This window comes from Aquitalea magnusonii (genome assembly GCF_003202035.1).
Lineage (GTDB): Bacteria > Pseudomonadota > Gammaproteobacteria > Burkholderiales > Chromobacteriaceae > Aquitalea > Aquitalea magnusonii.
The window spans coordinates 1-40,861 of the sequence record NZ_QJKC01000027.1 but is presented as its reverse complement, the minus strand read 5'-3'; the positions used below and the strand labels follow the sequence as shown (position 1 = coordinate 40,861).

General features: G+C 62.3%; 37 protein-coding genes and 2 riboswitches. Of the genes, 14 read left to right on the top strand and 23 right to left on the bottom strand.

What is annotated here, in order from left to right; all coding sequences use genetic code 11:
• From DFR38_RS19280 to DFR38_RS19255, 7 genes are all read left to right on the top strand, one after another.
• A partial coding sequence (locus DFR38_RS19280; protein ID WP_146216024.1) for a DUF2345 domain-containing protein occupies positions 1-669 on the top strand: 669 nt, incomplete at its 5' end.
• Positions 666-2,675 (top strand): phospholipase D-like domain-containing protein, encoded by a 2,010-nt coding sequence (locus DFR38_RS19275; RefSeq protein WP_110313805.1) that lies wholly within the window; start codon positions 666-668, stop codon positions 2,673-2,675. The genes DFR38_RS19280 and DFR38_RS19275, both read left to right, overlap by 4 nt.
• Positions 2,668-4,020, top strand: coding sequence for an SEL1-like repeat protein (locus DFR38_RS19270; RefSeq protein WP_110313804.1), 1,353 nt, complete (start codon positions 2,668-2,670; stop codon positions 4,018-4,020). The genes DFR38_RS19275 and DFR38_RS19270 overlap by 8 nt, the downstream gene beginning before the upstream one ends.
• Positions 4,017-5,432, top strand: coding sequence for an SEL1-like repeat protein (locus DFR38_RS19265; protein ID WP_110313803.1), 1,416 nt, complete (start codon positions 4,017-4,019; stop codon positions 5,430-5,432). Before DFR38_RS19270 ends, DFR38_RS19265 begins: the two co-directional genes overlap by 4 nt.
• Positions 5,422-6,573 (top strand): hypothetical protein, encoded by a 1,152-nt coding sequence (locus DFR38_RS19260; RefSeq protein WP_110313802.1) that lies wholly within the window; start codon positions 5,422-5,424, stop codon positions 6,571-6,573. Before DFR38_RS19265 ends, DFR38_RS19260 begins: the two co-directional genes overlap by 11 nt.
• The gene (locus DFR38_RS21135; RefSeq protein WP_146216023.1) at positions 6,570-6,857 is read left to right on the top strand and encodes a PAAR domain-containing protein; all 288 of its coding nucleotides are present in this window, start codon (positions 6,570-6,572) and stop codon (positions 6,855-6,857) included. Before DFR38_RS19260 ends, DFR38_RS21135 begins: the two co-directional genes overlap by 4 nt.
• Positions 6,858-6,896: 39 nt before the next feature.
• Positions 6,897-10,133, top strand: a complete 3,237-nt coding sequence (locus tag DFR38_RS19255) for an ImcF-related family protein (protein ID WP_110313801.1) — start codon at positions 6,897-6,899, stop codon at positions 10,131-10,133.
• On the opposite strand, the gene DFR38_RS19250 is transcribed toward DFR38_RS19255, so the two are convergent.
• Together DFR38_RS19250 and DFR38_RS19245 are read right to left on the bottom strand one after the other, a co-directional pair.
• On the bottom strand, positions 10,134-10,880 hold the full coding sequence (locus DFR38_RS19250) for an SDR family oxidoreductase (RefSeq protein WP_110313800.1): 747 nt from the start codon (positions 10,878-10,880) through the stop codon (positions 10,134-10,136). It abuts the gene before it with no gap.
• A complete protein-coding gene (locus tag DFR38_RS19245; RefSeq protein ID WP_059287541.1) occupies positions 10,877-11,767 on the bottom strand; it encodes a prephenate dehydrogenase in 891 nt (296 codons plus the stop codon). The genes DFR38_RS19250 and DFR38_RS19245 overlap by 4 nt, the downstream gene beginning before the upstream one ends.
• A 119-nt stretch (positions 11,768-11,886) precedes the next feature.
• Between DFR38_RS19245 and DFR38_RS19240 the strand changes: the two genes are divergently transcribed.
• Positions 11,887-12,177: a DUF4936 family protein gene (locus DFR38_RS19240; protein WP_059287542.1), complete on the top strand. Its 291-nt coding sequence runs from the start codon at positions 11,887-11,889 to the stop codon at positions 12,175-12,177.
• 27 nt (positions 12,178-12,204) lie between these two features.
• Here DFR38_RS19240 and DFR38_RS19235 read toward each other — a convergent pair whose 3' ends face one another.
• The 11 genes from DFR38_RS19235 to DFR38_RS19185 all read right to left on the bottom strand — a co-directional run bounded on the left by DFR38_RS19235 (position 12,205) and on the right by DFR38_RS19185 (position 21,962).
• A complete protein-coding gene (locus DFR38_RS19235; protein WP_082693787.1) occupies positions 12,205-13,080 on the bottom strand; it encodes an EAL domain-containing protein in 876 nt (291 codons plus the stop codon).
• Between the two features lie 224 nt (positions 13,081-13,304).
• Positions 13,305-14,120 (bottom strand): aminodeoxychorismate lyase, encoded by an 816-nt coding sequence (gene pabC, locus DFR38_RS19230; protein ID WP_110313799.1) that lies wholly within the window; start codon positions 14,118-14,120, stop codon positions 13,305-13,307.
• Positions 14,120-15,412, bottom strand: coding sequence for an aminodeoxychorismate synthase component I (locus tag DFR38_RS19225; protein ID WP_110313798.1), 1,293 nt, complete (start codon positions 15,410-15,412; stop codon positions 14,120-14,122). The genes pabC and DFR38_RS19225 overlap by 1 nt, the downstream gene beginning before the upstream one ends.
• A 128-nt stretch (positions 15,413-15,540) precedes the next feature.
• On the bottom strand, positions 15,541-16,782 hold the full coding sequence (gene fabF, locus DFR38_RS19220) for a beta-ketoacyl-ACP synthase II (RefSeq protein ID WP_059287464.1): 1,242 nt from the start codon (positions 16,780-16,782) through the stop codon (positions 15,541-15,543).
• Positions 16,783-16,946: 164 nt separating this feature from the next.
• On the bottom strand, positions 16,947-17,186 hold the full coding sequence (gene acpP / locus DFR38_RS19215) for an acyl carrier protein (protein WP_019103041.1): 240 nt from the start codon (positions 17,184-17,186) through the stop codon (positions 16,947-16,949).
• A gap of 108 nt (positions 17,187-17,294) precedes the next feature.
• Positions 17,295-18,032, bottom strand: a complete 738-nt coding sequence (gene fabG, locus DFR38_RS19210; RefSeq protein ID WP_059287465.1) for a 3-oxoacyl-ACP reductase FabG — start codon at positions 18,030-18,032, stop codon at positions 17,295-17,297.
• 60 nt (positions 18,033-18,092) lie between these two features.
• Complete coding sequence (gene fabD, locus DFR38_RS19205) at positions 18,093-19,022, bottom strand: ACP S-malonyltransferase (RefSeq protein WP_110313797.1); 930 nt, start codon at positions 19,020-19,022, stop codon at positions 18,093-18,095.
• A gap of 154 nt (positions 19,023-19,176) precedes the next feature.
• Positions 19,177-20,136, bottom strand: coding sequence for a beta-ketoacyl-ACP synthase III (locus tag DFR38_RS19200; protein ID WP_059287311.1), 960 nt, complete (start codon positions 20,134-20,136; stop codon positions 19,177-19,179).
• 7 nt (positions 20,137-20,143) lie between these two features.
• Entirely contained in the window at positions 20,144-21,181 is a 1,038-nt protein-coding gene (gene plsX / locus DFR38_RS19195; protein ID WP_059287312.1) for a phosphate acyltransferase PlsX, read from the bottom strand.
• A gap of 65 nt (positions 21,182-21,246) precedes the next feature.
• Complete coding sequence (gene rpmF / locus DFR38_RS19190; RefSeq protein WP_045846169.1) at positions 21,247-21,426, bottom strand: 50S ribosomal protein L32; 180 nt, start codon at positions 21,424-21,426, stop codon at positions 21,247-21,249.
• Between the two features lie 35 nt (positions 21,427-21,461).
• Complete coding sequence (locus DFR38_RS19185; protein WP_059287313.1) at positions 21,462-21,962, bottom strand: YceD family protein; 501 nt, start codon at positions 21,960-21,962, stop codon at positions 21,462-21,464.
• Between the two features lie 59 nt (positions 21,963-22,021).
• Between DFR38_RS19185 and DFR38_RS19180 the strand changes: the two genes are divergently transcribed.
• Genes DFR38_RS19180 through pncB form a run of 3 tightly spaced genes read left to right on the top strand, consistent with a single transcriptional unit; the run spans position 22,022 to position 24,542 of the window.
• Complete coding sequence (locus tag DFR38_RS19180) at positions 22,022-22,600, top strand: Maf family protein (RefSeq protein WP_059287314.1); 579 nt, start codon at positions 22,022-22,024, stop codon at positions 22,598-22,600.
• Entirely contained in the window at positions 22,600-23,304 is a 705-nt protein-coding gene (locus tag DFR38_RS19175; RefSeq protein WP_059287315.1) for an SAM-dependent methyltransferase, read from the top strand. Before DFR38_RS19180 ends, DFR38_RS19175 begins: the two co-directional genes overlap by 1 nt.
• Positions 23,305-23,315: 11 nt before the next feature.
• The gene (pncB, locus tag DFR38_RS19170) at positions 23,316-24,542 is read left to right on the top strand and encodes a nicotinate phosphoribosyltransferase (protein ID WP_110313796.1); all 1,227 of its coding nucleotides are present in this window, start codon (positions 23,316-23,318) and stop codon (positions 24,540-24,542) included.
• Here pncB and DFR38_RS19165 read toward each other — a convergent pair.
• The gene (locus DFR38_RS19165; protein WP_244909920.1) at positions 24,528-25,376 is read right to left on the bottom strand and encodes a Rossmann-like and DUF2520 domain-containing protein; all 849 of its coding nucleotides are present in this window, start codon (positions 25,374-25,376) and stop codon (positions 24,528-24,530) included. The genes pncB and DFR38_RS19165 overlap by 15 nt on opposite strands.
• A gap of 117 nt (positions 25,377-25,493) precedes the next feature.
• Between DFR38_RS19165 and DFR38_RS19160 the strand changes: the two genes are divergently transcribed.
• The 3 genes from DFR38_RS19160 (at position 25,494) to DFR38_RS19150 (ending at position 27,581) form a co-directional block, all read left to right on the top strand.
• Positions 25,494-26,066 carry a LemA family protein gene (locus DFR38_RS19160; RefSeq protein ID WP_059287639.1) on the top strand — a complete coding sequence of 191 codons (573 nt, stop codon included), beginning with the start codon at positions 25,494-25,496 and terminating at the stop codon, positions 26,064-26,066.
• A gap of 3 nt (positions 26,067-26,069) precedes the next feature.
• Positions 26,070-27,008, top strand: a complete 939-nt coding sequence (locus DFR38_RS19155; protein ID WP_110313794.1) for a hypothetical protein — start codon at positions 26,070-26,072, stop codon at positions 27,006-27,008.
• 114 nt (positions 27,009-27,122) lie between these two features.
• Complete coding sequence (locus tag DFR38_RS19150) at positions 27,123-27,581, top strand: BLUF domain-containing protein (protein WP_059286480.1); 459 nt, start codon at positions 27,123-27,125, stop codon at positions 27,579-27,581.
• A gap of 62 nt (positions 27,582-27,643) precedes the next feature.
• Here DFR38_RS19150 and DFR38_RS19145 read toward each other — a convergent pair whose 3' ends face one another.
• From DFR38_RS19145 to DFR38_RS19105, 9 genes are all read right to left on the bottom strand, one after another.
• Positions 27,644-28,918 carry an O-acetylhomoserine aminocarboxypropyltransferase/cysteine synthase family protein gene (locus DFR38_RS19145; protein ID WP_059286479.1) on the bottom strand — a complete coding sequence of 425 codons (1,275 nt, stop codon included), beginning with the start codon at positions 28,916-28,918 and terminating at the stop codon, positions 27,644-27,646.
• Positions 28,919-29,087: 169 nt separating this feature from the next.
• The gene (locus DFR38_RS19140; protein ID WP_059286478.1) at positions 29,088-29,762 is read right to left on the bottom strand and encodes a TetR/AcrR family transcriptional regulator; all 675 of its coding nucleotides are present in this window, start codon (positions 29,760-29,762) and stop codon (positions 29,088-29,090) included.
• Between the two features lie 202 nt (positions 29,763-29,964).
• A complete protein-coding gene (locus DFR38_RS19135) occupies positions 29,965-31,548 on the bottom strand; it encodes an ABC transporter substrate-binding protein (protein ID WP_059286489.1) in 1,584 nt (527 codons plus the stop codon).
• Positions 31,549-31,667: 119 nt separating this feature from the next.
• Positions 31,668-33,650, bottom strand: coding sequence for a putative bifunctional diguanylate cyclase/phosphodiesterase (locus DFR38_RS19130; protein ID WP_110313793.1), 1,983 nt, complete (start codon positions 33,648-33,650; stop codon positions 31,668-31,670).
• Positions 33,651-34,039: 389 nt separating this feature from the next.
• Positions 34,040-36,892 carry an aminomethyl-transferring glycine dehydrogenase gene (gcvP, locus tag DFR38_RS19125; protein ID WP_110313792.1) on the bottom strand — a complete coding sequence of 951 codons (2,853 nt, stop codon included), beginning with the start codon at positions 36,890-36,892 and terminating at the stop codon, positions 34,040-34,042.
• Positions 36,893-36,977: 85 nt separating this feature from the next.
• Positions 36,978-37,364, bottom strand: coding sequence for a glycine cleavage system protein GcvH (gcvH, locus tag DFR38_RS19120; RefSeq protein ID WP_059285716.1), 387 nt, complete (start codon positions 37,362-37,364; stop codon positions 36,978-36,980).
• A gap of 89 nt (positions 37,365-37,453) precedes the next feature.
• Complete coding sequence (gene gcvT, locus DFR38_RS19115; RefSeq protein WP_059285717.1) at positions 37,454-38,542, bottom strand: glycine cleavage system aminomethyltransferase GcvT; 1,089 nt, start codon at positions 38,540-38,542, stop codon at positions 37,454-37,456.
• A 41-nt stretch (positions 38,543-38,583) separates the two neighbouring features.
• Positions 38,584-38,690: riboswitch (glycine riboswitch) on the bottom strand.
• 10 nt (positions 38,691-38,700) lie between these two features.
• A riboswitch (glycine riboswitch) is annotated at positions 38,701-38,793 on the bottom strand.
• A 232-nt stretch (positions 38,794-39,025) separates the two neighbouring features.
• The gene (gene arcC / locus DFR38_RS19110; RefSeq protein ID WP_110313791.1) at positions 39,026-39,970 is read right to left on the bottom strand and encodes a carbamate kinase; all 945 of its coding nucleotides are present in this window, start codon (positions 39,968-39,970) and stop codon (positions 39,026-39,028) included.
• Positions 39,971-40,309: 339 nt separating this feature from the next.
• Positions 40,310-40,861 (bottom strand): Rossmann-fold NAD(P)-binding domain-containing protein (locus DFR38_RS19105; protein ID WP_483396329.1); only part of this gene is annotated, 552 nt, incomplete at its 5' end.

Below are 40,861 nucleotides of genomic sequence, written 5' to 3'. Positions count from 1 at the left end.
GTCGACATCCAGGCACAGAACAGCGCCATGCTGCTGTCCTCGCGCCAGGACATGCAGCTGCGCAGCCTGCAGAAGATCAGCCTGGCGGCGCAGGAGGAGATTGTGCTCAGCGTGGGCGGCAATGCCGTGCGCATCACCGCCGACGGCATCCGCACCCTGGGCCAGACCACGGTATATGGCGGCTTCTCGATCACCGGCAAGCAGCAACTGAGTGTGGGGCTGCCGGATTTCCCGGTGTCGCAGGTGAAGGCGCCGTTGCCGTTGGTGCTGGCGCAATCGCCATTTGGCCAGAGCAGTGAATGGGCGGGCATGCCCTACACCCTGAAAGCCGGGTCCGCCACCGTGCAGCAAGGGCTGATGAATGAGGCCATGCAGCTGCCGCTCACCCACGAGCCAGGCGTGCAGCACTACACGCTGACGCTGGCCAATGGCAGCGAATACCAGATTCCGCTGGTGGGTGAACTGCGCGATCCGGCCAAGGGGAAACTGGCCAATGCCGGGCTGCACAAGCAGGGGCTGGATAGCGCACCACCAGAGGGACGGGTGGAAAGCACCGACGATGCTCGACAGCAATATGCCCAGTTGCTACAGATGTGGGCTGCACAGTCCGCTGCCGACCAGCCTGATGCCGATCAACCCGATTCTGATCAAGAGGAGTCGTCCTCATGAGCAGCAGCACCACCGTTCCCATTTGCACCCGCGAGCTGCTACAGGCCACGCTCACCCTGCCGTGGTTTGTGGATCACGCCGAATACGCCCACCACCCTGGCAGTTTTCAGATGCTGGTGAATGGCGAGGAAGCATTCTCGGCCCTGCATTACACCCTCGCCAAGGCCAAGCGCAATATCTGCCTGATCTGCTGGGGCTTTCAGCCGTCCATGTACCTGGTGCGCAAGGGCAGCGACATGATCAAATACCCCACCCTGCCCGAGCCAGTACCGGCGCAGCTGGGCAAGCTGCTGGTGCACAAGGCCAAACAGGGGGTGAAGGTGCGCGTGCTGTGTTTTGCTGCCGAACCCCTCGGCGCCAGCGTCAATGTTTCCTCCCCGGTGATCGGCGAGTCACCCAATCCGGGGCGGGGCCGCTGGCGGGTGGGCGACCGTCCCGGTTTTGAAACCGAGGCACAGTACGCCTACGACCGCTATTGGTATACCACCTATGACCCCAGCCAGCGCGATGCGGACAGTGCCAACCCCAATAGCCCTGGCAAGCTGCAAGGCTTCAAAGCGGCGGACCCGGACGTCCCGCTGGCCAATCTGGTGTTTCACAGCCGTGGTTTTGACAAGGCAAGCCGCGACTACATCTTCACCCAGCCCTATATGGATAAGCAGCTGGCGTTTCAACTCTATCTGGCGGTTGGTCCCAGCCATCACCAGAAAATGGCCTTGATTGATTATGACGATGCCCAGCGCCATGTCGGCTTTGTCATGGGACATAACCTGCTGGATGAATATTGGGATACCAATGCCCATAGCGCCAAGCGCCATGCCGACCCGCGCCAGGGACGCAACGGCATCATCGGCCCGCGCGAGGATTTTTCGGCGCTGGTCACCGGCAAGGTAGTGGGCGATCTGTTTTTCAACTTCAACAAAGCCTGGCAGCAGGAAACCGGCAGCGGCCTGCCCGTGCCTGCCGGTCGCTTTAGCCACTACCTGCCACGGCTGGACCGCGCCAATCCACCGGCCATGCTGCAATTGCTGCGTACCCAGCCGGAGTACCAGCGCAAAGACATCATGCGCGCCTATTTTCAGATGGTGAACAATGTCACCTCCTACATCTATATCGAGAACCAGTATTTCCGCTGGCAACCCCTGGCCGACAAGATCAAACAAGCCGCACAGGGCCAGTTGTGCCGGGGACGTAAAACGCCAATCTACTTGTTTGCCATCACCAATAGCAGCGATGACGGCATCGGGGCTGGCACGGTCTCCACCTACCGCATGCTGGACAGCCTGGGCCGTGCCGACACCATTCCGACCGTGGCGCGGCTGGAACGGGCAGATGACCAGGCCGCGCGCCTGGGCCAGGCCAAACAACGGCTGGCTGAAGCCCGCTTCATTCACCGGGCCAGCCCGCAACTGGCCAGCAGCCGCCAGGATGTGGAACAAGCCACCCGCGAGGTGGAAGCCGCCCAACAAGCTTATGAAGCCGCCAGCAAGCCGGATGTGCCCATCCCCGCCGTGGAACAGCCCGGCCTGAAAGTGCATATCTGCACCCTGGTAGCCATGGACTCCGGCCCGGCCCAGCCTGCCACCATGCGGCGCATCTACAACCTGGCCAGCGGCCAGACCATCACCGTCACCCACACCCCGGCCCAAGGCTGGACCGAGGTTTACATCCACGCCAAGTTGATGCTGGTGAACGACTGCTGCATGACGCTGGGCTCGGCCAATATCAATAGCCGCAGCATGGAATCCGACAGCGAGCTGAATATCCTGCACGACAACAGCGACATCACCCGCGCCTTGCGCCGACAGCTGTGGGGGCGGCATACCCACAACTTCGCAGGCGCGAATCCGCCCAGCATGGGCAAAGAGGAGGTGTCGAAGGTGACGTTTGAAGTGTGGGAGAAACTGCTAAAGGCCAATAAATTTGCCGAGAGCCATCAGCAGCCCCCCATCGCCCCGCTACGCGAGTTTCTGCGCAGCAGCCCGCTACGGACCAACCATGACTAAACCCCTCATCGCCCCCCTGCTGCTGGCCCTGTGGCTGAGCGGCTGTGGTGCACAGGAGCGACATGTGCCCGCCCTCAACGACGTCAACACCCAACTCGCCTTTACTTGTGCCTACGAAAAAGACCGCCTGCCCGCGCTGGATCCCGAGGCCGACCAGCTCTACCGCCATGCCCGCTGGCTGCGCCGCAACAACATCATCCAGCAAGACCCCATGGTCCACCCGGTGATGGAACGGCTGTACCGCATTGCCACCGCCTACGGCCATGACCGGGCCAACCTCGACCTGCGCGAGATGATAGGCCGCGGCACCGCAATGAGCGCAGACCCGGTCAAGGAGACGCTGGACCTGACCGAAGACCTGATCCGCCGTGGCATCCCCGGTGGCTATTACGATATGGGCCGTTATCTGGAAGCAGGCTATGGCGTCAAGCAAGACACGGCGCTGGCCAACCGCTACTACCGCAAGGCTGCCGACCTGGGTAGCCCGGAGGCGCAGTATCTGATCGGCGACAAGTTTTACCGCATGACGATTTCTAATCCGCTTACGTTTGCGATTGCACTGCAAATGCTGAAATGCGCTGGCGAACAAGGCCATGCCAAGGCGGCCATTACTTATGGCGTCGATGCACAAGGCTCAAACAACAATGCCGATGCGATACAGGCTTTTATTCAAGCCAGTAAAGCAGGTGATCAAATGGGACCTTCCTACTTAGGCACAGCTTTTGGTCCGCCTACGCATGATGGCTTTTGGAAATATTCTGACCTCGGCTTCAAACCCGACCCAGAACGTGTACGCCGCTATGATCTGATCGGCACCGTATTAAATAACTACACCTGGGCCAACCCCAAGGTCCCCGAGTTGGACAGCATCGTCCCCCTGCCACCCGCACCCTTGCCGCCATGGGATGGCAAGATCCAGTGGCTGAAAGATTTTGAGGCCAACGTCCCGCCACCGCTGCCCACAGAACAGCGTATCCGCGAACTGGCCGCAGCCAAGGCGCTGGACCCGGCCACCGGCCGCCCCGACCCCAAGGCGCAAGCCGCGCAAAAAGCCCAGGCCGCGCAAGCCGCCGCGCCGCCCAGCCCGGACGCGCTGCCCATCGGCACCTTATGTAGCAGCGGCGAGCCCTGCCCACAAACCGGCCACTGGCAACTGCGGTTTCCGCCAGACAGCGTGCAGGGGCAGGACCCCGAGCTACGCGCCAACCGCGTGGTGCGCATTTTTTTGCAGGGTAACATCTTCCCACCGCACCGGGCCGACTACCCCAGGCTATTGCAGCGCTGGCGCGGCTACGAACAGCGTAGCGTAGCGGTGCAGTGGCAACTGGTGGGCTATTTGCAATGAAGCACCCCATCCATCGACCTGGGCTGGCGGGACTGTGGCTGCTGCTGGCGCTGGAGGCTTGCAATGCCGGGGAGCGTCATCTGCCCGCCCTCAACGACGTCAATACCCAACTCGCCTTTACTTGCGCCTACGAGAAAACCCGCCTGCCGGCGCTGGATCCCGAGGCCGACCAGCTCTACCGCCATGCCCGCTGGCTGCGCCGCAACAACATCATCCAGCAAGACCCGATGGTCCACCCGGTGATGGAACGGCTGTACCGCATTGCCACCGCCTACGGCCATGACCAGGCCAATCTCGACCTGCGCGAGATGATAGGCCGCGGCACCGCCATGAGCGCTGATCCGGTCAAGGAGACGCTGGACCTGACCGAAGACCTGATCCGCAGAGGCATCCCCGGTGGCTATTACGATATGGGCCGTTATCTGGAAGCAGGCTATGGCGTCAAGCAAGACCCGGCGCTGGCCAACCGCTACTACCGCAAGGCCGCCGACCTGGGCAGCCCGGAGGCGCAGTATCTGATCGGCGACAAGTTTTACCGCATGTCGATTTCTAATCCGCTTACGTTTGCGATTGCGCTGCAAATGCTGAAATGCGCGGGCGAGCAAGGTCATGCCAAGGCGGCCATTACTTATGGTGTTTATGCGCAAGGCGAAAACAATGCCGATGCGATACAGGCTTTTATCCAGGCCAGCAAAGCCGGTGATGAAATGGGGCCATACTATTTGGCCAAGGGCTTTGGCCAGCCTTATACCGGGGATCAAGCCAAATGGGAGGCCTCGCGCGACCTTGGTTTTAAACCCGATGCGGAGCGGAAGCGCCGATACACCCTCATCAGCGATACCCTGACCGACTACACCTGGGCCAACCCCAAAGTCCCCGAACTGGACAGCATCGTTCCCCTGCCGCCCGCACCGCTGCCGCCATGGGATGGCAAATTCCAGTGGCTGCGCGACTTTGAAGCCAACATCCCGCCACCGCTGCCGCCAGAACAACGCATCCGCGAACTGGCCGCAGCCAAGGCGCTGGACCCGGCCACCGGCCGACCCGACCCCAAGGCACAAGCCGCACAAAAAGCCCAGGCCGCCCAAGCCGCTGCCCAACAAGCCGCCGCGCCGCCCAGCCCGGATGCGCTGCCCATCGGCACCTTGTGTAGCAGCGGCGAACCCTGCCCGCAAAGCGGCCACTGGCAACTGCGGTTTCCGCCGGACAGCGTGCAGGGGCAGGACCCCGAGCTGCGCGCCAACCGCGTGGTGCGCATTTTTTTGCAGGGTGACATCCTGCCACCCCACGCCAGGCACGACCCGATTGCCATGGCAACGCTGGCGCACTTATGTACAGCGGCTGCAGCCGGTGACAGGGCCGCCGCTGACTTTCCCTCGAGACCATATCGGGAGTGGATCGATGATCAATGATGATCGCCCTTTGCCACAGTTCCGCTATCCCACCCTGCCGCGCTGGTGGCTGCTGCTGGGCTTGCTGCTGCTCTGCCTGGCAATCAACCTGGGCTGGGGGCTGCTGTATTACGCCAATGCGGCGGACAGGACGGTGTCTTCCCTCACCTTCTGGACCCATGCGCTGGGCTTTGGCCTTGCCGCTGGCTGCGCCTTGTTTGCAAGCGTGCTGGCCGGGTTCAGCCTGATGACCATGCGGGTATCCTGGCACAACCGCAAGCTGGCTGCGCAGCATGACTGGCAGCAACGCCGCATGCAGGAGGGGGCGGCAGTCTTTCACTCCCTGCTGCTGGGGCCGGCCTGCCTGACAGAGGATGACCGCCAGCAACTGGTACAAGACGCAGCGACCCTGCCCCTGCCCACCGCAACATTCGGCGAGTGGCGCATTCCAGACCTGGCGGGCAGCGAAAGCGATCTTGCCAGGCGTGCGGAACAACTTGCTATCGCGCTGGCTACCCGCCTGGCCAAGAGTTGGCCCGGTACCCGGCGGCCTGAGGCAGTCGCCTGGCTGGGCAGTGACCGCGCGTGGCAGGTGTTTCGTCTCACCTTGCAGGAACAAGGGATTGCTTGCCCGGAAATGGCCCGCCCCATCCAGGACATCGAAGATCTGGATCGCTGGATTGATAGCCTGCATGACGAGACCGGCCGCCACGCCCTGGTCATGCTGGCTGGCATCCATCTGCCTGATGCGGCGACAAACAGCGTATCAGCCACGCCCTCTGCCGAGGCAGGGTTTGTCTTGTGCCTGGAGCGCCCCTCTGCTGCAGCCAGCGCGCTGTACCGCCCGGTACAAATTCGTGGCAGTGCCGATTTGCGCCGGGCACAGCACAACGCCGCATTAGAACGGGCTCCGGTCTTTATCCAGTTTGCCGCGCAGCCGGTGGACTGTGCGGCAGAGGCGGAATGGGTGGCTAAGCCATTGAAGATAGCCGAGTACTGGGGCGATGCCGGCCCATCAATCCCCTGGATTTTATTGCTGAGCGCACTGGACCGGGCGGATGCAACAGGACAGCCCGTTGGCTGGCATGTCCAGACAGCGCAGCACGCATGGGCCGGGGTGGTAGTGCCGCCAGCTCCCCTTCACCAAGGAGAAAACACATGAGTCGTTATGCCATCCGTCAACACGATGCCTTAACCGGAGGAGGAGAAGTGCTGGAAGCCATTCCGAATGGTCCTGTACTCGAGGGGATAGGGGTCAGTTTTGTGGGTGCCAAAGCCAGGTGTTTTCGCTGTGGCAAGGTCGGGAAGATCGTGGCAGACGGGCCGCGTGGCGGAGTGGGTGATCTGCAGGGCTACATCATTGCCTTGAACAACGATGTAGTGATCTGTAATTGCCCGGTTCCGCCGCGCCTGCTGCACTCCACCACCAGCTGGCAAGTTGATTAGCCCCCCAGACTTCTTACCGATGCACAAGGATTAACCGATATGGCAGACAACACTGTTGCAGTGCCCTCTCCGGGCTATGGCTGGATAACGGCCGCCCTGGCCCTGCTGCTACTGACCATCAGCCTCATGCTTGGCCTCTATCTGGCCGGATTTTATGCGCAACGCAATGATCGGGTGATCGCCAGTGTGTTGCTACTGCTCATCGCCATGCTCGGCTTGGCCCTGGCCTACTGGTGGCATGGTTGGCGTTTGCGCGCCGCCGAATCAGCCATGGCCGATCGCCAGCGGGACACAGCAGGCCAAGCGGCAGAAGGCAGCCTGGCCGGTTTCCGCGCGCGGATACTCGCCCGCTATGGCGCGGGCGCGAGCAAGAAAAAGCCCTGGATCGCCATTCTTGCCCCTGCCACGGACCCAGCACAAACCGTAGATGAGCGGGCACAGGAAAGCGCAGAAACCAGCGCGGCCTTGTTCATCGCCGTGCCGGACAATATTCCCTTGCCTGAGCTGCGTAGCTTGCGTGGCCGCTGGCGGCAGCCGCTGGATGCGCTGGTCATGCAATGCGGCCAGGCGCTGCCCAAGGTTGGCGATGCGGCCTTGCAGCGCTTGCTCGACTTCAACCGGCGCAGCGGGTGGCGCTTGCCGCTCGGCCTGGCCCTGAGTGGCTGGCCGGTCCCGGAGGCCGGTGTAGTGCTGGAACTGGACGATGCCAGCCAGGCGGCCACCACCACCCGCCAGCTGCAGCAGTTGGCCTGGCAACTGGCGGTAGAGGGCCAGGCCGATGTCTTGCAGTCCCCGGCGGACACCGCACGCTTGCGCTTGTCCGAAGCCTTGGGCCAGCCCAGGGTGCTTGAGCAGCTGGCGCAGCAGCTGGCCGAGATCAGCCGCCACCTGCCGCCCGGGCAAAAGCTGAGCGGGCTGAGTTGGGTTGCCGGGCAGGCCACCCGCCTGCCCGGCCAGCTGGCACAGCTGCTGCGCGAGCAGACAGCGCGCCGCCACCGGCTGTCGCCGGGTGATGCGCTGGGCTGGCTATGCGCAGTGCTTGGCCTGGGCCTGTTATTGAGCATGCTGCTGGTATTCGTGCAGCAGCAACACCGCCTGGCCAATGCCACGCAACACCTGCAGGCGCTGCAGCAAGCCGCTACCGTCCAGCGCGCCATCCCGGCCTTGCTGGCGCTGCAGGAGGATATCCAGGCTCTGCAACAGGCACAGCAGCAGAACGGCTGGCTGCGGCTGGGACTGGATCAGGCTGCGGCCATAGAGCCACGCCTGCTGGCCGGCTATGGCCGGGCAGCGCAACGCTGGGTTGTGCAGCCAGTGCAGCGCAATATGCAGCAAGTATTGCAGGCGCTGAATGGCCTGCCCTTATCCGGGGAAGATGCCGCGCGCGAACCGGCACAGCAGCAAGCCTATGCCAGCCTGAAAGCCTATCTGATGCTGGACCAGCCGGCCCGTACCGAGCCGGGCTTCCTTACCGCACAGCTGCTGCAGGCCGCAGGCCAGGCCAGCGGGCCACGCGCGCAGATCCTGCGCTTTTACAGCAGCCACCTGGCGGCACTGCCGGGCTGGCGCCTGCCGGCCGATGCCGGGCTGGTGGAATCAGCCCGGCAGACGCTGCTGTCGCTGGACGGGGTGGAACATGGTGATGCGGCGCTGTATCGCAAGCTGATGGAAACCGCCGCCGCCAAGTATCCTGCGCGCAGCGCAGCCAGCCTGCTGCCAGGGGTGGATAGCCGCGGCCTGTTTGTCTTGCCCGGCAGCCTGCCTGGCGAATATACCCGCGAAGCCTGGGAAGGCTATGTGCGCGAGGCCATCGACAAGGCCGATCCCAAACAGGGGGGCGAAGCCTTGTGGGTGCTGGGTGCCGAAGCGGCGCGCAGCGACGGCGCGGCGCTCAAGGCCAAGTTGCTGCAACGCTATTTCGCCGATTACGCCAGTGCCTGGCAGCGCTATCTGAATGGCTTGCGCTGGCAGAATACCTCCTCGCTATCCGCCTCGGTGGAGCAGCTGAGTGTCTTGAGCGACCCGCAACGCTCGCCCTTGCAGGCCGTGATGACGCTGCTGCAATACCAGGGCCAGGCCGGGGCGGCGCAACAATCGCTGGCCAGCAATCTGCTGGACAAAACCCGGCAACTGGTGGGCAAAGCCGACAAGAAAAGCCCGGCCCCCAGCGGTCTGGGACAGGATGATCCCTTGGCCCGCGCCTTTGGCCCGCTCTTGCTGCTGACAGGTGCCGAAAACGAGGGTACGGCAGGCGCGGTGCACAGCACGGTGAGTCTGGCCCGCTATCTCGACAGCGTCAGCGCCGTACGGCTGAAACTGCAGCAACTGGCCAATGCCGCCAATCCGGATGCGGCAGCCCGCCAGCTGGCGCAAACCCTGTTCAAGGGGCAGCAGAATCCGCTCAGCGACGGCCAGCAATACGCGGCGCTGCTGGCGGCCAGCCTGGGGGCGCAATGGGCCGGATTTGCCCAGCAATTGTTTGTCAGCCCGCTGGACAATGCCGGCAGCGTGGTGATCCTGCCCGCCGCCGCCGAACTGAACGATCTATGGCGGCGCAGCATCCTGCTGCCCTGGGGCAGCGAAATGAATGGCCGCTTCCCCTTCAGCCGCGGCGAACAGGAAGCCTCCCTGCCCGCACTGGGACGCTACCTGGCCCCGGAACAAGGCAGCATTGCCAGCTTTCTGGCCAATAGCCTGGCTGGCGCACTGGTGCAAGAAGGCGACCAGTGGCTACCCAATCCCACCCTCAGCAATATGGCGCCATTCGATGCGGACTTTCTCAATGCCATCAATACACTCAGCCGCCTGGCCAGCCGCTGGGATACGCCGGGCAGCCCCAGCTATGCCTTTGAACTGAAGCCGATTGCCATGCCCGGACTGGTGCGCACCACGCTGGAATTCGATGGCCAGAGCCTGTCTTATTTCAATCAGCGGGAAAGCTGGAGCCCGCTGCACTGGCCAGGGGATGGTCAACAGGCTGGGGCCCGGCTGTTATGGGAATCGCAACAGAGTGGCACCCGCCAGGCGCTCGACTTTAACGGACGCTGGGGCTTGATCCGCTTGCTGGAGCAGGCGCGGGTGGAACAACTGGACCCGGCACGCTACCAGCTGGACATTGCCCTGCCTGACGGACTGACGGCGCGCTATATCCTGCGCACCACCACGGGAGAAGGCCCGCTGGCCCTGCTCAAGCTGCGCCAGTTCAAACTACCGGGCCGGGTATTTGTCGTGCCCGGCCCGCCAACAGCAGCAGCGAAGCCGGTGGCGTCGCACTGATCAGCGTCCGCCGGACACATCCAGAATGCTGCCGGTGCAAAAGCTGGCGGCATCGGACAGCAGCCAGACGATGGCGGCGGCCACCTCCTGCGGCTGGCCGCCGCGCTGCATGGGAACGCTGGAGGAAAGCCGCGCCACCCGGCCGGGTTCGCCGCTGATGGCATGGATGCCGGTTTCAATCAGGCCGGGGCGCACGGCATTGACGCGGATGCCTTCGCCGGCCACTTCGCGTGCCAGCCCCAGCGTGAGGGTGTCGATGGCCCCCTTGCTGGCGGCGTAATCGATATATTCGCCAGCCGCACCAAGCCGCGATGCCGCCGAAGACACATTGACGATGATGCCGCCACGCCCGCCGTGGCGGGTGGACATGCGGCGCACCGCCTCGCGGCAGCACAGCATCGGCCCCGCCACATTCAGCAGCAACATGCGCTGGATGCGTTCGGCACTGAAACTGTCCAGCCGCGCCAGCGGCGCGGTGGCGCCGGCATTGTTGACCAGGCCGTCGATGCGGCCAAAGCGGGCGGCCACGGCGGCAAACAGCTGGATGATCTGCGCCTCGTCCGACACATCAGCCGGAAAGGCCGCGGCTGCGCCGCCCTGGGCGCGGATGGCGGCCACCACCTGCTGCGCGGCCGCCTCGTCCTGCCGGTAATTCACCGCCACCTGCCAGCCGGCACTGGCGGCCTGCAGCGCGGTAGCCGCACCGATGCCACGGGACGCGCCGGTAATCAGCAGGGTCTGGCTCATGTCTGTCCTTCGCGCAGAAAGCGCTGATACCAGCCCACGCGGGCAGTGCGGGCGGTGTCGAAGGTAGCGGCCAGGCCGGCTTCATCGCTGGCGGCCACCTGCGCGGTGAGTGCCGCCAGCGCCAGGCGATAGCGCTCCAGCTCGTCCAGCAAGGCCGAGCGGTTGGCCAGGGTGATGTCCTTCCACATTTCCGGGTGACTGCCGGCAATGCGGGTGAAATCGCGAAAGCCGGTGGCGGCAAAATCAAAGCAGCGCCCGGCATCGGGCTTGCCCGCCACCATGCCGACATAGGCAAAGGCCAGCAGGTGCGGCAGGTGGCTGACCGTGGCAAACACGCTGTCGTGTTCGGCCGGGCTCATGCGATGGATCACCGCGCCACAGGCCTGCCATAGCGCGGCCACCGTAGCGCAGGCATCGCTGCCGGTTTCCGGCAAGGGGGTGAGTACCACCTTGCGTTTTTCGTACAGGCCATACTGGGCGGCCGCCGCGCCGGACAGCTCGGAGCCGGCAATGGGATGGGCCGGCACGCAGCAGGCCAGCTGCTGCGGCAGGTATTGGGCAAACAGCTGTGCGACATCGCCCTTGGTACTGCCGGCATCGGTCACGATGGCATGTGGCGGCAAATGCGGGGCCATGGCCTGCATCATGCGCCCCATCTGCCCCACCGGGCAGGCCAGCAAGACCATGTCGGCACGGCCGGCCACCGCGGCCAGGTCCTGGCTGATTTCATCCACCACGCCCAGCTCCAGCGCGCGGGTCAGGTTGTCCAGCGTCCGGCCTACGCCGATCACATGCTGCACCTTGCCCGCCCGTTTCAGCGACAGCGCAAATGATCCACCGATCAGCCCGACCCCGACCACCACCAAGGTGGTAATACCCTGCTGCACCTGACTCCCCTTTCCTGCCCTGTTACCATCTGGCCCTGCCCCACCTGCGGCGGGCGAAAGAGCTATGATAAGCGATTTTGCGCCCGCGCCAAGCCTGCAAACCATAGAAGGAGCCGGCGATGTCCTGCACCGTGTATGTCTATTTCAAGATTGAACCGGCCAGTGGCCGCCAGTTATTGCCGGCACTGCGCCGGATGCAGGCCGCGCTGGCGGTGGAGGGCATCCGTGCCAGCTTGCTGCGCCGCGCCGACGAGGCGGCAGAGGCACCGCTACAGACCTGGATGGAGGTGTATCAGGGAGTGGAAGATGTGGCGTGCTTCCGCCAGCAGATGCAGCAGGCGCTGGCTTGTTTTGTCGATGCGGCGCAGATGCCGCCGCGTCATCTGGAATGCTTTCAGCCGCTGGAGTGATCAGGCGGCGTGGATGGTGACGCGCGGCTAGAGCGGCAGGGTGAGCTGCTCGGCGGGGCGGGCCAGATGAAAGCCCTGCACGAAGTCACAACCGGCGGCGCGGGCGATATCCAGCTGCATGGCGCTTTCGATGCCTTCACCCACCACCTTGGCGCCGTGCAGATGCAGGATGTCCACCAGCCGCGCCAGCTTGTCGCGCACACCGGGACGCATCAGCGCATGGCGCATCAAGACCTTGTCCAGCTTGACGTAGTCCGGCTCCAGCAGCCATACCCGCTCCAGATTGGACGCGCCCTGGCCGAAGTCGTCCAGCGCGATGCGGAAACCCAGGCTGCGGTAGCGCTGCACCGCTTCGTACAGCCGCATGGGATCGCTCACCGCATCCTCCACCACTTCCAGGCAGATCTGGCTGGCCGGAATCTGCAGATGTTGCAGCACTTCGGCAAAAAACTGGCCATGGGTTTCGCTGACATTGACCAGGTGCTGGGCATTCACATTGAGCGACAGGATCAGCTCCGGTCCTGGGTGTTGCAGCAGGAAATTGAACAAGTGCAGGCAGCGTAGCTGGCGGTCGAGAAACACCGAACGGCGTGGCGAGGTTTCCGCGGCAAACAGTACGGTGGGGATCAGCTGACCGCCAAAGCTGTCCGTGACACGGGCCAGCGCCTCGACCGACCACAGACGGGTGCTGCCGTTTTCCAGCGCATAGATGGGCTGGAATACCGAGCGGAAGCGCCATTCTTCATGGCGACCACGCACGCGCCCGCTCTGCAGGCTGAGTGGATGCTGTTCGAACTGGTGTGCGTTCAACAACTGGTTGATATGTGCCAGATCACGCTCGATCGGCGCCAGTTGCGCAGGCTGGGCAAGGGCTTGCTGTTCCAGCAGGCTGACGGCCACCATGCTGTTCTCCTCGGACAGTCGGTGGACTGTCCCTATTTCTGGAGGGGAAACGGCTCCCCCTCATCGTGGCTGCCACTATAGCGACGGCCACTTAGCGCCAGAAATAATTTAATTGGAAAACTTTATGCAAAAATAATCTAAAAAACACCAGCGGCCCAGCGTCTGCCCACGCTCTCGCTAGCGGCAAGGAGGGGTAATGCCGGCACAGGAGCCGCTCGCTGCTGTTAATCCTGCTGCGCCAGCAAGGCCTGCAGCTGCAGACAGCATGGATGGCCTTGCGGCAAAGCCTGCCCGGCAAGCGTGGCGACCGGCCACAGGCCGATCAGGCTGTTGGACAGGAATACCTGTTCGGCTTGCCATAGCTGGGCCGGGCCAAGGTCGGCCTCTTCCAGCTGATAACCCAGCTGCGGCGCCTGGGCAAACAGCCAGTCGCGCAGCATGCCCTGTACGCCGTTCTGGTCCAGCCGCGGCGTAAGGATGCGCTGGCCTTGCACCAGATAGACATTGCTCATGGTGGCTTCGATCAGCAAACCACGCTGATCCAGCAGCAGACCTTCGTGCATGTCCGGGTCCGACCATTCCGAGCGCGCCAGCACGTTTTCCAGCCGGTTAAGGTGTTTGATACCGGCCAGCAGCGGCTGGCAGGACAGGCGGGTGTCACACCAGCGCACATTGACGCCGTCGCGCGCCCGTTCTGGCGGATAGCCGGCCCAGGCAGAGACCGACACCATGCGCGTGGGCTGACAGTCGGCCGGCATGGCATAGCCGCGCGCGCCCACACCACGGGTAAGCACGACCTTGGCCACACCCTGCACCACCCCGTCGGCCAGCTGGCCGATTTCATCCAGCAGCAGGGCTGCATCCGGCACCGGGAGCCTCAAACGGCTGGCATCGGCAGCCAGCCGCCGGTATTGCCAGGCCCACAGCCGCGGCTGGCCATGGCGGATTTCGATGGTGCGGTAGATGCCGTCGCCATAGGCCAGGCCACGGTCCAGTGCGGTAATCTGTTCGCCGGGCTGGCCGTTGATCAGCATGGCCATCAGGCTTGCTCCACTCCCAGCGCACGCAGCAGGCCGCGCGCCTTGTGGCGGGTTTCCTGCAATTCGCGTTCCGGGTCCGAATCCGCCACGATGCCGCCACCGGCACGGAAGCGCAGCTGCTGCCCTTGCTGCATGAAGGTGCGGATCAGGATGTTCAGGTCCATGCTGCCATCGCGGTTGAGATAACCCAGGCTGCCGGTATAGGCGCGGCGGGCGCTGTTTTCCAGCTCGCGGATGATCTGCATGGTGCGCACTTTGGGGCAGCCGGTGATGGTGCCGCCGGGGAACAGCGCGCGGATGGTGTCCAGTGGCGTGACATCGGTCCGCAGCCGGCCACGGATATTGGATTCGATGTGATGGACATAGGCATAGCTTTCCACCGCCATCAGTTCGTTCACCTCTACCGTGCCGGGCTGGCTGATGCGGCCCAGGTCATTGCGCTCCAGGTCGATCAGCATCACATGCTCGGCACGCTCCTTGACGCTGGAAATCAGCCGCTGCTTGAGCGCGGCATCTTCGGCGGGGTCGGGCGAGCGTGGATGGGTGCCGGCAATGGGGCGGGTATCGGCCCAGCCATCGCGCACCCGTACCAGGCGCTCCGGCGAGGAGCTGACAATCTGCGCGCTGCCAAAGTCGGCCAGTGCGGAAAACGGCGCCGGGTTGGCACGACGCAGGGCGGCAAACAGGTCGGGTGCTGCAATCTCCGCCGCCAGTTCGGCGCGCCAGCCACGCGAGATGTTCACCTGGAACACATCGCCTTCATAGATATATTGCTTCAGCCGCAGCACGGCGTCGGTATACCAGTGCGGCGGATCTTCCTCCAGCGCCTGCAGGCTGACCGCTTGCGCGACAAAGGCCGGGATGCTGCGCGCCAGCTCGCCCAGCCGCTGCCGGTCGGCGGCGGTTTCCGCCACGATCCACGCGCTGTGCTCGCGGCGGTTGATCAGAATGGCCGCCGGCACCCGTGCCAGGGCTGCCAGCGGAAAACTGTCCGGCAGCGCCTCGGCAACCCGGCTTTCAAACTGCGACAGCAAGTCGTAGCCCAGATAGAGGAAATGGCCGCCGACAAAGGGCAGGCCATGCGGGTTGTCCACTGCCTGCGGCTGAAAAGCACGCAAGGCCTCGACAAACGCCTCCCCTTCCCCACTGTGGTAAAGGGTGGTGCTGTCGGCAGCAAACAGCATGTCCCAGCCCTGTTCGCCGGAGGACATCAAGAGAAAAGGGAAGTCGGCACGACGCGCGGCATGCAAGGCCAGCAGGTCGGGCAGGAAGTCGAGTCGTTCGGTGAACATGCCAGATCCGGAAAGGCGGCATGAAGGCGCCGCACAAATAAGAAAACCGCCGCGAGTGTATCGCAGCGGTTCGGGCTGTCAATCCATTTGCGCGCTGCACCGCAGTATGCGGTACGGCGCGCCAGGCATTACATGCGTTTGAATACCAGGGTGCCGTTGGTACCACCAAAGCCAAACGAGTTGGAAATGGCGATATCGATGTGCATGTCACGCGCGGTATTGGCCACGTAGTCCAGGTCACACCCGCCTTCAACATCCTGCTCGTGCAGGTTGATGGTGGGTGGCGATACCTGGTTGTACAGCGCCAGGATGGAGTAAATGGCCTCCACACCGCCCGCGCCGCCCAGCAGGTGGCCGGTCATCGACTTGGTCGAATTCACCACCAGCTTCTTGGCATGATCGCCAAAGGCGATCTTCAGCGCATTGGTTTCGTTGGCGTCGCCCAGCGGGGTGGACGTGCCGTGCGCATTCACATACTGCACCTGGTCCGGATTGATCCGGGCATCGCGCAGTGCGTTTTGCACGCCGCGGGCCGGGCCTTCCGCACTGGGGGCGGTGATGTGGTGGGCATCCGAGCTCATGCCGAAGCCGATCAGCTCGGCATAGATACGCGCGCCGCGCTTGACCGCGTGCTCGTATTCTTCCAGCACCAGCACGCCGGCACCTTCGCCCATCACAAAGCCGTCGCGGCCCTTGTCCCAGGGACGGGACGCGGTTTCCGGATCGTCATTGCGGGTGGACAGTGCCTTCATGGCGGCAAAACCGCCCATGCCCAGCTTGGAGATGGCACCTTCGGCACCACCAGCCACCATTACGTCGGCGTCGCCATACTGGATCATCCGGGCGGCATCGCCGATGCAATGCGCACCGGTGGTGCAGGCCGACACGATGCCATACGACGGGCCCTGATAGCCCTTCAGGATGGACACGTGGCCGGCGATCAGGTTGATCAGCGAACCGGGAATGAAGAAGGGGCCGATCTTGCGGGCACCGCCCAGCTGTACCGCCACACCGGTTTCCTCGATCAGCGGCAGGCCGCCGATACCGGAACCGATGTTGACGCCAACGCGGGTCTTGTCCAGATCGGCAACATCGTCCAGACCGGCATCAGCCACCGCCTGCAGCGCCGCTGCAATGCCGTAGTGGATGAACAGGTCGGAGCGACGGGCTTCCTTGGGCGAGATGTACGCGCTGATGTCGAAGTCCTTGACTTCGCCGGCGATCTGGCAATTGAGCTCGCTGGCATCAAAACGGGTCACTTTGCCGATGCCGCTCTTGCCGGCCAGCAGATTGGCCCAGCCGGTGGCGACATCATTGCCGACCGGGGAAATGTGTCCCAGACCGGTTACTACAACTCTGCGTTTGGACACGAAGAATCTCCGTGAGAGGTGGGAGGCAGTCTCCCGATGATCCCACAAGGTCTGTTTGATCATTATTACAATCAAACGGGCGTTTGGAATCCTCTATAACAAAAGAACCTCTGCTGGCGAGCCAAGGCCGCACCGCGCAGAGGTCCTGTACAGGCCTGAAAATATTACTTGTTCAGGTGGGCGGTAACGTAATCCACGGCTTGCTGAACAGTGGTGATCTTTTCAGCTTCTTCGTCCGGGATTTCGCACTCGAACTCTTCTTCCAGAGCCATGACCAGCTCAACGGTGTCGAGGGAGTCAGCGCCCAGATCATCAACGAAGGACGATTCGATCTTGACTTCAGCTTCGTTTACGCCCAGTTGTTCGGCAACGATCTTTTTAACGCGCGCTTCGATGTTTTCCATTTGTCTAAACCCTTGACCTTTCTGATTCGGGATAACAAAACCCGTGTATTCTACAAAAAAAAATTAGAGCAGCCCACCTAAATCTTGTCTTTTGTTGGACAGGACCGGTTAAGGCATGAACATGCCACCATTTACATGCAGTGTCTGACCGGTGATGTAGGCTGCGCGGTCGGATGCCAGGAAGGATGTTGCATCGGCAATATCCTTGGCATCGCCCAGGCGGCCCAGGGCAATCTGCCCCACCAGCGCCTCGCGCTGCGCTTCCGGCAGCGCGCGGGTCATGTCGGTATCGATAAAGCCCGGTGCCACGCAGTTGACCGTGATATTGCGGCTGCCAACTTCGCGCGCCATGGACTTGGTGAAGCCCATGATACCGGCTTTGGCCGCGGCATAGTTAGTCTGACCGGGATTGCCGGTGGCACCCACCACCGAGGCGATGTTGATGATGCGGCCCCAGCGGGCCTTCATCATGCCGCGCAGCACGGCCTTGGACGCCTTGAACACCGACTTGAGGTTGGTGTCCATGATGGCATCCCAGTCGTCGTCCTTCATGCGCATCAGCAGGCCATCGCGGGTAATGCCGGCATTGTTGACCAGAATGGCCACGCCGCCAAATTCCTTGTCGATGGCTTCCACCAGTGCTTCGATGGCGCCGTCTTCGGTCACGTTCAGCACGCGGCCGGCACCGCCATTGGCAGCCAGGCGTTCGTTGATGGCAGCAGCACCGGCTTCCGAGGTGGCAGTGCCGATGACAATGGCGCCCTCGGCTTGCAGCGCATCGGCAATGGCTGCGCCAATGCCGCGCGAAGCGCCGGTTACCAGGGCTACTTTGCCTTGCAGACTCATTTCGGATGTCTCCTTGTTATGGGCGTACGCAGCGGGCCGGCGGGCGGCCCGCCGCGGATATCATTGCAGTTCGGTCTTGGCCGCTTCCAGCGCCGCCGCGTCGGTCAGTGCCAGGCACTTGACGTTGCTGTCGATACGCTTGGCCAGGCCAGCCAGCACCTTGCCCGGACCGCATTCGGCCATGGTGACGATGCCCTCGCCAGCCAGTTTCTGGATGGTTTCGGTCCAGCGCACCGGGCTGTACAGCTGGCGCACCAGCGCATCGCGAATGTCGGCAGCGTCGGTGTAGCTGACCACGTCGGCATTGTGCAGCACCGGAATGGCCGGGGTATTGATGTGGACTTGCAGCAGGGCTTCGGCCAGTTGCATGCCGGCCGGCTTCATCAGCGCGCAGTGCGAGGGCACCGATACCGGCAGCGGCAGCGCACGCTTGGCGCCACGGGCCTTGCAGGCTTCCATGGCGCGCTCGACGGCGGCCTTGGCACCGGCAATCACCACCTGGCCTGGCGAGTTGTAATTGACGGCTTCCACCACCTCGCCATTGGCCGCTTCGGCACACGCCGCGCGCACTTCCTCGTCGGACAGGTTGAGGATGGCCGCCATGGCACCCTGCCCGGCCGGCACGGCGTTTTGCATGGCTTCGGCGCGCAGGCGCACCAGCTTGACGGCTTCGGCAAACGGCAGCGCACCGGCAGCCACCAGCGCGGTGTATTCACCCAGGCTGTGGCCGGCAACAACAGCAGGTTGCTGGCCGCCCACTTCCTGCCAGGCCAGATAAGTGGCCACACCGGCAGCCAGCATGATGGGCTGGGTATTGACGGTGGCATTGATGGCTTCGGCACTGTCAGCCTGCAGCATGGCCCACAGGTCCACGCCCAGCGCGCTGGAGGCTTCTTCGAAGGTGTGCTTGACGACCGGCAGGTCGGCAAAGCCATCCATCATTTTCAGGCTTTGCGAGCCCTGACCGGGAAAGAGAAAGGCAAACGCCATAGACAGTCTCCGCAAATACGACGGAATAATAATCGACGGAAGAATGCGGCAAACCAGACCATTCTGCCAAGCACCCAGATCAAACGCCCATCACAATGGGCGTTATCGCATGCCAGACGGCGCATGGTCGTGGCCGGTCTTCCGTCGCGAAGAATCAGTACTTCAGCAACACGGCACCCCAGGCAAAGCCACCGCCAATCCCTTCCAGCAGAATGGTCTGGCCGCGCTGGATGCGACCATCACGCACGGCATGGTCCAGCGCCAGCGGAATGGAGGCGGCCGAGGTATTGCCCTGTTGCGGCAATGTCACGATCACCCGCTCCATCGACATGCCCAGGTGCTTGGCCGTGGATTCGATGATGCGCAGATTGGCCTGGTGCGGCACCAGCCAGTCGACTTGCGACTTGTCCACACCGGCCTCGGCCAGGGTGGTGGCGGCGATGTCGGACAGGGCCTTGACCGCAAACTTGAATACCGCCGGGCCATCCATGTGCAAGAAGGGAATGCCCTGGATCTTGCCGCCGGAAATCTGCGCCGGGGTATTGAGAATGTCCTTGTAGCGGCCATCGGAGGCCAGCTTGGCATGCAGGATGCCCGGCTCGTCCGAGGCGCCCAGTACCACCGCGCCCGCGCCATCGCCAAACAGCACGCAGGTGCGGCGATCTTCCCAGTCCATCACGCGCGACATCACTTCGGCACCCACCACCAGCACCTTGCTGGCCATACCGCCCTTGATGTAGTTGTGGGCAGTGGTGAGGGCAAACATGAAGCCGGCACACACCGCCTGCACATCGAATGCAGCGCAGCCGTGAATACCCAGTTTTTCCTGCAACAGGCAGGCGGTACTGGGGAAAATCATGTCGGGCGTGGTGGTGGCGACGATGATCAGATCGATCTCGTCCTTGGCTATGCCAGCGCTCTGGATGGCAGCTTCTGCTGCCTTCAGCGCCAGATCACTGGTGGTTTCTTCATCGGACACGATGTGGCGGGCGTGAATGCCAGTGCGCGAAACAATCCATTCGTCACTGGTTTCCACGCGCTCGGCCAGCATCGCATTCGTGAGCACATTGGATGGCAGATAGCTGCCAGTGCCTAGAATGCGGGAATGGGCCATGTATTAATCAGTTCGCTTCCGGCTCGGGCTGCTTGAGGTTGTTTAATTGGTTTGCAACCCGGTCGGTAATATGACCAATCACGTCGGAGCCGGCTTCCTCGCAAGCCTGTTCCAGCGCGAAACGGAATCCTACGGCATCGGTTCCGCCATGGCTTTTCACCACGATGCCGCGCAGGCCCAGCAGGCTGGCGCCATTGTAGCGGCGCGGATCGACGCGGTTGCGAAAATGCTTGAGCACCGGCATGGCAGCCAGCGCGCACAGGCGGGTCCACCAGTTGCGGGTGAATTCCTGCCGCAGGAAGTAGGCAATCATGTGCGCCAGCCCCTCGGCTGATTTGAGCGCCACATTGCCGGTAAAACCGTCGCAGACTACCACATCTACCGTGCCTTTGTAGACGTCGTTGCCTTCGACATTGCCGATGAAGTTCAGCTCGGACTGCCGCAGGTATTCGCCAGCGCGCTTGACGCTGTCGTTACCCTTGATGTCTTCCGAACCGATATTGAGCAGCCCGACGCGCGGATTGGCATTGCCGGTAATGCTGGATACCAGCTCCGAACCCATGATGCCGAACTGCAGGAGTTGTTCTGAGGTGCAATCGACGTTGGCGCCCAGGTCCAGCATGCAGGTGCTGCCCTTGACGGACGGCATCATCTTGGCGATGGCCGGTCGTTCGATGCCCGGAATGGTCTTGAGGACAAAGCGGGCGGTGGCCATCAGTGCGCCGGTATTGCCGGCAGACACGGCGGCTTGCGCTTCGCCTTCCTTGACCAGATTGATCGCCACCCGCATCGACGAATCTTTCTTGTTTTTCAGGGCCAGTTGCGGCGACTCGTCCATGCCCACCACTTGCGTGGCATGACGGATATGGACGCGCGAACGCGCAACACCCTGATGGCGGGACAATTCAGCCTCGATGGCTGCCTGGTCTCCGACAAGAATCAGATTGGCGTTGGGATGGTCTTGCAGGAATTGGATCGATGCTGGGACGGTGACCTTGAGGCCAACGTCACCGCCCATTGCATCAACCGCGACGGTGATAGTCATCAACGTGTACGGTAGTGAAACCTACCTGTTTTTATAAAGGTAAGTATGGGGTGAAAAAGGACGAATTATTCGCCTTTGGTGGCAACAACCTTGCGACCACGGTAGAAGCCGTTCGGGCTGATGTGGTGACGCAGGTGGGTTTCACCGGTCGTCGGCTCTTTGGCCAGCGACGGAGCGGTCAGAAAATCGTGTGCACGATGCATGCCGCGCTTGGACGGGGACTTTTTGTTCTGTTGAACAGCCATGTTCGACTCCTAGGAAAATCGCGTGTATTGATAATTCAAGACTTGGAGATCTTCAACGTGGCCAGCACCGCAAACGGATTGGGCTTGTCAGCCTTGGCACGTGTCAGAGCTTCCGAACCGCATTCGTCGTGTTTCGGCGAAAGCGGCAAGCCCATGATGATTTCGTCTTCGATCATTGCCACCACATCAAGCTCTTCCGGCGCGAGAATGGCGTCCAGCGTTTCGTCCAGCTCGCAGGCTTCATCCAGCTTTTCCTGCCGGGTGAACAAGGTGACCACCGAGTCGGTATTCACCTCGTACGGCATCACTTCCAGGCAACGCTGGCAGCTTACCGCCACACTGGCTTTCACCTGCAGGCGCAGGGAAAGACGGGACGAGCCATCGCGAAAACCTTCCAGGGTGTATTCCACCGTACCGGAGGTGTCGGACAGGTCGCTGTGCACACGCTCGTCCAGGGTGCTGACGGGCAGTTTGCCGGTCAGAACGCGGCCCTCACGGGCGAACTTGAGCGGGTCGATCAAAATCGGGTTAGACATAAACCCAGCATGATATAATCCGCCTCCCTGATTTGTCAAAATAATCAAGCAATACCACCATGCAGATCATCCTGGCTTCCACTTCCCGCTACCGGCAGGAAATCATCGCCCGCCTGGGCCTCCCCTTCAGCGCCGTGCCGCCGGTGTGCGACGAAACCCCGCTGCCCGGCGAAAGCGCACTGGACACTGCCGTGCGCCTGGCGCGCAGCAAGGCCCAGTCGCTGGCAGCCGATTACCCGAATGCCCTGATCATCGGCTCCGACCAGGTCGCCCTGCTCGATGGCCAGCAAATCGGCAAGCCCGGTTCGTTTGAAAAAGGGGTGGCCATGCTGCAGTGGATGAGCGGCCGCACCGTGGTGTTTCACTCTGCCTTGGCGCTGTACAACACCGCCAGTGGCCGCTTGCAGGAAACCGTGGGCATCACCCGCGTCACCTTGCGCCAGCTGACCGAACAGCAGATTCGCCATTACCTGACGCGCGAACCGGATGCCCTGCACTGCGCCGGCAGCGCCAAGAGCGAAGGACTGGGTGGCGCGCTGCTGGAAAAAGTGGAGTCGGACGACCCCAATGCCCTGATCGGCGTACCGCTGTTCCAACTCATCAGCATGTTGAACGCCGAAGGCGTGGAGATCCTGTAATGGCCGGCACCCTGTTCCTGATTCCCGCTCCGCTGGGCGATGAAACCATTGCCTGGCTGCCCGCCAGCGAAGCGGCCAAGGTGTTGCACATCCGTCACTTTGTGGTGGAGGCGGAAAAGACCGCGCGCAAGCATCTGAAAGCGCTGGGCGTCAGCACCCCGATTCGTGAGCTGGCGATGAGCACGCTCAACGAGCACACCAAGCCGGCCGATGTTGCCGCCCTGCTGGCGCCGCTGCTGGCGGGTGAAGACGTGGGCCTGATTTCCGAAGCCGGCTGCCCGGCGGTGGCCGACCCCGGCGCCCAGCTGGTGGCACTGGCGCACGAACGCGGCATCCGCGTGGCGCCGCTGATCGGCCCTTCGTCCATTTTGCTGGCGCTGATGGCCTCCGGGGCCAATGGCCAGTGCTTTGCCTTCCATGGCTATCTGCCGGTGGATGCCGCCGAAAAGGCCAAGGTGGTGAAGGAGCTGGAACAACGCTCGCGCCAGCGCAATGAAACCCAGGTATTCATTGAAACGCCTTACCGCAATAATGCCCTGCTACAACAGTTGCGCGAGACACTGGCCCCCACCACCCGGCTGGCAGTGGCCTGCGACCTGACCCTGCCGACGGAAACCATCGTCAGCCGCCTGGTGAAGGACTGGCCGCAAGCTGCGCCGGATTTTCACAAGCGCCCGGCCATTTTCATCCTGCACGCTGCCTGAAAGGCCATTCCATGCCCAAGCTGCCGCCGCTGATCCATTCGCTGCTGGATACCGACCTGTACAAGTTCACCATGCTGCAGGCCATCCTGCATCAGTTCCCGGCGGCTTACGGGCAATATGAATTCCGCTGCCGCAACCAGCCGGATTACCCGCTGTCGCAACTGCACAAGGAAGTGGAAGCGCAGCTGGACTGGCTGTGCCAGCTGCAGTTTACCCAGCCGGAACTGGCCTATCTGCGCAGCTTGCGTTTCATCAAGAGTGATTTTGTCGATTATCTGGAACTGTTCCACCTGCAGCGCCGCTTTATCCGGGTGGAGTGCGACGGCGATGCACTGAACATTCATATCGAAGGGCCGCTGGTACAGGCGATGTTCTTCGAGATTTTCGTGCTGGCCATCGTCAACGAGCTGTATTTCCGCCGCCTGGACACCCCGCAGGTACGCGAGGAAGGCCAGCGTCGGCTGGATGAGAAAATTGCCACCCTGCTGCGCTTCGAGGCGGAAGAAAGCGCCAGTCAGCGCTTTCCCCTGCTGATTTCCGATTTTGGCACCCGCCGCCGCTTCAGCCGCGAATGGCAACAGCAGGTGGTGGAACAGCTGAACGCCGCCCTGCCCAAGGTATTCCGCGGCACCAGCAATGTGTGGCTGGCGTGGAAGCTGGGCATCACCCCTATCGGCACCATGGCGCACGAGTTCTTCCAGGCCTTCCAGGCGCTGGGCGTACGCCTGCGTGATTTCCAGAATGCCGCGCTGGAAGCCTGGGTGCAGGAATATCGCGGCGACCTGGGCATCGCCCTCACCGATGTGGTGTGCATGGATGCTTTTCTGGCGGATTTCGACCTGTACTTTGCCAAGCTGTTCGATGGCCTGCGCCACGACAGTGGTGACCCTATCGAGTGGGCGGACAAGGCCATTACCCACTATCGCAAGCTGCGTATCGACCCCGCCACCAAGATGCTCACCTTCAGCGATGGCCTGAGCGTGGACAAGGCGCTGGCACTGCACCGCCGCTACAGCCCGCACATTCAGGTGAGCTTTGGCATTGGCACCCACTTCACCAATGACCTGGGGCTGGAACCGCTGCAGATCGTGCTGAAGCTGGTGAGCTGCAATGGCCAGCCGGTGGCCAAGCTATCCGACAGTCCGGGCAAGACCATGTGCAGCGACCAGACCTTTCTCGCCTATCTGCGCCAGGTGTTCAAGGTGGCAGCGCCAGCAGCTGATTCAGTCGCGCAATAAGGCCAACAGCGTCTGCCGCGCCTCCTCTGGCAGACGCGCTCCCGCCACTGCCACCGTGCGCTCGCCCAGCGCACGGTAGACCGGTTGCAAGTCCGGCGGCAACACCGCCAGATGGCGCGCCACGGTGGCCGCATCGCCCCGCACGATGGGCCCGGTCAGCGCCTGCTGCGGCCCCATGCTCAAGGCATTGGCCAGGCTGCCCTGCATCAGCGGCCCCAGCAAGGCTGACAACAGCGCCTCGTCCACGCCGCCTTGCCGTGCCAGCTGGCGGGCGATGTCGGTCAGGGTCACCAGATAATTGGAGGCTACCGACAAGGCGGCGTGATAGGCCGCCTTGCCACCCGCAGCCAGCGCAAACGGCTGTGCGCCAATTGCCGCTGCAAAATCCCGTAACACCACGCAAGCTGCCGCATCCCCTTCCAGCGCACACAAGGTGCCGGCAAATTGCGCTACGGCGCGCGCCGGCTCGGCAAAGGAAAATGCCGGATGCAGGCTGGCCACATGCGCCCCCACCGCCCGCAAGGGTGCCAGTATTTCCGCCTCTGCCGCGCCGCTGGCGTGAAACACCACCGTGCCGGGACGGATCACGCCGCTACCTGCCAGCGCCTGGGCGGTGGGCGCAATGGCATCATCCGGCACCGACAACAGCCACAGGTCTGCCGGCTGCAAGCCGATGACTGTCGCACAGGCACGCCCGCCACCGATGAAATCCACCGCCGCCGTGGCCGATGCCATGCTGCGCGCCAGACAGTCCTGCACCCGGTACCGGCCACTGTCAGCGGCCAGCCGCCCCAGCGTACGCCCCAGTTTTCCCGCCCCGATGATATTCAGCACCCGCACTTCCCACCCACTTTCTTGACACTGCTGGCGGCTTGTCTGACCATGCCGCTAGAATAATCCTGTTTAACAGTATTTTACCTGCCACCACGGCAGCCTCGGGGAGTCCCCTTCATGAAGCTGGTGATTTTCTTTGGCATCATCGCCATCGTCCTGCTGTATTTCATCACCCTGTACAACGCACTGGTCAATCTCAAGCATACGGTGGCGCGCAGCTGGGCCAATATCGATGTGCTGCTGAAACAGCGCCACGACGAACTGCCAAAGCTGGTGGAAGTGTGCAAACAATATGCCCAGTTCGAGCAGCAGACCCTGAGCCGGGTGATGGAAGCACGCGCCGGTGTGGCGCAGTATGCCCAGAGCCGCAATATGGAAGGGCTGGGCCATGAGGAAGGCAAGCTGCGCGGCCTGATCGGCCAGCTGCTGGCGGTGGCGGAAGCCTACCCGGAACTCAAGGCCGACCAGCAGTTTAGCCATTTGTCCGAGCGCATCAGCCAGCTGGAAGACAATATTGCCGACCGGCGCGAACTGTATAACGACGCGGTCAACCTCAACAATGTGCGCATCGAGCAATTTCCCGATGTGCTGATCGCCCGCCTGTTCAACTTCCCCAGCGCCCGCCCGCTGCAGTTTACCGCGGCGGAAAAGCGCGATGTCGATCTGCGCCAGCTGTTTCAGCGGGACTAAACCATGCTGTGGCTCAGTTCGCAGTGGACACGCAGCGGCTGGGCCGCCTTCAGCCTGTACCCGCTGCTGGCTTTCATCGGCCTCAAGCTCGGCCTGCACCCCTTCCTGCATGCGGGGCTGCCGCTGCTGCTGGCCTGCGGGCTGATCGGCTGGTGGCTGAATTATCGCCGTTACCGGCTGATTGCCGACACACCGACCGCCCATGCCGTTTCCGCGGCACTGGGCCATGTGGAATTGTGCGGCATCGCCCGCAATCACCCGCAGGCTGCCAATTACAGCCCCTATTCCGGCCGCCGCTGCGTCTGGTACCGCTGCTGGCGCTATCAAAATGACCGGCGCGGGCTGAATGACAGCCCGCTGGACCCTTTCGGCCGCGGCAACAGCCTGCCATCGCTACCGGAAAACTCCGAGCTTTCCTTCCTGCTGGTGGATGGCAAACAGGAGGTGATCGTCAATCCGGAAGGAGCAGAGGTGGTGGCTCCGCACCGCGAAAGCTGGCAGGAAGGTAGGGAAACGCTGGTGGAGGAATGGATAGACGAAGGCGACCCGCTCTATGTGCTGGGCCAGTTGCACAGCCAGGGAGGCAGCCGGCCCGATGTGCAGAGCTTCCGCCAGGATGTCGGCGCCAAGCTGGCGGAATGGAAACAAGACCAGCCCGCCCTGCTGCGCCGCCACGACCTGGATGGCGACGGCAAGATCAGCGAGCAGGAATGGCTGCTGGTCAGAGCCGCCGCCGAGCGCGAGGTGCGCCAAAACTACCAGCAGCTGGCCAGCACCCCGCCCACCCTGCACATCAGCAAGCCGGATGACGGCAAGCCCTACCTGATCCACACCCTGTCGCCCCGCCAGGTGGCACGCAGCTATCGCCTGCGCGCCTGGCTGCATGCCCTGGCCGGACTGATCAGCTTCATCCTCTGGCTGCACAGCGGCCTGTCGGCCTAGCCATGGCCGGCGCAGGCTTGCACTGCGACGAGTGCATGACAAGGCAATTCCACCTATCATTAAGCAGCCGGCATACCTCCGGCAACAAGAGCGCCACAGCGCCGGGAGACAAGCATGATCCGCCTGATTTATTCCAGCGCACTCAACCCCGCCTATGACGTGCAGGAGCTGCACGGCCTGCTGGCCAGCTACCGGGCGCGCAACCAGCGCATGGGCATCAACAGCCTGCTATTGCTGATGAACAAGGATTTCCTGCAAATGCTGGAAGGCGAGGAGGCCGCCGTTGACGAGCTGTATGCCTTCATCCAGCAAGACAAACACCATCTGCAGCTGACCCTGCTGTCGCGCGAAACGGTGAGCCAGCCCAGCTTTCCCGATCAAGCGCTGGTCTTCGTCGATACCGAGCAACTGGCACGCAAGCTGGGCCATCCGGTACACCTGAGCAATATCGCGCCGCATGGCGAGCTGGACCATGCCGAACGCGCCAAGCGCTTTGTGCAGGAATTCATCAATGGCAAATGGCACCATCACCTGCCCAATGGCCAGAACCCCCAGGTGGTGCATCGCCACTAGCGCTGCATGCTGACAAAAAAAGGCTGCCAGAGGCAGCCTTTCTATTGTTCAAGCGCGGCAAACTAGCTGGCTGCCTGCAGCGCCTGATCCACGTCGGCCAGAATGTCGTCGATATGCTCGATGCCGATGGACAGGCGAATCAGTTCCGGCCGCACCCCGGCCTTGAGCTGTTCTTCCGGCGACAGCTGGCGGTGGGTGGTGGAGGCCGGGTGGCAGGCCAGGCTCTTGGCATCGCCGATATTCACCAGACGGGTCACCAGTTGCAGCGCGTCGATAAAGCGGCCACCGGCCTCGATACCACCCTTGATGCCGAAGGACAGGATGCCCGATGCGCGGCCGCCCATGTATTTGTCCACCAGCGCCTTGCTGGGGCTGGAAGGCAAGGCGGCGTATTCCACCCACTCCACTGCCGGGTGGGCTTGCAGACGCTCGGCCACCTTCAGCGCGTTGTCGCAGATGCGGTCCAGGCGCAGGGCCAGGGTTTCGATGCCTTGCAGGATCAGGAAGGCATTGAACGGCGAAATGGCGGCGCCCATATTGCGCAGCGGCACCACGCGGGCACGGGCGATATAGGCCGCCGGGCCCAGTGCCTCGACATAATTGACGCCGTGGTAGCTGACATCCGGCGTATTCAGCCGCACAAAACGCTCTTTATGCTCGCCCCAGGGGAATTTGCCGGAATCGACAATAATGCCGCCAATGCTGGTGCCATGGCCGCCCAGATATTTGGTGAGGCTGTGCACCACGATGTCGGCGCCATGCTCGAAGGGGCGGCACAGATACGGCGAGGGCACGGTATTGTCGACAATCAGCGGCAGGCCGTGCTGGTGGGCCTGTTCGGCAAAGGCGGCAAAGTCCACCACATTGCCCAGCGGATTACCCACCGATTCGCAGAACACCGCCTTGGTCTTGTCATCCACCAGCTTGCTGATGGAGGCCGGGTCCTTGTAGTCGATGAAGCGCACTTCGATGCCCAGCTGCGGGAAGGTGTGGGCAAACAGATTATACGTACCGCCATACAGCGTGCTGGTGGCAATGATGTTGTCGCCGGCTTCGGCAATGGTCTGGATGGCATAGCTGATGGCCGCCATGCCGGAGGCCACCGCCAGCGCACCGATGCCGCCTTCCAGCGCAGCCACGCGCTTTTCCAGCACATCGGTGGTGGGGTTCATGATGCGGGTGTAGATATTGCCCTGCACCTTGAGGTCGAACAGGTCGGCACCGTGCTGGGTGCTGTCAAAGGCGTAGCTGGTGGTCTGATACAGCGGCACCGCCACCGCCTTGGTGGTGGGGTCCGGGCTGTAGCCGCCGTGCACGGCCAGTGTTTCCAGTTTCATCTTCTTCTCTCCTGTGGCTTTACGCCTGTTGCATATCGGTCTAACCATACCGATAGCAGGGAAAGAAGCCAAGCCGGATTTCCTGCAAAGCTTATGAATTAATGCGGCAGAAAAGCAAATGGCCAGTCGCAGACTGGCCATGGCCGGCAATACCGCTGAAGGGAAAGCGCTAGACGGCAGGCAGCGCCTGGACCGGGGCCATGCTGGCCAGCACGCGCTCGAAGGGCTGGCGGAAACGGCTGGATACATAGGGCGCCAGGAAATACAGCAGGCTCAGACAGCCCTCGCGTGCCACCACCTGCGCCTCTTGCGGACAGCGGGCGATATCGGGCCGGGCAATCCAGCCGGTTTGCAACAGCTGGAAATTGCGCGCCAGAAAACCGATCTGCACATCATCGCCTTCCAGCATGCCCTGATCGCGCAGCTTGAAGAACAGCTTTTCCACACCACGGCTGATCAGCCCGGCTTCGATCTTGCTGTAGCTTTCCTGCAGCGACTGATTGACCGAAAACAGGCTGGAGATGCTTTGCGGAATGAAGCGGAAGGTCCACAAATGACGCAATACCTTTTCCAGCAAGGACACCAGGCCCTCGATGGAGGCATTGACGCTCAGCTCGCCTGCGGCATTGAGATAATCGGCCATGCCCTTGGAATAGCGCCGGTACAGCTCGTTGATGATGTCTTCCTTGCAGGCAAAGTGGTAGTACAGATTGCCGGTGCTGATGTTCAGATAACGCGCGATGTGATTGGTGGTGACGCTGCGCTCGCCCTGCTGGTTGAACAGCTGCAGGCTGGCTTCGACGATGCGGTCAAAGGTTGGACTTTTGCTTTCTTTGCGACTCATGGCAGGTTCTTCCCGATGTGCGGAACCCCGGGACAGACTGTTCCCGGCACCCGCTGTGTCCGTGATCGACAAACACCCCTGCATGATACCGCAAGCCGTCCTGACCGGCACGGCGATTGCCATGAGCAGCCCCTGGCGATGCAAAAAGGCAGCACAAGGCTGCCTTTTGGTGTGGGATTTACGGCTTTGCCGGATGGACGGCTTACTGCACGCTCACCGTAGCAAAATTGACACGGCCAAACGGGTTGGCGACAAAGCCGGCCACTTCCTTGCGCTCCAGCACATAGGCGGTGGGGTGGGCCAGCGGCAGCCACAAGGCCTGGTCGCTGATCAGCTTTTGCGCTTGCAGGTACAGCTTGCTGCGCTGGGCAAAGTCGCTGGTTTTCTTGCCGTCGCTAATCAGCTTGTCCAGCTGCGGATTGCAGTAGCGGGCAAAGTTGGTACCGGACTGCACTGCCGCGCAGGAGAACTGCGGGGTAAGGAAGTTGTCCGGGTCACCATTGTCGCCGGCCCAGCCCATGAACAACAGGTCGTGCTCGCCAGCTTTGCCGCGCTTGATCAGCTCGCCCCATTCGATGACCTTGATCTGCGCCCGGATGCCCACCTTGGCCAGATCAGCCTGCAACAGCTCGGCCCCGGCCTTGGGATTGGGGTTGAGCGTGCTGCCGCTGGGGCGAACCCACAGCGTGGTGTCAAAGCCATTGGGATAGCCAGCCTGCGCCAGCAGCTTCTTGGCGCGCGCCAGGTCTTGCGGATAGGGCTTCACGCTCTTGTTGTAGCTCCAGGTATTGGGCGGATACGGCAGGGTGGCGGCGGTGGCGGTGCCGTCGAACACGGTTTTCAGATAGGTGTTCTTGTCAAAAGCCAGGTTGACTGCCTGACGCACCAATACATTGTCAAAGGGCTTGTGCTGGGTATTGATGGCGACAAAGGCGGTCATGAAGGCCGGGGTTTGCAGCACGCGGATCTTGTTGTCGCCCTGCACCGCCAGTACGTCCTGCGGCTTGGCGGAGAGCGCCAGCTGGCACTCGCCGGCCTTCAGCTTTTGCACGCGCACCGTGGCGTCCGGGGTAATGGCATACACCAGTGCCGATACCTTGGGCTTGGCCCCCCAGTAAGCCGGGTTGGGCTGATAGCGCACCACGCTGTCTTTCTGGAAGCTGCGCAAAATGAAGGGCCCGGTGCCGATGGGCTTGCTGTTGAGCTCGGCCTGTTTGCCAGCAGCCTGCAGCTGCGCGGCATACTCGGCCGAATAAATCGAGGCAAAGCCCATGCTCAGCGTGGACAGGAAGGTGGCTTCCGGATAGTTCAGTTCAAAGCGTACGGTGTTGTCGTCCACTTTGCTGACCGCCTTGATCAGCTTGGGCAGCTGCATGGACTGGGCATGCGGATAGCCGTTGGCGGCGGTCTTGTACCAGGGATGCTCGGGATTGAGCATGCGCTGGAAGGTAAACACCACATCGTCGGCATTCAGCTTGCGCGTGGGTTTGAAGTAATCGGTACTGTGGAAGGCCACACCCGGACGCAGCTTGAAGGTGTAGCTCAGGCCATCGGCACTCACCTGCCAGCTGCTGGCCAGGCCGGGCTGCAGTTTGTGGCTGGCCGCATCATATTCCACCAGCCGGTTCATCAGCACATCGGCCGAGGCATTGGTGGTCACCAGCGAGTTGTACTGCACCACGTCGAAGCCTTCCGGATTGGCGTCGGTACACACGGTAAGCGGTTTGGCGGCGAGCGCCAGCGGGCTGGCCAAGGTCAGGGCCAGCGCGAGGGTACGCAGAGTCATGTCGGTCTCCATGCGGGGGAAGGCCGCCATACATGCGGGGCCCCGCCTGGGCATCAGCTTAAGGGAAGACGCGGCAAAATCAAATGACGCATTCCCGCTAAGCTTATTCGCCTGCGGCATCAGGCGGGAGCGGTGCTGTGCTCCAGCAATTCGTTGAAATGCGCCAGCGACAGCGGCCGGCTGCACAGATAACCCTGGTATTGCTGACACCCCTGCTGCCGCAACCAGTCGAGCTGGGCGTGGTTTTCCACCCCTTCGGCCACCATATTCAGCGAGAGAATCCGACACAGGCTGGTGATCAGTTCCGGAATCGCCGAGCTTTGCGGCAAACCGGAAATAAAGGAACGGTCGATTTTCAGGGTATTGAGGGGATAGTTCTGTAAATAGGCCAGATTGGAATAGCCGGTGCCAAAATCGTCGATGGCCACGGCAAAGCCCATGGCGCGCAAGCTGGCCAGCGTATCCAGGGTGTGCTGGTCGTGTGCCAGCAGCAGCGATTCGGTAATTTCCAGTTCGATGCGCTGTGCCGGGCAAGCGCTTTCTTGCAGGATGCCCTGCAAGGACGCTGCTAACTGCGGGTCGCCAAACTGGCTGGCCGACAGATTGACCGAAACCTGCAACACCCTGCCCTGCGCTGCCCAGCGCGACAGCTGGCGGGCGACCTGCGCCAGTATCTGGCGGTCCAGCTCGCGGATCAGGCCGCTTTCCTCGCACACCGGGATGAAGCTGTCGGGAAACAGCAGGCCGCGTTCGGGATGCCGCCAGCGCGCCAGCGCCTCGGCGCCGATGATTTCGCCGGTGAGGCAATCCACCCGTGGCTGGTAGAAAGCCTCGAATTCACCGTTTTCCAGACCACGGCGGATTTCATACTCCAGGGCAAGCCGGGTTCGCGCCCGTGCATCCATCGCTTCGTCGTAGAACTGGATGCCGTTGCGGCCGGCATCCTTGGCGCTATACATGGCCAGATCGGCATGCCGCATATGGCCCTGGATATCCTCGGCGCCATCCTGGCACAGGCTGATGCCCACCGAGGCGGTCAGCCTGACCTCCTGCCCGCGCAGCCATAAGGGCCGCGCCAGCGCCTCGACAATGGCAGCGGCCAGCGCGGCAGCCTGCTGCTGCACTTGCGGCGCGCACAGCAGCACCAGGAATTCATCCCCGCCCTGTCGCGCCAGCTGCTGCGTGGGTGCCAGCAGTGCTTTCAGCCGCTCGCCCATCTGTACCAGCAGCAGGTCGCCAAAGGCATGGCCCAGGCTGTCGTTGATATTCTTGAAGCGGTCCAGGTCGATGCACAGCAAGGCAGCCTGCTCACCCTGGCGCTTGGCCTGCTGCAACAGGGCCGGATAGCACTGCAGGACAAAATTGCGATTGGGCAGACCGGTCAGGGTGTCGTGCATGGCCAGATAACGGGCGCGGGCTTCGGCATCTTTCAGTTCGCTGACATCCACTTCGCTGATCAGCACGGCGTCTGCGCCGGACACCGCATCGCGACAATGGCGCGCCGACAACTCGTGCCAGCGCTCGCCATGGCGGGTCATCACCTGCGCCACCAGCCGCCCCTTGCCCTGCTGCTGCAATTGCAGCTGCAACAGTTCACGGTCGGCGGCATGCAGCAGATGCCCCTGCCAGCTCTCGGCAGGATCAAGCACTTTTTCGCGCGCGGCCGGGTTGCGGTACAAGGCCGGGCCATCGGCATGATAGAGGGTGATCAGCACCGGCAAGTGCAACAGCGCTTCGGCGCTGCGCAGGGTGTTCGGGTCGGCCTGCAATTCGCCCAGCGCCTCGCACAGCATCATCATGCTGCCCTGATGGCGCAGGCCGCTGAACACCACTTGCAGGCTGCGTGGCTTGCCATTGGGATAGAGCGTCCACGATTCGGAGAACTCCATGCCGAATCGTTCGAAATCACTCTGGTACTGGCGCAGCCGGCGCGCCACCGACTCGGACATGTCGCGTCCCATGTCGCGGCTACGCAGCTCGTCCAGGGTGGTGGCATCCCACACCTTGAGCGCCTCGGCATTGGCCCAGTACACCCGCTGCCGGTCGATGTCGAACACCCATACCGGATGCCGCAGCCTTGCCAGCAAGGCAAAGCGTGCCATCGTTTCATCAGTAAGCGGTGTTGGCTCGTGCGGCATAGCGACTTTCAAGCTGGCCCAGACATCAATCTTGCTCTTGTGTTCATTGCATCCTCCCCCGGCTGCAGGAGGACGGCTATTCTAGCAACCATCCGCCATGCGACTGCTTTTTTTAAGATCAGTACTTAAAATAAATCACGCTTTTTTTAACAGCACCTGGCTGCCCGCGCAATTTTCTCATGACAAACAACTGATGCAGGATAGCGGACTCATGGCATAGAGTATTTGCTCCAAAGCAAAAACAACTGCTTAATCCTGGCAAAAACGCTGCATCTGACGGCAGGCCACCAAGAAAAAACCCCGCTGGCGCGGGGTTTTTGCATAAGCGGCGGGCAGCAGCCCGCACGGCTGATTTACAGATAGCTGTCGGTGCTGGGGCAGCTGCACACCAGGTTACGGTCGCCGTATACGTCGTCGATACGGTTCACGCTCGGCCAGAACTTGTTTTCCAGCACATAAGGCAGCGGGAACAGGCCGGTTTCGCGGCTGTACGGACGGTCCCAGTCGCCAGCGATGTCAGCCTTGCTGTGCGGTGCATTGCGCAGCGGGTTGTTATCCGCCGGCCATGTGCCGTTCTGTACCTGGTCGATTTCCTGACGGATGGCGGTCATGGCGGCGATGAAGCGGTCCAGCTCGGCCTTGGGTTCGGACTCGGTCGGCTCGATCATCAGCGTGCCCGGCACCGGGAAGCTCATGGTCGGGGCGTGGAAGCCGTAGTCCATCAGGCGCTTGGCCACGTCCACTTCGGTGACGCCACTGGCAGCCTTGAGCGGACGCAGGTCGATGATGCACTCATGCGCCACACGGCCATTGGCACCGGTATACAACACCGGGAAATGCTCACCCAGCTTCTTGGCCATGTAGTTGGCGGACAAGAGTGCGTTTTCGGTGGCGGCTTTCATGCCCTCGGCACCCATCATGCGGATATACATGAAGGAGATGGGCAGGATGGAAGCCGAGCCGAACGGCGCAGCGGACACCGCAGTCTGACCGGCAACCGCACCCGGCACGTCAGCCACCACGTGGTTGGCCATGAACGGCGCCAGATGGGCTTTCAGGCCGATCGGGCCCATGCCCGGGCCGCCACCGCCGTGCGGGATGCAGAAGGTCTTGTGCAGGTTCATGTGCGACACGTCGGCACCGATATCGGCCGGACGGCACAGACCCACCTGGGCGTTCAGGTTGGCACCGTCCATGTACACCTGACCACCGTGGCTGTGGATGATGTCGCAGATCTCGCGGATCGGCTGTTCGAACACGCCGTGAGTGGACGGATAGGTAATCATCAATGCCGCCAGGTTGGCCGAATGCTGCTCGGCCTTGGCCTTGAGGTCGGCCACGTCGACGTTGCCGGATTCGTCACACTTCACCACCACCACCTGCATATTCATCATCTGCGCGGTGGCCGGGTTGGTACCGTGGGCGGATTGCGGAATCAGGCAGATATTGCGCTGCGCTTCGCCACGCGCTTCGTGGTAACGGCTGATGGCCAGCAGGCCGGCGTACTCGCCCTGCGCGCCGGAGTTGGGCTGCATGGAGATGGCGTCAAAACCGGTAATGGCTTTCAGCTGGGTTTGCAGGTCGTCGATCAGCTGCAGGTAACCGGCAGCCTGATCGCGCGGGGCAAACGGGTGCATATTGGCGAATTCCGGCCAGGTGATGGGAATCATCTCGCTGGTGGCATTCAGCTTCATGGTGCAGCTGCCCAGCGAAATCATCGAGTGATTCATCGCCAGGTCGCGGTTTTCCAGCTTCTTCAGGTAGCGCAGCATCTCGTGCTCGCTGTGGTGGGTGTTGAACACCGGGTGCGTGAAGAAGGCGGATTCGCGCTTGAGGCCAGCCGGGATGGCATCGGCAGCGGCGGCATCCAGCGCGGCGATGTCGGCATCCTTGCCGGTAAACAGCTGGATCAGCGTAGCCAGATCAGCCTCGGTGGCGGCTTCGTGGAAGGCCACGCCCAGCACGCTGGCGGACACGCGGCGCAGGTTGTAACCGGCAGCCAGGGCGGCGGTGTAGATGGCGTCGGCATTGGCCGCTTCCACCTGTACCGTGTCGTAGAAGCGGTCGAAGACCAGCTTGCCACCGGCGCTCTTTACCGCATGGGCAAAGATGGCAGCCAGGCGGTGGATGCGGCTGGCAATGCGCTTCACGCCTTCGGCACCGTGGTACACCGCGTACATGCCGGCGATATTGGCCAGCAGCACCTGGCTGGTACAGATATTGGAGTTGGCTTTTTCGCGGCGGATATGCTGCTCGCGGGTTTGCAGCGCCATGCGCAGCGCGGTCTTGCCCTTGGCATCCACCGACACACCAATGATGCGGCCGGGAGCCGAGCGCTTCATTTCGTCCTTGAAGGCAAAGTAGGCAGCGTGCGGGCCACCATAGCCCATCGGCACGCCAAAGCGCTGGGTGTTGCCGATGGCCACGTCTGCACCCATTTCGGCCGGCGACTTCAGTGCCACCAGCGCCATGATGTCGGCAGCCACCACGGCCACACCACCCTTGGCCTTGACGGCAGCAATGTAGGGCGTCAGGTCGATCAGGTCGCCCGCTTCACCCGGATACTGGAACAGCGCGCCAAAGTAATCGCCATTGCCGGCTTCTTCCGGATGGCCGGAAACCAGCTCGAAACCGAAGTACTTGGCACGAGTCTTCATCACGTCCAGGGTTTGCGGCAGCACGCGGCTATCGACAAAGAACTGTTCGGACTTACTCTTGGATACACGGCGCGCCATGGCCATGGCTTCGGCGGCGGCGGTGGCTTCGTCCAGCAGCGAGGCATTGGCCATTTCCAGACCGGTCAGGTCCATCACCATTTGCTGGTAGTTGAGCAGCGCTTCCAGACGGCCCTGGGCGATTTCCGCCTGGTACGGGGTGTAAGCGGTGTACCAGCCCGGATTCTCCAGCACATTGCGCAGGATGACGGTGGGGGTCAGCACCGGGTAGTAACCCAGGCCGATGAAAGACTTGTTGACGATGTTGCGGCTGGCCACTTCTTTGAGCGCGGCCAGGGCTTCGGCTTCCGGCACCGGGGACGGCAGGTCCAGCGCACGGTTCAGGCGGATGTCGGCCGGCAGGGTCTGGGCAACCAGATCGTCCAGCGAGGCGGCGCGGATTTCGGCCAGCATTTCGCTGCGCTCGGCATCGGAGGGGCCGATATGGCGGGCAATGAATTCGCTACGGTTAAACAGGGAAGCAAGAGTCATGGTGGGTGTCCGGTAATGAAGAGCTGTGCCTGAAACTGAAAAAGCCCCGCGATGGTCAGCATCACGAGGCTTTGACAGCGTGCAATCAGGCGCCGATTTCCTTGGCGTAGCCTGCGGCATCCAGCAGGCTGTCCAGATCTGCGGCATTGGCCGGCTTGATCTTGAAGAACCAGCCAGCGGCATAGGGCTCGCTGTTGGCCAGCTCGGGCGCGGCTTCCAGTTCGGCGTTCACTTCCAGCACTTCACCGGCGATCGGGGCGTACACGTCGGAAGCGGCTTTTACCGATTCCACCACGCCGGCCTGCTCTTCAGCAGCCAGGTTGGCACCCACTTTCGGCAGCTCGACGAACACGATATCGCCCAGCAGCTCTTGTGCATGTTCGGTAATGCCCACGGTGACGGAACCGTCGGCTTCCAGACGCAGCCATTCGTGGCTGGCAACGTATTTCAGTTCGGCAGGGATATTGCTCATGGATTGAATCTCCTCGGATTGATTGAACCGTTACGGGAGCGGGCAACCGCAGCGCAGCGCGCAGGCTGGCGCGGTTTTCCGGCTCGCTGTTATTCAAAAACTTTCTTGCCGTTGCGCACGAACGGCATCTTCACCACGCGGACAGCGGTGAGCGTACCACGCAAATCCACCTGTGCGTCGGCACCGGTTGCGGCCGGGACACGGGCGATGGCGATGGAGTGCTTGAGGGTGGGCGAGAAGGTGCCGCTGGTGATGATGCCCTCACCCACGCCTTCCACGACCACTTTCTGGCCTTCACGCAGCACGCCACGGCCTTCCAGCACCAGGCCCACCTGTTTCATCGGCACGCCGGCGGCTTTCTGGGCTTCCAGTGCCTTGCGGCCGATGAAGTCACGGCTGGCCGGTTCCCAGGCGATGGTCCAGCCCATGCCGGCCTGCAGCGGGGATACGGTTTCGTCCATGTCGTGGCCGTACAGATTCATGCCGGCTTCCAGACGCAGGGTGTCGCGTGCGCCCAGGCCAATAGGGGCCACGCCAGCGGCAACGAGTTCATTGAAGAAATTGCTGGCTTCGCCAGCCGGAATCATGATTTCCAGGCCGTCTTCACCGGTATAGCCGGTTCGGGCAAAGAACCAGTCGCCTGCAGGCAAGCCCTGGAATACCTTGAGTGATTGAATGGCGTCGGCCAGTTGCGGCTTGACCGCACAGACCTTGGCAATGGCATTGGGGCCTTGCACGGCCAGCATGGCCAGGTCGCGACGCACATTGAGGGAGACATCGAAACCGGCCTTGTGGCTATCCATCCAGGCCAGGTCCTTGTCGGTGGTACCGGCATTCACCACCATGCGGTAGCCATAGGAAGTCAGGTAGACAATCAGGTCGTCCACCACGGTGCCGTCTTCGGTCAGCATGCCGGAGTACAGCGCCTTGCCTTCGAAGGGCAGCTTGGCCACGTCGTTGGCAATCAGCTGTTGCAGCCAGGCCTTGGCATCGCTGCCGCTGATGTCGATCACGGTCATGTGGGACACATCGAACATGCCGGCGTCGCTGCGCACGATCTCATGTTCCTTCAGCTGGGAGCCGTAATGGATGGGCATTTCCCAACCGGCGAAATCAACCATCTTGGCGCCGGCGGCGACATGAGCGTCAAACAGGGGGGTACGTTTCGGGGCCGTCATCTGTGCGTCCTTGCAAAGGGGGTGTTTTGCCTGTCTTGGTACAACACCCCTCTGTCCTGACACCTGAGATTTTCCGGCGGGCGTTTTCAGCCGCCGTTAGCCCCTTCGGTGGCTGCCTCTATGGGCAGCGCTCTCCAGAGTAAAGCAGATACGTGATATCCGATGATGCAGTCCTTTTGCCTGAGCGATTGCGGGTGCGCTTGCGCCTTCGGCGGTGGCCGCGATTGGCCACTCTCTCCTGCATGATGGGGGCGATTATCGTTGCAGATAAAGACAAAGGCAAGCCAAGAATATCTTCACGCGAAGTGATCTATCCTGTTGTTTTTGCATTATTTTCGCAATCGAAAAAATACGAATAATTCATTGTCACAATTTATTCATTATTGATCAGGAATAACAAAAGGGCTCCCGCAGCAGCCCTTTTTTCACATCTACTGAAACGCCTGATGCAAGACACGCCGCAGCAGGTGTTGCAGCGCCCGCTCAGTACCACTCGATCCCGGCCTTCTCGGTAGAGATGATGGTACCGGCTTCGCCCTTGACGATCTTCTCGATGTCTTCCAGCGCGCCAATCACTGCACGCTTGCCAGTCAGCCGGGCAAATTCGCAGGCAGCTTCCACTTTCGGGCCCATCGAACCGGCGGCAAAGCCCAGCTTGTCCATTTCGTCCGGGTGGGCGTGACGGATGGCCTTGGCTTCGGGAGTGCCCCAGCCAACAAACACGCTCTTCACGTCGGTGGCGATGACGAAGTAGTCGGCGTCCACTTCGCGCGCCAGCAGGGCGGAGGCGAGGTCTTTGTCGATCACCGCTTCCACGCCCACCAGTTTGTCACCCTGGTACATGGTGGGGATGCCGCCGCCGCCGGCAGCAATCACCACCGCGCCTTTTTCGATCATCCATTTGATGGGCCGCAGTTCGAAGATGCGTTTCGGCTTCGGGCTGGGGACCACGCGGCGGTAGTAGTCGCCGTCGGCCTTGACGGTCCAGCCGTGGCTGGCGGCCAGCGCTTCGGCTTCTTCCTTGCTGTATACCGGGCCGACGAATTTGGTGGGGTTCTGGAAGGCGGGGTCGGCGGCGTCCACTTCGGTCTGGGTGAGGATGGTGGCCAGCGGTACTTCAAACGGCAGCACGTTGCCCAGTTCCTGTTCGATCATGTAGCCGATCATGCCTTCGGTCTGCGCGCCCAGCACGTCGAGCGGATACGGGGTGACCTTGCCGTCGACGTGGCGGGCGTAGGCGTCGTTTTGCAGGCCCAAGAGGCCGACTTGCGGGCCGTTGCCGTGGCACATCACCAGGTTGTGGCCCAGCCGGGTGACGGCGGCCAGTTGTTCGGCGGCCACCTTGACGTTGGCGCGTTGGTTGTCAGCGGTCATGGCTTCGCCACGACGTTGCAGGGCATTGCCGCCCAGGGCTACGACGACTCGCATGATGTTTCCTTTCCTGCCCCGCCCCGCTGTGTTTGGGGTGGTGGCGTTGACGGCCTGCTTGGGCAGTCCATCGGTTTTCTGATGTGGTGGCCGGTCTTCCCGCGGGAAGGTGGGGCCGGGATGGGGGGTGAGATCCGGCTGAGTGAGGGGGGACCGGATCTCGGGCCACTCCACGACTTCAGGGGTGTGCCGTCGCGGAGGGTAAAACGGTGTTGCGGTCTGACTTCAATGACTGGCGGTGTGGCAAAGTCTGCTGCCAGGCGCGCCGCCGCAGACAGTACAAGTCGTACGGCAAGGCGGCGCAACAACGCAGCAGGGCTTTGCTGCGGAGCCTGACGATCAGTCGCCCAGGGTGGCGACCAGAATCGCCTTGATGGTGTGCATGCGGTTCTCGGCTTGCTCGAAGGCAATGCAGGCTTCGCTTTCGAACACGTCTTCGGTCACTTCAATGCCATTGGCCAGGTCCGGGTACTGGGCGGCGATTTCCTTGCCGACCTTGGTTTCGCTGTTGTGGTAGGCCGGCAGGCAGTGCATGAACTTGACTTGCGGGTTCTGGGCAGCGGCCATCAGCGCGGCATTCACCTGGTAGGGCTTCAGCAGGCGGATGCGTTCGGCCCACACTTCGGCCGGTTCGCCCATCGATACCCAGACGTCGGTGTGGATGAAGTCGGTGCCCTTGACGGCTGCGGCAGCGTCTTCGGTCAGGGTGATGCGGGCGCCGGTGCGGGCAGCGATTTCACGGCATTCGGCCACCAGTTCGTCGGTCGGCCACAGGTGTTTCGGCGCGCCGATGCGCACGTCCATGCCCAGCTTGCTGCCGATCACCAGCAGGGAGTTGCCCATATTGTTGCGGGCGTCGCCCAGGTAGGTGTAGCTGATTTGCGAGATGGG

Coding starts and splice junctions, on each gene's coding strand:
- DFR38_RS19150 (WP_059286480.1), top strand. CDS start 27,123: ATGATCCGCCTGATTTATTCCAGCGCACTCAACCCCGCCTATGACGTG.
- DFR38_RS19135 (WP_059286489.1), bottom strand. CDS start 31,548: ATGACTCTGCGTACCCTCGCGCTGGCCCTGACCTTGGCCAGCCCGCTG.
- DFR38_RS19160 (WP_059287639.1), top strand. CDS start 25,494: ATGAAGCTGGTGATTTTCTTTGGCATCATCGCCATCGTCCTGCTGTAT.
- DFR38_RS19175 (WP_059287315.1), top strand. CDS start 22,600: ATGGCCGGCACCCTGTTCCTGATTCCCGCTCCGCTGGGCGATGAAACC.
- gcvH (WP_059285716.1), bottom strand. CDS start 37,364: ATGAGCAATATCCCTGCCGAACTGAAATACGTTGCCAGCCACGAATGG.
- DFR38_RS19225 (WP_110313798.1), bottom strand. CDS start 15,412: ATGTTCACCGAACGACTCGACTTCCTGCCCGACCTGCTGGCCTTGCAT.
- DFR38_RS19140 (WP_059286478.1), bottom strand. CDS start 29,762: ATGAGTCGCAAAGAAAGCAAAAGTCCAACCTTTGACCGCATCGTCGAA.
- DFR38_RS19250 (WP_110313800.1), bottom strand. CDS start 10,880: ATGAGCCAGACCCTGCTGATTACCGGCGCGTCCCGTGGCATCGGTGCG.
- DFR38_RS19145 (WP_059286479.1), bottom strand. CDS start 28,918: ATGAAACTGGAAACACTGGCCGTGCACGGCGGCTACAGCCCGGACCCC.
- DFR38_RS19130 (WP_110313793.1), bottom strand. CDS start 33,650: ATGGCACGCTTTGCCTTGCTGGCAAGGCTGCGGCATCCGGTATGGGTG.
- DFR38_RS21135 (WP_146216023.1), top strand. CDS start 6,570: ATGAGTCGTTATGCCATCCGTCAACACGATGCCTTAACCGGAGGAGGA.
- gcvT (WP_059285717.1), bottom strand. CDS start 38,542: ATGACGGCCCCGAAACGTACCCCCCTGTTTGACGCTCATGTCGCCGCC.
- DFR38_RS19200 (WP_059287311.1), bottom strand. CDS start 20,136: ATGGCCCATTCCCGCATTCTAGGCACTGGCAGCTATCTGCCATCCAAT.
- DFR38_RS19260 (WP_110313802.1), top strand. CDS start 5,422: ATGATCAATGATGATCGCCCTTTGCCACAGTTCCGCTATCCCACCCTG.
- DFR38_RS19265 (WP_110313803.1), top strand. CDS start 4,017: ATGAAGCACCCCATCCATCGACCTGGGCTGGCGGGACTGTGGCTGCTG.
- arcC (WP_110313791.1), bottom strand. CDS start 39,970: ATGCGAGTCGTCGTAGCCCTGGGCGGCAATGCCCTGCAACGTCGTGGC.
- DFR38_RS19155 (WP_110313794.1), top strand. CDS start 26,070: ATGCTGTGGCTCAGTTCGCAGTGGACACGCAGCGGCTGGGCCGCCTTC.
- plsX (WP_059287312.1), bottom strand. CDS start 21,181: ATGACTATCACCGTCGCGGTTGATGCAATGGGCGGTGACGTTGGCCTC.
- acpP (WP_019103041.1), bottom strand. CDS start 17,186: ATGGAAAACATCGAAGCGCGCGTTAAAAAGATCGTTGCCGAACAACTG.
- pncB (WP_110313796.1), top strand. CDS start 23,316: ATGCCCAAGCTGCCGCCGCTGATCCATTCGCTGCTGGATACCGACCTG.
- pabC (WP_110313799.1), bottom strand. CDS start 14,120: ATGGCCATGCTGATCAACGGCCAGCCCGGCGAACAGATTACCGCACTG.
- rpmF (WP_045846169.1), bottom strand. CDS start 21,426: ATGGCTGTTCAACAGAACAAAAAGTCCCCGTCCAAGCGCGGCATGCAT.
- DFR38_RS19185 (WP_059287313.1), bottom strand. CDS start 21,962: ATGTCTAACCCGATTTTGATCGACCCGCTCAAGTTCGCCCGTGAGGGC.
- fabD (WP_110313797.1), bottom strand. CDS start 19,022: ATGGCGTTTGCCTTTCTCTTTCCCGGTCAGGGCTCGCAAAGCCTGAAA.
- DFR38_RS19270 (WP_110313804.1), top strand. CDS start 2,668: ATGACTAAACCCCTCATCGCCCCCCTGCTGCTGGCCCTGTGGCTGAGC.
- DFR38_RS19275 (WP_110313805.1), top strand. CDS start 666: ATGAGCAGCAGCACCACCGTTCCCATTTGCACCCGCGAGCTGCTACAG.
- DFR38_RS19180 (WP_059287314.1), top strand. CDS start 22,022: ATGCAGATCATCCTGGCTTCCACTTCCCGCTACCGGCAGGAAATCATC.
- DFR38_RS19235 (WP_082693787.1), bottom strand. CDS start 13,080: ATGGTGGCCGTCAGCCTGCTGGAACAGCAAGCCCTTGCCCAGCCTGCG.
- fabG (WP_059287465.1), bottom strand. CDS start 18,032: ATGAGTCTGCAAGGCAAAGTAGCCCTGGTAACCGGCGCTTCGCGCGGC.
- gcvP (WP_110313792.1), bottom strand. CDS start 36,892: ATGACTCTTGCTTCCCTGTTTAACCGTAGCGAATTCATTGCCCGCCAT.
- DFR38_RS19255 (WP_110313801.1), top strand. CDS start 6,897: ATGGCAGACAACACTGTTGCAGTGCCCTCTCCGGGCTATGGCTGGATA.
- DFR38_RS19240 (WP_059287542.1), top strand. CDS start 11,887: ATGTCCTGCACCGTGTATGTCTATTTCAAGATTGAACCGGCCAGTGGC.